The following is a 57671-nucleotide window of genomic DNA, read 5'->3' as shown; positions in this document are numbered from 1 at the left end:
AATTATGAACCGACTTATTCGCTGCTTGAAGGAATAGAAAACTTGAACGATGCATTATTTGTTCCAGGTAATACTGATCCTGGAGGTGCTTTTACAGGACCGACCTATGCTTTAGATAAACATGAATTTATTGCGGGTATGGGCGATAAAGGTGTGAAAAAACTGGATGCAGTTCACACGATTAATAGAGGGAATTCCAAGGTTCATTTTGTTGAATTTGGTCTGTCGCTAATAGATACATCAGCGGAGTTAGACAAGCTATCAGAAGTATCCGATTTAAATCAGGAAGAAACGTATCAAAAGTCTCTATATGAAGATTTGAGTGTAATAGAGGAGTTAACAGATAAAGAAATTTTAATTTCCCTTTATCATTATCCACTTGCGGATTTAAGGATAGACATTCATAAAAATGATCCGTCTGTTGTTTTTCGAGATTACGATCTTCACATTGCCGGGCATTACCATGGAGGACAATTAAGGATTCCGATATTAGGTGCATTGATGGTTCCTGAATCTTATTATGAGAACAACGGTTTGTTTCCACCTAGAGACAGAGTGAGTGGATTTTGGGAATATGATGACTTAAATCAATATGTCAGCAGAGGTCTCGGTAGCAGTAATGCAATAGGGTTTCTAAATTTTCGACTTTTTAATACACCTGAGGTCAATTTACTAACATTAGAAAAGAAGCCATAAACAATATATAATTTCGTCAAGCGGGTATCTAATTGGATATGTGCTTCTATTTTTTTAGGAGGGAATAAATTGAAAGAACTTAACCTTAAGCAACTATTAGAAGAGTTCAAAGGTAAAGGAACGGAGGATCCAAATATCGAAATAAAAGAAATGATGGAGCATATTCAAAGTAGATTGCAAGACGTAGTTTATCCAAGAAATTGATAAGTAAACTATCCCTCGCACTAATTGGATAAATTTGGTGTTTGACCCACTATATCAATTCTATTTGCTATAATTAAAATCAATGGTAGCAATCTCAGAGAGGGGTCATTGAATTGAAACTTTATTTATCTGTTGATATGGAAGGTATTAGTGGTTTGGTAGATTCGACATTTGTAGATTCTTCTAGTAGAAATTATCGCCGTGGTCAGGAAATGATGACGCAGGAAGCAAATAACGTGATCGAGGCCGCGTTTAGCACGGATTGCTTTGAGGTGGTTGTTAACGATAGTCATTCAAAAATGAACAACCTTTTAATAGAAGAACTTCATTCCGAAGCGAAACTTATTGCAGGGGATGTGAAACCTTTTGCGATGGTTCAAGGGTTGGATGATAGTTTTGGTGGAGCAATGTTTATCGGTTATCATGCCAGGGCGGCTAAAGCTGGCGTGATGAGTTACACGATGACATTTGGTGTACATAATATGTGGGTAAATGATGTGGAAGTTGGAGAGTTAGGATTAAATGCTTACGTGGCAGGCAACTTTGGTGTACCGTTGCTTATGGTTGCAGGGGATGATGAAACTGCGAAGGAAGCGAAGCAGTTGATCCCGAACATTACAACCTATTGTAAAGGAACAACAGTCTAGATCAGCTGCAATATGCTTAACACCGGCGAAAACAAAAGAATTACTGCATGAAAAAACGAAAGAAGCCATTGAAAATGCGGCTCATGTAAAACCTCTTGTTCCTCCTGAAAATCCAATATTGAAGATTCAATTCACAAATTACGGCGAAGCGGAGTGGGCAAGTTTAATGCCTGGTACGGTTCTAGAAGAAGGGACGACGATTGTATCTTTTCAAGCAAAGGATATTTTAGAAGCTTACCGAGCGATGGTTGTTATGACTGAATTAGCGATGAAAACTGCGTTCGTATAGAGAGACGGCCAAAGGTTCAAAAATGATTACAGTCAATGAAATGTATCATATTTGACATGTACCACTGAATGACAAAAAGTGCTCCGAGGAAATCCAGACTGATTACTTCTTCAAACCTTCGATAAAAAGATAAAAAATCATAGTTTTGAGAATACACAATGTTATAGTTGTATGTATATGTGATTGAGTATCAAAAAGATTACTCTTATGCAAACGGGCTATATTGTGTAATGGAATAACTTGAAATTGGGGGGAGGTTTAACTAAATGAATAATCTTAGCGAAGAAGCACCAATTTTGGGATGGTCACTAACAATATTAATACTAGGTATCCTTTTTTAAAACACTGATATTTCTTATACTGTTACCATCAAATCTTTTACCTTTAACCTCCCATTATCAGATATTTTAGGAATCGGTTTTTTAATCTTTTTTGGTGGATCCATGTTGCAAAGTATAAAAGATTTTTTCCTGAAAAGGAAAACAAGAAAAGTATGGATAAAATTAGTGTAGGATTAATTATAGGTCTAATAATATTAATCCTTTATAGTTTGTTTAAAGATATCAAAACCGTAAATCTTTTTCTGATTGCTCTATCATCTATCCCCTTGTTTGCTATACTTTCCAGTTCAATTGAGATTATTGGTCGCGCTATAAATGCAAAAGGTGAGGAAGAAGGGAAACAATATAAAGAGACTTTAATCAAAGTTGGCGGTTTACTGGTAGCTATTATATCCCTATTGGTAACGATACTTTAAATAGTATCCAAAACCTACAATTATCAGGCACGATTGTTTGCTGATAAATTGGTCTAATTCTTCAAAAAAAGGCAGTGAATTTACTACCTTTATATCTATTAAACCCTTAACATTGTATATCCGCATTTTCTTGAAGTGTCCCCTAACTAAAACCTTCCTCTATTCGTATTTATACACCCACTTAATTAAATTAATTAAAAAAGTCCATTACATTCTTCTTGCTATTCATGTATACTTACATTAACGAAAAAGAAAGCGTTATATTTAGTTTGTTAAATTAATTAATAAAGTTGGGGACCATAAGCTCACACTGTATTTAATCAAACACTTTTTAGGAGTTTTTTAGGTGGTAAGAATTTATAAAATTGGCAGCTACCTTCACACCGCATGTACCTAGGGCGGTGGAAGATGACGCTGTATTTAATAAAAGACGGCTATGCCGTTTTTCTTAGGAGGTTATAAAATGAGAGAAGAATTAATGTCTTCATTTAAAGAAGTATTTAAAAGATCTGAGGAACCACGGGTGTATCTGTCTCCAGGACGCGTAAATTTAATAGGGGAGCATACGGATTACAATGGTGGGTATGTGTTCCCTTGTGCACTAAGTGTTGGGACCTATATCGTCATTGCACCGAGAGAGGATCGTACTATTCGTTTTTACTCCAAAAATTTCGAGGACTTAGGAGTGATTGAAACGAACCTGGATGACTTGAGCTTTCAAGAGGAACATGATTGGGCGAACTACCCGAAAGGAGTCCTTTCTTTGTTTAAAGAGAAGGGATTAACAGGAACTCACGGATTTGATGCCTTGTTTTTCGGTAACATTCCAAATGGGGCCGGACTATCTTCTTCGGCTTCGATTGAACTGGCGATGGCTGTGGCGTGGGATGAGATGAATCATTTCCAGATGGAACGAATTCCAATGGTTCAACTGTGCCAGCAAGCAGAGAATGAGTATATCGGCGTGAATTGTGGGGTAATGGACCAATTTGCGATTGGGATGGGTAAGAAGGATCAAGCGATATTATTAGACTGTGATACCCTCGAGTACAGCTATGCACCGGTGAAGTTAGAAGGTGTAAAGCTCGTGCTTGCGAATACGAATAAACGACGAGGTTTAGCAGACTCCAAATATAACGAACGCCGAAGTGAATGTGAAGAAGCACTGGCTGACCTGCAAAAAGAAGTTTCCATCCATCACCTATGTGAGCTCACAACTGAACAATTTGAAAACCATAAGTCTGTGATTCAAAACGGTACAGCACTGCGTCGTGCGAAACATGCCATTGCAGAAAATGGACGAACGAAGTTGGCGCATAAAAGACTGGAAGAAGGAAATCTCATTGCGGTGGGTGAATTGATGAATGAGTCACACCGGTCATTACGTGATGACTATGAAGTCACAGGAGAACATTTGGATGCTCTTGTGGAAGCGGCTTGGAAAGAGCCATCTGTTTTAGGGGCAAGAATGACAGGCGCTGGCTTCGGTGGATGTACAGTAAATTTGATTAAGGAAGATAACATAGAGGAAGTGCTCGCTCGTATTGCGGGAGACTACAAGCAACGAACAGGCATTGAAACAGAGTTTTATGTAGTAGACGTTGGAGATGGAACGAGAGAATTAACTAAAGGAGAGTGATCGCAAAATGGCAGTATTAGTATGTGGTGGCGCAGGATACATCGGAAGTCATGGCGTGGCAGAATTATTAAACCGTGGAGAAGAAGTTATTGTCGTCGATAATTTACAGATGGGACACAGGGAAGCGGTCTTAAACGGAGCAACCTTCTATGAAGGTGACTTGCGAGATGGGCTGACGTTAGACAGAGTTTTCAAAAACCATCATGTCGATTCTGTCATTCACTTTGCCGCGGATTCGCTCGTTGGAGTAAGTGTGGAGCAGCCCCTTGATTATTATGATAATAACGTGTACGGCGCGATCTGCCTATTGAAGAAGATGAAAGAATATGACATAAAACATATCGTGTTTTCTTCTACAGCAGCGACTTACGGAGAACCAACGACGATTCCAATCGAGGAAACAGAACCAACGATTCCGACAAATCCATATGGGGAGACAAAGCTTGCGATTGAGAAAATGCTTAAGTGGAGTGCCAATGCTTATGGAATGACATATGTGGTTCTTCGTTACTTTAATGTAGCTGGCGCTCATCCAACAGAGAAAATTGGAGAAGACCATCAGCCTGAAAGTCATCTCATTCCGATTGTGTTACAGGTCGCTTTAGGACAGAGAGAAAAGATCATGATTTTTGGCGACGACTACGCTACTCCCGACGGAACATGTATTCGCGACTATATCCATGTAAAAGATTTGATTCAAGCCCATTTAGAAGCACTCACGTATTTACGTGATGGCGGAGAATCGGATGTTTTTAATCTTGGTAACGGAAATGGCTTTAGTGTAAAAGAAGTGATTGATACAGTCGAGAAAGTGACTAAAATCGAAATTCCGCGAGAGATTGCCCCAAGAAGAAGCGGGGACCCGGCAGCTCTTGTAGCTTCATCAAAAAAAGCGAAGAAAGTGCTTGGCTGGGAGCCTGAGTATGCGGATATGACTAAGATGATTGAAACTGCTTGGAATTGGCACCGTCAACATCCGAACGGATATGAATCGAAGTCTTAAGGAGGCAGCGACATGAGAATAGAAGAGCAATTAAACGAGCTTGTTCATTATGCTTTGAAAAAGCAACTGATTGATGCGGAGGATGTTATTTATTGTAAAAATCAGGTGATGGAGGTTCTCGGAGTAAAAGAAGCTTTATCAGATGTTCGTGCAGCTAGTTTTACGGATCGCGAGCTTCAAACAATTCTTGACGACATTCTTGACTGGGCAGTTAGTGAAGGGCAATTAAAGGATACTGTAACCGAACGGGATCTGTTAGACACGAAGCTAATGGCAGTTTTTATGGATAAACCGTCACAGGTAGTCAAAGAATTTAATCGTATCTCTAAGGTCGATTCTGTGGTAGCAGCAACAGCTTGGTTTTATGAGATAAACAAGGATATTCATTATATTCGCCGAGATCGGATTGCGAAGAATGTCAGCTGGGCAACCCCTACTGACTATGGTGATCTTGATATTACGATTAACTTGTCAAAGCCGGAGAAGGATCCAGCTGAAATAGCTGCAGCTAAAAAAGCAGCGAGTTCGAACTATCCATTATGCTTGTTGTGTAAAGAGAATGTTGGGTACGAAGGAAGATTGAATCATCCTGCTAGACAAAATTTGCGGACCATTCCTGTGGAAATGAATAAAGAAGAATGGCATCTTCAGTTTTCACCATATGTATATTACCATGAGCATGCGATTGTGTTATCGGCAAAACATGAACCGATGAAAATCACGGAAAAAACATTTGAAAGACTTCTCGATTTTTGTGGGGAATTCCAGCACTATTTTATCGGCTCAAACGCTGATCTTCCGATAGTAGGGGGATCAATTCTTAGTCATGATCACTATCAGGCTGGAAAGTATGAATTCCCGATGGCGAGAGCAGAGGACGAGGAAACGGAAAGCCTTGTTAACTTTGGAGATGTATCAGTGAGCAAAATTAAATGGCCAATGTCTGTATTACGGGTGAGAGGTTCTTCGAAACAGGAAGTTGTACGCGCTTCGGAAATGGTCCGGAAGAAGTGGCAGCATTACAGTGATGAGAGTGTTGGCGTACATGCTTTTTCTGACGAGACACCTCATAATACAATCACACCAATTGCTCGATATCGTAACAATAAATTCGAGATTGATTTAGTGCTGCGAAACAATCGAACGTCCGATGAACATCCTATGGGTATTTTTCATCCTCATGAAGAGGTTCACCATATTAAAAAAGAGAATATCGGTTTAATAGAAGTCATGGGACTAGCCGTGTTACCTGGTCGACTTAAAGAAGAAATAAGGCTACTGACTGAAGCAGTGTTAACGGATAATCCGGAAAAGGCGATAGCCGAAAATGAAGAGATTGCAAAACATCTGGATTGGGCAATGCAGCTTTTAAGCAAGTACGATCATTTAACATTAGAAAATACAGAAGCTATTCTGCAACAGGAAATAGGAAAAATATTTGCAACAATCCTTTCCCATGCTGGCGTATTCAAACGCGACCAGGAAGGACAAAACGCGTTCTTAACATTTATAGAATCATTGAAAGAGGCAAAGTAATGAGTTCACAGAAAACCGGTAGTTTTCAAGGGATGAAGTCATTAAATCGCTCGATCATCTTAAACTCGATTAGGGTTCATGGAATGATATCGCGTTCCGAGATTGCCAAAGAAACGAGGTTAACTCCACCGACCGTGACAAATATTGTTGCGGAACTAATTCTGGCTAATTTAGTGGTTGAACGTCGACCCGGGACTTCAAATGGTGGAAGAAAACCGATTCTTTTAGCTATAAATGCAGATAGTCGTTTTATTATTGGCGTTGATGTCGGTGTGAAAAAAGTGCGTCTTGCCTTAACAAACCTTAATGCCGAAGTATCGCTGCGTAGAACGGAAGAACTCCCATCCGGTTTGAATGAGGGAGAATTTCTACTATTTCTAAAAGAGATTGTTTCAAAGTTTAAACAAGAGATCGAAAAGGGTGTTCAAGAGAAAATTATTGGAATTGGTGTGGCGATGCACGGCATTGTCGACCATACAAGTGGAATTGCCATCCATGCACCTACATTAAAGCTGGAAAATGTTCCGGTAAAAGAGGCGTTGGAAGAGACATTTTCATTACCAGTGCGGGTTGAGAATGATGCAAAGGCTTTGGCTTTAGGAGAGAAATGGTTTGGTGTTGGGAAAGATATGGACCACTTTTTCTGTTTGAATGTAGGCGAAGGGATTGGTGGTGGACTTGTGCAAAGTGGGCAGCTCGTCCATGGAAATGACAGCCTGGCTGGTGAGATTGGTCACACCGTCGTTGACTTGAGGGGACCCGTTTGTTCTTGTGGAAATCGAGGTTGTCTAGAAGCATTCTCATCGGGAAATGCGCTTAAATTTAAGGGGAAGCAATTAATGAATGCCGGGAAGGCGCCAAAACTCACAGAAAAATTACGTGAAACGTTAAGTCCTATATCTGGGAAGATCATTTATGAGTGTGCAGTGGAGGGTGACACGGTTTCGCGTGAAATCCTTGAGGAAGCCGGAGAGTATTTAGGTATTGGAATACTTAATCTCATACATCTAATTAATCCGCAAATGATCATTCTTGGCGGCGGTGTTTCTCAAGCCAGTGATTTCTTACTGAAGCCTATAAATGAGGTAGTTTCAGCGAGAGCGTTGAGTGATCGTGCAAAAAAAACAGAAATTGTCGTTTCTAAATTAGGAGAAGAGGGTTCGTTGATCGGAGCGGTGACACTCGTTTTATCAGAGCTGTTCAGTCATGAGTATTAGACGTACTATTCTGCCAGATATCAAATCAATCTCTTCTTGAAATCCCTAATGTTTTATTCGTTAAATGTCTCCAACTGATGTAGAATAGGAGACAATGATAATTTACGAAGTTTGGGGGAGTGACAATTGACTAGTATTCAGCAATTGAAGAATAAAGTCTTAGAGAAAACTCATTTAGTTTTTATTATAAGTGATCCAGATCAGCAGGATAATCCAATTATTTATGCGAATCAAGGCTTTACTGCGTTAACTGGCTACTCTCAGGAAGAAGTGATTGGGAAAAATTGTCGCTTTCTGCAAGGGGATGGGACTAACCAACAAACTCTTAATGAACTAAAGGAAGCCATTAATCGTAAAGAGCCGATTTCTGTGGAGATTTTAAACTATAAAAAGAATGGAGAATCTTTTTGGAACTTGCTTCATATTGATCCCATTTATTTTGAAGATGAAGACAAGCACTTTTTTGTAGGCATTCAAAAAGACATTACTCCATTGAAAGAAACAGAAATGCAAATGGAGAAAATAAAAAAAGAAATTGAGTTATTATCTACTCCGATTGTCCCTATTCAGGATGATGTAGCGATCTTACCTTTAATTGGTAATATTGATGAAAAGCGAATCGATAATATTGTCGACCAGTTGCTACCACAATTGGCTAAAGGTGATATTGAGGTATTGATTGTTGATTTGTCTGGGCTCGCGACACTGAACGAGCATTCGATGATTGGTTTGTTTCAGCTAAGCGATCTTCTTCAGTTAAAAGGGGTAAAATTAATTATTAGTGGAATTACACCTAAAATAGCGATGATGGCTAAAAACTTGAATTACGATCTATCCAGTCTTGCTACCTGCGGGACGGTAAAGCAAGGTTTGGAAACCATTGAAAGATCTAAAAAGGCAAAGCTAGCAAAAAGTTAAATATAAGAAAAACGCAAAGCGTCTTTTGTTAAATGCAGTGTTATCTTTCGCCACCCCCGAGTAGCACCTACGTAGTGCGTGTAGGTGCTACTCGATAGGAGAGGGGTTTCCCTTGACACGCGTGGCGTAAAGATAGCTGCCAACTTATACATTCAAGGGACTGAAAAAGTCGATTTTCTTTTTCAGTCCCTTCTTAGTGAGAAGTTTGAGTCGGCATAGGTATATAGTATTTATAATAACAGTAGTAAGGTTATCAAAAGAATGGTAGTATAATGGTTTGTGCAGGTGTGGAAGGTGGATGAATAGATGAAAAATAGATTGATAATTAGTATATTCTATCTAGTAGGATTGATGTTTGTCTCATTTGGTGTGAGCATGATGATATTAGCCCGATTGGGTGCGGGTCCTTGGGATGCCTTGTTTGTTGCGCTCTCGGAAAATCTAGGATTAACAGTTGGAAGCTGGACATTCATTGTCGGGTTTTTCCTTATCCTTTTAAACGGTCTCCTAATGAAAAAAATGCCTGATTTCTCAGCTTTAATTACGATGTTCATTATAGGCTTGTTTATAGATTTTTGGCTTGTGTTCGTGTTTGCTGACTTGGTAATGATGCAGTTAACGCTAAGAGCAGGAATGCTCATTTCCGGAATCTTAAGTATCGCTGTTGGCGTATCTATGTATCTACAATCTAACTTTGCTAGAAATCCGATCGATAATTTAATGATGGCATTTCACTATTTAACTGGAAAAAGCTTATCGTTTTCCAAGACATTTTTAGAAGTACTTGTGTTGGTAATTGCTTTTATCATCGGGGGTCCGATAGGAGTAGGAACGATTTTGGTTGCTTTTGGCATAGGCCCTCTTATTCAGGTCTTTTTTAAACCAGTGACAAAATTGCGAAATTACTTTACTGGGGGTCTGTCCCCTCAGTTGTTTTCATAGTATGTTAAATCCGTCAGCTTCTGTTAGTACAGAGGCTGACGGATTTTGTTTATGGTTGTTGTTTCCCTTCGATAAGAGGGATCGAATCCGCGGTACTCTTTGTTTAATGGATAAATTGGAAAAAGCAGGTACCCAACTAAAGGGACCTGCTTTTAATTCGACATATATAAGAAACGTTTTTTCCTTATATACGATCTCGTTATGATTTATATTCGATCATATATTGCCGCGGTAAATCACTGCAATAGACTAAATAATTGCTTAAGTAATGAAAGCCCTACCTCTCTTTCATCTCTGCGGCTCCGAGACCGCGCCAGTTTAAATAAGGCATACTCGAAGTTTTAACAGGATTCCAGATCTTTTTTAATACGATCAAATCACAGCTTTTAGGGTGAAATATGCTGTGTACGTCTAACTGTTTAAAATTAATTTTAAATAATATGAACCATAACTACATCGTGTTTTTCAAGCACGAAGATAATCTTAACTGAAATAGATAGCTTTGTCAAGTGTCATTATGATAGTGGAGTTATCTAAGAAAGAATTAGAGTGTTTTTTAAATGATAGGGAGGCTCTTAATAGTTACAGGCAGATGCTTTTCTCAGGCACGATACTGAGGAAAGATAATGCAAAAAAAGACTGGCTTGAAGGATCAAGCCAGTCTTTTAAATGTCTGTTATTTATTTACCTAAGAATGCATTTAGCATCCACACGTGTTGTTCGATAGACGACTTCAAGGCGATAAACATATCAGCAGTAGCTTCATCGTCTACTTCTCCAGCGGCTTGAACGAGTGCGTAAGATTCTTCACTAATTAAAGCAAAATCCTTAGATAGCTCAGCTACCATCTCGTTGGCATCTTCATTCCCAGAGGCCTCTTTAATGGAAGAATCATCGAGGTACTCTTTAAGAGTAGCAACTGGCTTTCCTCCTATTGTAAGAATACGTTCAGCAATGTCATCAATATTTGTGGCTGCTTCATTGTAAAATCCTTCGAACTTTTCGTGTAGTGTGAAGAAACTAGGCCCTGAAACATACCAGTGGTAATGGTGAAGTTTCGTGTTCAATACGTTCCAGTTAGAAGTTGATGGTTCATTTTATTAATTAGTTGTTGGTTACTCATGTTTTAACACTCCTAGAATATATTAGTTTTAGCGGATTCATATTCATATTGTATAACTTTTTATAATAACAATCAAGTAATAATGATTATAAATAAGGAAGTGTTAATTTTAATTCCGATAAATTTACTTAGAAATAGTTACTTTTTTAAAGGAAAACTATTATACTAATAATTAGATACTGGAAGGGTGATTGGATGAAACTGTTTTCGGGAGGAGTTAGCTTTATCTTAGTTTTACTTGCTAGTTATTCCGGATTTTACTTCTTCGGGGGATCCAGTGAAATGGAAAAGAAAGTCGAAGAAGATGCTATTGCGTTGATATCAGAGCAACAAAACATAGATAAAAGTGATTTATCGTTAGAAGAAATGACTTATTCAGAGGATGCTTTGAGCTATGCTGTGTTACTTAATAATAAATCAAACTCTGAAGACTATGCTGTTGCTGCAATATTAAGTGAAGACGAGTCGGAAATAAGTATGTTAATAGACGTTACAGGTACGTATGATGACTACGGGCTAGCTTATTGTCATTGATTGATTAGAAAAGTATGATGATAATCATAAAAAAAGATCTACCTTTAGAATTCTAAAGGTAGATCTTTTTAATTAAAAGACGGCTATGCCGCTTTTCTTATTTAACCATTAACACTGGCATCTCTACATACTTCATCACTTTATGACTAACACTACCGATGATCATCGTTTGAACAGCACCTAGACCGCGACTGCCGATAACGAGGGCATCATAACTGCCTTCATTTGCATGTTCAATGATTGATTCAGCAGCACCTTTTTTACCGTGAAGAACAGTTGTTTTAGAAGTTACTCCAGCACTCTCAACAAGTTCTTCGATAGGAAGTAGCATTCTTTTTCTTTTCATAGAAGCAGTATCTGAATCTCCATATTGCAATACATCTGACTTGGATTTATTTCCTGCAACAACGTAAAGCAACTCAATATTAGAATTTCCTTCTAATTTAGCTAATTCAATCGCTTTTTCCACCGCTCTTTTAGAATGATCTGAACCATCAATGGCTACTAGTAAGTTTTTAAACATATTGAACCTCCATCTGTCATTAGTGACCAGAGGCTTTGCTTAAGCCGCCGATTTTATCCATGAGAACTGAACTTTCTTTGTTCATGCCTGTCAGTTCTACTTTAATGTTTCTTTGCTCGAATTTGTGCTCGATTTTATCAATGGCCCCCACCGCGGAATCATCCCACAAATGTGCATTGGCAATATCAAGAACAACTAGTTTTACATCTTCATTATAATCGATTTTAGCTAGAAAGTCAGTGACAGATGCAAAGAATAATTGTCCGTGAACTTCATACGTTCGCACACTATCTTTGCTCAAGCTCTTTTCAACCCGTACTTTAGAGACTTTCCATGCGAAGAAAATAGCACTCAAGACAACTCCGGCTAAAACCCCTTGGGATAAATCATGTGTATAAACCACAACGGCAACTGTGACGACCATTACAATGGCGTCTGTTCGAGGCAATTTATGAATATTCATAAGAGAAGACCAGTCAAACGTTCCGATCGCAACCATGATCATAACCCCAGCCAGTGCGGCCATTGGAATTTGTACAACGACATTCCCTAGTACAATAATTAAGAACATTAGAAATATACCAGCAGTAAGAGAGGATAAACGACCATTTCCGCCTGATTTTACATTGATTACAGACTGTCCGATCATGGCACAACCAGCCATTCCCCCAAAACAACCTGCAATCATATTGGCAATCCCTTGACCGCGGCTTTCTTTGTTTTTATTACTATCAGTATCTGTCATATCATCTACAATCGATGCGGTTAATAAAGACTCAAGTAAACCGACGATCGCTAAAGCAACAGAGTAAGGAAGAATAATCATCAACGTTTCAAATGTCAAAGGAATATTCGGTAAAGCAAATAGAGGAAGGGATTGTGTTAATGCTCCCATATCACCAACGGTACGTACACCGATATTCATAAATATTACTATTGCAGTTACAACAATAATTGCTACGAGTGTCGAAGGGACGGCCTTCGTAAAACGAGGGAGGATATAAATAATTGCTAAGGTTAAAGCAACTAAGCTATACATCACCCATGTTTCTCCAACAAAGTGTTGCAACTGAGAAGTGAAGATTAAAATTGCCAGGGCATTGACGAATCCAATCATCACCGATCTAGGTATAAATTTCATAAACCCGGATAGCTTAAACACCCCAAATAATAATTGAATAATACCTGTAAGAATTGTGGCAGCAAGCAAATATTCTAAACCGTGATCGGCAACAAGGGTAATCATTAATAACGCCATTGCGCCAGTTGCACCAGAAATCATTCCTGGACGACCACCGATGAAGGCAATAACAACTGCGATACAGAAAGCCGCATAAAGACCTACCATTGGATCAACGCCAGCAATAATAGAGAAAGCAATCGCTTCTGGAATCAGTGCTAATGCCACAACGATACCTGCCAGAACATCACCTCGGACATTTCCTAACCATTCATTTTTAATTTTTTCTGCGTAATTCAAAACTGCACCTCTTTCTATTTTATTTTATAATTTGAGCTTCTCCGTAAGAAACTCGACCGGCAAGAACAAAGGTATCTTAACAGAATTCCGTCGAATAATAAAATGTAATGTAAGCGTGAGTCATGTTATATTTCCTCTCGTTTACACGGTATATAGTGTACATACTCTCTTTTTTACAAATGTGTCAATTTTGTTAATTACTAAGTATTCATAGATAATGGAATGAGTTTTTTTGTTATACAGCACTAACTGGTATAGACAACTAAATATATGGTTTGTTATACTGTGGATTAGAAAAGTCTTATAGCCTTTAGGAGGTAAAGATGCGTACAATTTATTTTCAAGGAGCAACTCTTTACAGTGAAATGGGTAAAATAGAAAATCCGTTGGTTTGCTTAACCAATGGGAAATTGGAAAACATAGCTGAAAAATCTGCTGATAATAACAAACATATAGATGAAGTAATTACGTTTCATGAACCTGTAAAAATCATACCTGGTTTTATAGACGTGCATATTCATGGTGCGGCAGGTGCAGATGTGATGGACGGTACTTTGAAAGCATTAGAAACAATGAAGCAGGCTTTGCCAGAAGAAGGGACAACATCTTTTTTGGCAACTACGATGACACAATCTGTGGACGATAAAATAAAGGCCTTAAAAAATGTTCGAAGCATGATGAGTTCAAAAGATTCCAGTGGGGCTGAAATATTAGGTGTCCACTTAGAAGGTCCTTTTATTTCTGATCAACGCGCTGGAGCCCAGCCTTTGAAGTTTATTCAGAAGCCTTCTCGTGAACTATTTAATCTTTTCCAAGAGGCATCAGGAAATGCAATAAAATTAATAACCATGGCTCCTGAAGAAGATGATGAGGGGTTGGTCGAAGAATTACTTATAGAAGGCGTTCTTCCTTCTATTGGCCATTCCGATGCCACATATAAACAAATGAAAACTGCTATAGAAGATGGGTTCACGCATGTTACCCATCTTTTCAATGGAATGAGGGGAGTACATCACAGAGATATTGGTGTTGCGGGTGCATCTCTCTTACATGACGAGCTTATAGTAGAGATGATTGTAGATGGTATTCATATTTCACCCCCAATGGTTAAATTGGCTTATAAAAATAAAGGCGCAGATAAAATTGTATTAATCACAGATGCGATGAGAGCAAAGGGAATGCAACCTGGCAGCTATTCTCTCGGGGGGCAAAAGGTTCAGGTGGATGCAACGCAAGCGAAGTTGGCAGATGGCACTCTTGCGGGAAGTATTATAAAAATGAACGAGGCTGTAAGAAATATGCAGACATACACGGGGTGTTCATTTGAGGAAGCTGTTAATATGGCTACCATTAATCCTGCTAAACAGTTAAAAATTGATGGACAAAAGGGTAGCTTACGACCGGGGAAAGATGCTGATTTTTGTGTCGTAAATGATAATCTTGATATCCTGCAAACGTATGTAAAAGGAACGAAAGTTTTTGGATGAGTAAAGGAGGATATTCACCTTGGATATGATCAAAGTACAAAATTATCATGAAATGAGTATGAAAGCGGCGCAAATCGTTATTGACTCATTAAAAAATAAACAAATAAATGTCCTTGGTTTCGCAACTGGAGGCACACCAGAAGGTTTTTATAAATACTTCGTGCAAAACTTAAAGCAGGTACAACTCGCTTTAAAAGATTTGCATACGGTGAATTTAGACGAATATATTGGATTATCAGAAAATAACCCTAATAGCTATCATCACTATATGGAGAAACATTTATTTCAGTTTTTGAATCTTAAAAAAGACCAAACCCATCTTCCAAATGGAAATGCTGAAAATATTACTGGAGAATGCAAACGATATGAACAGTTAATACAAGATTTGGGAGGCATTAATTTACAATTACTTGGTGTCGGAAGTAATGGTCATATTGGTTTTAATGAGCCGGGAAGTTCCTTCCATGGTAGAACGCAAGTGGTAGATTTAGCTCCTTCAACAATCGAAGCAAATGCAAGGTATTTTACTGATGAAAAGGATGTTCCGAATAAGGCAATTACGATGGGGATTCAAACCATTATGGAAAGTAAAAGTATTTTGTTGCTCGCTTCAGGAGCAGAAAAGGCGGAAGCAATATATCAGTTAATGCATGGAGCTGTAAATGATAAGTTCCCGGTGACCATTTTACAAAAACATCCTAGTTTGATAATAATAGCTGATCAAGAGGCAAGAAGTTTGCTGTGAAATATTTCGAGGAATTTTTCCAAATTTCACCCATATTTTGTCGATCTATAGTAATATAGAAATAGATTACTATTATAGTATAAGCAGGTGATAGAGTGAAATTCGTGTCATTAACGTTTATATTTCTTTCTCTAATTACGTTTAAGCAATGTGGTGGAGCTTCTGAACATGAAGATATAGATTTGAATATCAATCCGGTTTATTCAGGGGGGAGCCTCTCGGCAACGCCATATATTGTTTATGAGGGAGTGGACCCAACTACGTTCCAGTTTGGCAGTAGTATTGCTTGGATTGAAAAAATAACCTTAGATGATGAGGTCCTTTATGAATACGAAGGAGAGGACGTAGATGTAGATCAACAAACAACCTTGGAAGAAGACGGTGAAAGAACAGGTTTCACTGTTGAAGTCGACACTGACCCAGGAAGTTTTGACGTTCATATGGTATCGGAATTCATGGTTGAGACTGAGGATGGAGAGCTTCAAGAGTTCCGTCATCAAACAATTCGGACAGTTGAGGTTAAAGATGAGGAAGAGTAGTGATTTACAATACTGCTAATTCATTTGCAGTAATTGATAAATCGATATTAAAATCAAAATGCTGTCTCTTAAGGTTTTTTAAAACCTTTACGGGACAGCATTTTAAGTTTATTTTTACCATAATTTATAAAGTTATCGGTTTTTTGGAGATTGTTTTTTTCTACGAACGGAGAGGCTAGAATTTGCTCTAGGGGGACGCTTTCCGCGTAGCACCTACAAAAGTAGCACGTTGAAAACGAGAGCATAGGCGAGGATGAAGGAGATTAGAAGTCGAAAAAAGAGGTAGGTGCTACCGTCGTAGCACCTACAAAAGTAGCACGTTGAAAACAAGAGCAAAGGCGAGAATGAAGGAGATTGGAAGTCTAGAAAAGAGGTAGGTGCTACCGTCGTAGCACCTACCAAAGTAGCACGTTGAAAACAAGAGCAAAGGCGAGAATGAAGGAGATTAGAAGTCGAAAAAAAGGTAGGTGCTCCTGCGGTTACTCGTCGCAGAAAACATTGCTACCGTCGTAGCACCTACAAAAGTAGCACGTTGAAAACGAGAGAAAAGGCGAGGATGAAGGAGATTAGAAATCGAAAAAAGAGGTAGGTGTTACCGTCGTAGCAGGTCGAAAACGAGAGCAAAAACGAAAAATTCATGGAGACTCCTTTGGAAAAATGATCCAAGCAAGAACCCGCAGAGCGTCAGTTTGTTCGAGGAGGCTCGCCGATCATCCACGGAAAGGGAGTGGTAATTTTTTCTAACATCCATGATAACCGAGTAACAAATACAAAAGACGATACACTTTTCTCATAGGAGACCTCATTATTTTGATTTATGCAAAAATCCTTCAGCGAAGTTTCTCACTGAAGGTAAAAATAGTTGTTTAATAAAGGACTATTTGATGATCATTATTCAAGTAGGCTTTTATATTTGTCTTGGTATCAGTTAGTTTAAGTTGCTTCTGTCCTATCCTCAAAAAAACATCCGTATAAGCCTGTTTTATTTCAATTGTTTGATCTTCTGGAACTTCTATCACTGTTTTCACTCCGGATTCAGAGCCGGCATTCTCAATCCGTACACCTTTTTTCCCGAAAATATAACCCCCCATTAGTTTCCCTTTTATCGTGACTTCGCCGTCAGCATGGATCTTTGAATGAATAGAGCCCTTTCCGGCAATTTGGACATCCCCGTTACAATGTATATCACTATTCATTGTATATAAAAGTTTAATAGTTGAGACTGAATTGGAGGGACTTTGACAAATGTCCAATAGTTCGTATACTTCATCACTAAACGTTTCAAGATCGGATAGGTTATTAAATGCATTAGTGTGATAGACGAGTAACCCTTTATAAATTTTACCGGCAAAGGTTTGCCAACGCCGATCGAGTAAGTTTTGTTTATCGTTGATTAAAGAGATCATCGCTTTACACTTTAAAGAAAAGTCTTTAAATTTTGTTTCCATTAATACTCGAATGGCAGGACCTAATCCTTGACTGTTGGGTTTTATTTGTTGGTAGTGTGGTGATTTGACCAGCTGTTTTAACATCGTTTGAAATTGATGAAACTCCAGAATAAATGGCTCCAATTGTGTGTACATTTGATCAAATACAAGGCTGTTTTTTCCCGCGATTAAAGAACTAGATATGGCATTCCCGGCTACGGTAATGGAGTTCCTCGTCTGAATTATGCTGTGAAGGACACTTCTGTGAATAAACGCAGATCCTTCTGCATCCACCGTCATCTGTTCATTTACGTGCCCTGTTATTTCTACATCGCCCACAAAATGAATGTTTCCGTGTTCTAGATTTAAGTCTCCGTGATGTAAAAGTTTGGGTAATACAGATACTCGAACTAATTGACCGAGTTTCTCGATTTTTGGACGACCATTCTCCGTACTAATCAGTTTATTCTCTTCTTCTAGATAAGAGACGCCACTGCCAACTTTCAGCGTAACTGCTTTACCCGGCTTCGCTTTCATAACATCGCCATAGATTGTGATACCATCTTCGCCACCAGTGGGCTCGTCAACAGTACCTAAAAGTTGCCCTTCTTCGATGGAGGGAATGTAAATGGATTCTCTAAAATCCATCGTTCCATCCACATTTTCAGCAAAATTTAATTTCTTTTCCTTTGTATCAATAGTGAAATTAACCTCACCGTGCTTACCGTGCTTTGGTAGAAGTCCTTCGGCAATGACGAAGGTTTTTTCCTCCAGCGTAGAGCATGCTTCTTTAATTTTATTAGTTTCAATGCCATGAATGACTTTCATTTTGGCTAATTGTTCAAATACATCTTCTTCCATCAATTGATTATTCGGTTGCTTTCTTTCTTTTGGCAGTAAAGTTATCTTTTCATTGGGTGGATGATCCGGTATATAAGGAATCAAATAATATCCGGGCTTAATAGAAAGGATGACAGTCTGTGTCTCTTGATTAACCTTAAGAGACCAAGCTGTTTCTACAGTTTTTGGGGTTAATTCAAATGTAATGGAATCACCTTGTGAGAGAAAGGTTTTCTCTTTAATGATTTCCCCGTTTTTCTTCACTTGAAGTGATTCTGTCGGCTCTATGATTGGTTTTGCAGTATCTGAATCTTTAAAATACAAGTTTCCATCTTTAATCCATGCTTTTCCAAGTAGATTCACTTGTGAAATGTTAGCGGTGGCGTGAGTGCTAGGAGTGCTTTGGTCATGGATTTCTTGTTTAAGCAGCTCTTCCCAGTTCAATTCCTTTTCTGGTATTTCTGAATTTTTTTCTTTAATGACTACTTCTATTTTCACTTTTGATTTACTGAGTCCAAATAAACGATTGGAACCGGAATCTATTACTTTGATTTCTACATCATCTTCTTGTAATTGAAGTTCGTAGAGAGCCTTTTTAACAACGGAATCTCTATTTTTCCCTTGAAATACTAATGATTGAGTCAAGGTTATCACCGCCTCTTTCCATATTATTATGGTTAAGAAACAGGGATTATCCTGTTTCGGTAGCTCAGCCATCATAAGACATACATTTATATTAGTCCGTTAGATCTGTAGCTTTGCGTCTCTATTTTTCAATAGATTTGCCGTTATCGTCAGTCTTTTGTTTAAAGGTGTTAAATTCAAATTGGTAAATAACGTCTAATTACTTTTATTATAAACTTAAATAAGATCTAAATATATATTTTTTTGAAAACATAAAATAATCAATACTACGACCCCACCCCCCGTTTAATTATCAACAATTAATTTGATATTGAGAAATGCTTTATGCGATGATAATGAAAGAGAAGATGAAAGGTTGCGTTCGGGATGATGCAAAAACATGGATGGGTGGTTCTTTCTGTTTTTCTTGGTGGATCTTTAGGGACATTGTTAAGATATTTGATAAATATGCAAACGACGACCCTCCTGTTTCCTGTAGGAACGATTATTGAAAATATCATAGGCAGTTTATTGTTAGGGACATTAACAGGATGGACACTTGTGAAGGTAATCGTACCTGTTTTGAAAGAAGGGATTGGTGTTGGTTTTTGTGGGGGGTTTACGACGATGTCGACCTTAGCGGCAGATGCTGTGCTCTTAGGCGGGACCGATTCAATGGGATCATTGGCGACTTATCTTCTCATATCACTATTCGGCGGGATGTTTGTTGCCGCTATTGGATTGATGATAGGGCAGTACCTTGCTAATAGAAGTGTTAAGAAGGAATCGAGGGAATGGTCATGAACATCCTGCTTGTTGCATTAGGAGGTGGACTAGGCGCCTCATGCAGGTATTTGCTTGGAGCGTGGGTGAAGTCGCACCTAAAACAGAGAAGTATACCAACAGCGATGCTTATGGTGAATATACTCGGCTCCTTATTTCTTGGTCTATTTTTCGGAGGGGTATATCAGGAAGTTCCTCAGATAGTTTATGATGATCTTCCTTTCTTAGTTTTCGCAGTTGGATTCTGCGGAGCATTCACGACATTTTCAACGTTTAGTGTAGAAGCCGTGACCTTATTACAGAAACAAAAAAAGCGAGAGTTTATTACATATGTAAGTTTATCCATAGGAGGAGCTATGATTGCTTTTCTGATTGGAATGTTTCTGGGCAGTCAGGTGATGAAGTTCATTTAAATGAAAAAGGGCACTCAAGTGAAATTCATTTGAGTGCCCTTTTTAATACTCTTAGCTTAATATCATACTCCATTTCATTAGTATGCTTATTTCTTACTATCAGGATTATCTTTGTGTGAATCTTTTACAGTTTTCTTTTCTTCCGAAGGAGAAAAGTCGTCAGATAATTGATCGCCAAGATCCTTTCGAAGATCTTGATAAATTTTTTCTTTAAATTCCTCGTACACCTCGTTTTTAATATCATCATATACTTCATCTTTAACCTGGTCGTATACTTCGGTTTTAATATCTTTATATGCCTCTTCTCTGAAATCATCGTACACTTCATCTTTTACCTGTTCATAAATGTCGTCTTTCATATCGCCGTACGCTTCTTCTTTGAAGTTATCATAGATATTTTCTTGCATTCCGCCATAGACTTCATCTTTTACTTGGCGAGTATGACGTTTGTTCTTTAGAATTTTGTCCGCTTTTAAATCTTGTCCCATCATAATCAGGAGTGAGAAAATCATCACAATCATGATGAGAGCGAATGGCAGAGCTGCGACAATGGAGGCGGTCTGTAAGCCCTCCAATCCACCGCTGATTAAAAGAACACTTGCAGTACCAGCGATCAAAAAGCCCCAAATAACTTTAACGGATAGCTTAGGACTTAGACTGCCACCGCTTGTCATTGCACCTAAAACATAAGAGGCAGAATCGGCAGAAGTAATAAAGAAAACGAGAATTAGTAATACAGCTAAAGTACTCATAATTCCACTGAAAGGCAGTCCGCTAAGCGTTGCAAACAATGCCACTTCAACTTCGTTCGTGACTAAATCACCAATTTGTTCATTTCCATTTAATATCATATCTAAAGCTGTTCCGCCAAAAACTGTGAACCATAGTGCTGCTAATAAAGAAGGAACAATTAATACGCCTCCAATGAATTCTCGGATGGTTCGGCCACGAGAAATTCTTGCGATAAAAATACCCATAAATGGAGCCCATGAAATGTGCCAGGCCCAGAAGAAAATAGTGTTGCTTCCCAACCATTCACCATCTCCAAACGGGTTTAAGTCTAAACTCATTTGGGTGACGTTAGTAATATAGCTGCCGATGGTAGTCACAAAATTTTGTGCTATAAAAAGAGTTGGACCAAATACAAGCACAAAAACTAGCAAAATTGCTGCCACGGTTAAGTTAAGGGTGCTCAAAATCTTAATTCCTTTGTTAACTCCGGTTGCAGCTGAAAAGATAAATAAAACGGTAACAATTGCAATAACCGTAAATTGAGTTGTAGAGTTGTTTGGGATCCAGTCAACAAGATAGGATAGACCCCCGGTAATTTGCATCGCACTTAGCCCAAATGTCGTAGCAACACCGGTAGCAGTTGCCAGAACAGCCAATGTATCGATTGCTTTTCCGAAAGGACCGTGTGCTTTATCACCTAAAATAGGCTGGAAAGCAGAACTTATTAATGCCGGTTGATCCTTTCTATATTGTACATAAGCTAACGTCAAAGCTACGAGCGAGAAGATAGCCCACGGATGTAATGCCCAGTGGAAAACTCCGTATCGCAGACCTGCGGCGGCTCTAACCCCTTCAGACGCACCAACGTAGTCTGGATGTGGATCGAAGAAATAGAGAACAGGTTCTGCCACGCCCCAGAAAACGAAACCAACACCAATTCCAGCAGAAAAGAGCATGCCAAGCCATGTTAAAAACTTATACTCTGGTTTTTCATGTGGTTTCCCTAATTTAAGTTTTCCGAAAGGGCTGACTGCCAAGAATAAAACGAAAGCGATAAAAAAGGCAGTCGATAGCATGTAGAACCACCCAAAATTATCGAGAGTAAGACCTAATGCTATCCCTGAAAGGTTTTCTAGAGATTCAGGTCCAAAAAATCCCCATAGTACAAAAAGGAAAACTAGTGGTGCAGAAATATAGAAAACAATATTGGGTTTTTTTGTTTCATACTCATAATTTTTCATGTAGTAGTGTCATCCATGATAGCGGACGACCCCCTTTCTTAGTGTAAATCTAATTTTAAAAATCCAAATAAATGCAAAGGAAGGACATTGGTGCCATGATAGTTACTTTTTCCCCTTTTGTCTAGTATTTGAAACTAAAGTCACGATGTTTGCTAAACAATATAGCTACAATGTATTATTGTAAAAGATTGCAATTTAAATAATGTAATGATTAGGAGTGAGAAAATGTCTGAGATAAATGAAACAGCTTCCATTGAGGATTTTATGAAATTAGATATGAGAGTGGGAACGATCATCGAATCAAGTTCTTTTAGAGAGGCTAGAGTACCAGCAATTAAACTGAGAATTGATTTCGGGGAAGATTTAGGGATTAAACAGTCGAGTGCTCAAATTACAAAGCGTTATGAGCCGGAAGACTTGGTAGGCCGACAAGTGGTGGCTGTCGTGAACTTTCCGCCACGGAGAATTGCAGGTTATGCTTCAGAAGTGCTAGTCATAGGTGGAACGCCTGAAAAAGGCGATGTTGTATTATTAAATATTGATGAAGAAGTTCCGAATGGAACGACGATTAGCTAAAAAACAAATGAGGTTGTGTTAAAGAGGTATACAATACCTCTTTAACACAACCTTTTAATATATAAAATGGGCAGCTACCTCCACACGCAAGTATCAAGGGAAACCCACCCTTGATACTTGCGGTGGAAGCTGACGCTGTATTTAATAAAAGACGGCTATGCCGTTTTTCTTAGGATGATACCGTTATTCCATCGTTATTGTGAATCTTTCTTCTCCGACAAACTCCCCACCAACAAAAATTTCAACCCGATAGTTGCCAACTTTAGTGGCAGGATTTTGTGCATCAATGACATCCAACGAGATACGATTAGAAGAAAATTTCTTAGACTCGCGATCGCGAAGGCTTTCCCATTCGTCCGGTTCTTCCGGATCTTGGAATAAAAGGGAGACTCGAAATGTCTGATTGTTAACAGGCTCTTCTCCAATGTAAAAAAGGTTAATTCGTGCGTCATACTTTTTGAAAACCGGAGAAGTAACGATGTCTCCATTGTACTCAGGCGTTTTTTCATTATTATTGTTATCGGAATAGATGTAAATCCCCGGATCTAGTTCACTTTCAAAAGACCATTCAGATAATGCTTGAACAGGTAAAATCAAGAGAAATATTACAATTACCGGCGTCACTATTGCACTAATCCATGATGTTCCTTTCTTCGCAAATAGAGGAACTGCAGGTTTCGTTTTTTCCGTATCAGAATTAGTAAGTTGAATCAGCTTCAAGACCCTTCTCGTAAAAAAAGCATTGCCTTTTAGACCAAAAAAGAAATGTGTCAATATAGGAAGCAAAAAAGTTATTTCACTATAAAAACTAATAGCCGATAAAAGAGTTAATTCGGCGACAATAAAAATAAAATAGAGTAGAGTCCATCCGTACATATAGCGGTACGCTAGCCAAAAGGGTGGAATGATAAAAGCGGGCCAATTCCATCCTGCATAGTTATTGGGTTTTTTATGTTTTTTCCATTTTTTATCATAGTATTCATGATTATTCTTTACAATCTCATAAATAGGGGGGGATTGAGTCGTTAAATAGCTAGAGGATTGATCCTTGTTCATTGTAAATTCTCCTTCTTAAACAGCTTGGGTACTATTTTATCATGAATTAGCAGAAAAATAGCATAGGGAAGCATTATTAACAAAGATATCACAGATTAAAAGTTAGAGAAGAAAGTCTCAGTTATTATTTGATAAAATAGAAGGAGAGCGTCTAAGGGGTGGTCAATTGAAATTTATATATCCATTTTTATTTGTAGTATTGGTAGTTAGTGTTACCGGTTGTGAGTCAGAAAATGATTCTAATCCGGACAGCAGCAGTGATAATTTTCCTTTTCAATTTGTATCAGACAGCTTTCAATATGAAGGTTTTAACTATCCGGATGATTGGGATGCGGTGGCTGTATCATCTTATGTAGAAATGTCAGACGCTGATGATGAGAATGAGGGGAATCAAGGATTTTCCGAGGAACCTTATCGTTATCGTTTCGTATTCGGAAGAGAAGCCAATACAAATGAAGTACCCACAGAGGAAATAGATGCATTTAATGAAAAAAGTACAAAGGAACAGAAAACGATTCGACAGCACTATTATCATACCTATCATGAACACTATGCCACATTGCATATCAGTTCAGATAGTTTTCTTAAAAACCTGTCAGATCTGGAAGGTGTAGATACATTGGAAGTAAATAAACATGAAGTTTTGGTTATGAATCAACAAAATGAGTGGGTGATAAACGCTCAAATAAATAATGCTTATTATGAATTGCTTGTGAAAAACGAAGCGGTAGTGACTGATAAAGAAGACTTACAAGAGCTACTTAAAATTATATTGCCATAGATATTAAAGGGGATGGGGGACAGTCCCCCCCATTTTTTAGGTGAAACAATCAAACTTTCGTTTGACCGTTTTAAGGAAATAGCATACACTATAATCAAATGGTCGTTTGAATAAGGTTGGAAAATTGGAGGGATTACGAATGGCAGAAGATACTTGCAGTGTGTATTCGTTTGATAAAGCTAAGGTTGCCTCACTTCATAAACAGTTAAATGATGAATTTATCATAGGAACGAGTCAGATTTTTAAAATTCTAGCGGATGAAACTCGCTTAAAGATTGCTTATGCATTAACGAAAGAAGAAGAATTATGTGTATGTGATATTGCTAATGTTATCGGGGCATCTACCGCTACAGCATCTCACCATTTGCGTACACTAAAGAAACAAGGATTGGCTCAGTATCGTAAGGTAGGAAAGCTGGCATTTTACCGATTGGATGATCATCACGTTAAAGCGCTTATACAATTAGCCTTTGAACATCAGAAGGAAGGTAAAGCTGATGGAAACAACAACTAAAACGGATCAAGAGATGTTTAAAGTGAAAGGCATGACTTGCACAGGTTGTGCAGCTAGGTTTGAAAAAAATGTCAAACAGATACCTGGAGTGAAAGAAGCGAATGTAAATTTCACTTCTGAGAAACTTATCATCGAAGGCCATGCGAGCATACAGGAATTAGAAAAGGCAGGAGCCTTTGAGAATGTGAAAGTTTATCATGAAAATGATGAGCTTCCTACGGAGGAGGATCAGCCTTTTTTTCAGAAGCATACATGGATTCAAGTGATTATTGCTAGCTTGTTTGTACTAGCAGGTTGGATCTCTCATTTTTATATCGGAGAGCAGGCGCTCGTTACGATTGGACTCTTTTTAAGTGGTATGGTCATCGGTGGGTATTCGATGTTTTGGCAAGGAATCAAAAATCTAACGAAGTTTGTGTTCGATATGAAAACGTTGATGACAATTGCGATTATTGGTGCCGCTCTCATTGGGGAGTGGGGAGAAGGAGCTCTAGTCGTCGTGTTGTTTGCAATAAGTGAAGCGCTCGAAAGCTATTCAATGGATCGGGCACGAAAATCCATTCGCTCCCTTGTTGAAACTAGTCCACGAAATGCAACGGTTAATAGACTTGGGAATAAAATGGTTGTTCCAGTAGACGAAATAGACATAGGAGAGGAGATCATTATCCGCCCGGGTGAGAAAATTCCCTTGGATGGAACTGTTACAAAAGGTCTTACTTCAGTAAACCAAGCTGCGATTACAGGGGAAAGTATTCCTGTTGGAAAAGGGGAAGGTGACTCGGTATTTGCCGGGACATTGAACGAGGAGGGGCTTCTTTCCGTAAAGGTGACGAAGCTGGTCAAAGACACGACACTTGCAAAGATCATTCAGCTCGTAGAAGAGGCTCAAGGTGAGAGAGCTCCTGCACAGCAATTTATCGATCGATTCGCTGCATATTATACACCTGCCATTATGATTCTAGCGTTCATTGTCATGGTAGGGCCGCCATTGCTCGCGGGAGGCGTATGGAGTGAATGGATCTATTTAGGACTTGCAACACTGGTTGTTGGTTGTCCTTGTGCCCTTGTCATATCTACTCCGGTAGCTATCGTTACAGCCATTGGCAGCAATGCGAAACAAGGTATTCTAATCAGGGGTGGCATTCATTTAGAACAAGCAGGTCATATAGAAGTGATTTCGTTTGATAAAACAGGTACGCTAACGAAAGGCACTCCAGAGGTAACTGACTTTCTTTCGATGGACGATGTTTCTGAAAAGGAATTAATTCCGTATATATATTCAATTGAAGAGTATTCCACCCATCCTTTGGCGAAAACATTAGTTGCTTATGCGAAAAAAAATGGTGGCGATTTGGATTCCCAGAGAAACGTTACTGATTCCAAAGCTCTTACAGGTAAAGGGATGTCTGCAAAAATTGATGGCGTCTATTATTACGTGGCTAGTCCCTCTTACGTGAGAAGTTACTACTCTAGTAATCTATCAGAGAAATTTAATGAGATGGTAGAAGATCTTCAGAAGCAAGGGAAAACAGTGGTCATTTTAGGTAATGAATCTAGGATATTAGCAATACTTGCTTTACGTGACGAGGTTAGACCTGAAGCCAAGCATGCGATCCAACAGTTAAAGAAACTGGGAATAAAGGAAATCGTGATGCTGACGGGTGATCAACGTTATACAGCAGAAGCAATTGGAAGAGAAGCAGGGGTAACCCGCGTAGAATCAGAATTGCTTCCTGAAGAGAAACTTGCATTCATCAAACAAACGAGAATTTCAGGCAAGAACGTTGCAATGGTTGGTGACGGCATGAATGATGCCCCGGCATTAGCACAGGCAAATGTCGGTATTGCAATGGGTGGAGGAGGAACGGATACAGCAATTGAAACAGCAGATATTGCTTTAATGGGGGATGAATTAAATAAACTGCCTATACTCATCGAAACGAGTCGCAGGACATTGAGGATCGTCAAACAAAACATTGCATTTGCACTTGGATTAAAAGTATTAGCACTAATTCTCGTCCCTTTCGGTTGGCTGACGCTGTGGATTGCTATTATAGCCGACATGGGAGCAACACTTCTAGTTACATTTAATAGTTTGAGACTTATCAAAATAAAAGATAAGAGTAATAAAAAGTAATAAAAAGTAATAAAAAGAGGATGTCTGAAGGTCAGTAAAGACCAATGGACATCCTCTTCTAATGCAATGAGTGAAGCTTACGCCTTCGTTCCTTGGAGTTTCTTTATTACTTAAGAGTCCTATTCATTCATTAACTCATAGTCTTCAGGGTTCTGGGCTGAGATTGGATTAGATAGATCCATGTGGCCTAATAATTCTCCGACCTCTTCACCGTCAATAAGTATCATGGTGCTGTTGTAGCCGAATTGATTCATCATTAGAGCTACGTGCTGAGTAAACATTAATTCACCGCTTGAGCCAAGATTGGTCGTTTCGATATCTTGTGAAAAAGAAACATAGGCAACATCGTCCTTGAATTCTACAGATTGCACAGTCACACCTTCAGGCAATAATTTAACTAAACCATCTTGTGAGGGGCCTGCAAGCCAAAGATTCATAGCTTCCTCTGCGCCGGATTCATCCATTGAAACGGATGTCCCAGAGTTAACGCGGAACGTTTCTAACAATTGATCATCAGAGAAAAATAGTGTAACAGAATCAAGTGTAGTTGTTTCTTCCGTATTACTGTTTTCATCCTCTGCAGTGTTAATGTCCGCTTCGTCATTTGTACTATCGTTCATGGTGTTCTCTTCTACTTCAGGTTCATTTTCTTCCACTTCAGGTTCATTTTCTTCAACATTGTTATTTGATTCGCTCGCATTTATATTTCCTTCGTCTTCGTCTAAGACTTCCTCTTCAGTTGTTGCATCGTTCACCGCTTCATTTTCTTCTGCACTATTTTCAGTATTCATTGTATTGTTTTCTCCTGAGACATTATTTGTGTCTCCAGCAGCATTCTCACTTGTTCCACAAGCAGCTAATAATAGAAGAAGACTAAAGACTAAAAGTATTTTACTAACATTTTTCATTTGTACCCCTACCTTCAAATTTAATAGTTATAGTTCGTTCAATTCATTAGACGACACTTAGAATAAAAGGTTACAACAAAATCTGCGTTATTTTGCCAATTTCAATATAACAGAAAATCAACAGTACAGACAACTGAATGTTATATAGTTAAAAAGATAGTTACAAACTTTTTATCGAAATGATGCTTTTGGGGTATGTTAAGAATTTTTACCAATCTAAGTCCAGGGGCGTAGAAGATATATTTCTTAAGTCGCTTACGGAAAAAGAATTCACCCATTACAATAGAGAAAAGATGAGAAAAGGGAGAGGGACGATATCACAAAAATAGGGCGACGAACGTTAGGCTTATGTCTCTTAATGTTAGGAGTGATTTTGTTAGCGAGTCAAATCCTGGCGATCTCATTTAATTCTTTGTTTGCTTACGTATGGCCTATCTTAGTAGTAGGGTTACTTATTGAAGGTCTAATTTATTATCGGAATAAAGAGCCTGATCAAAAGGTGCGTTTCGATAAATTTTCGAACATTTTATTACTGGTAGTATTGCTTGCCAGCAGCGGTGTGGAGAAGAGCTTAGAGGCTTCGAGCGGGTTTTCGTTTCTTGAATGGTCAGGTGTAACAGGGACTACGGCTTCAATCGAAGAAGAATATGATTTAGGGGGAAGTGTTGAAATAATTAAAATAAACGGCCCGAATGCTTCGGTTAAAGTGATGGGAACGGATGAAGATGAGATTTCGGTGTCAGGTACAATACAGGCAGATGAAGATGATGAAGACGATGTAAAGGAAGTTTATGAAGAAGTGCGTGAAATTACTAGAACGGATAATTCGTTTGAATACAGTATTGATCAAAAAGAGTTATCTTGGTTTTCATTCAGTGAAAACATGAAAGCGAATTTAGTGATTGAAGTGCCTAAAGATAAACGGGTCCATATTGATGTTACAAATGGTGGAGTTGAAGTTACTAATATAGCAGAAAATATCAATGTCCAAACCACGAATGGAGCAGTCACAGTGGTTAACATAGCTAAGGATGCTAAAGTTCAATCTACAAATGGCCGCATTATTTTAGAAGGTATTGGTGGAGCAGCAAATCTTCATACGACAAATGGAACAATTGAAGTAGAAGGCGATCAGGTACTCGGAAACTGGGATTTAAAGACAACAAACGGTAATATCAGAATTGGAGCGGCTGAAGAAAGTGATTTTTATTTCGAAGGAAAAACGACAAATGGAAAAGTTGATGGAGATTTACAAATGGAAAGAGAAAAAGAAGGAGAGTTAGTAAGAGTAAAAACACAAGGATCCGCAATTCAAGGGGATGGCACACACGAGGTCAAAGCTAAAACAACGAACGGTACTATTTCTGTTTTCTTTTTAGAGTAAGCAAAAAAAAGCAAGACCGACGAAATACGTTGGTCTTGCTTTTTATGTTTATGATTAATTATTCTAAACCAGCAGTCCATTCTGATACGATTTCTTCATTTGCTTCAACCCATGCAGCTGCAGCATCTTCTGGAGATGTGCCTTCTTGCATGTCAAGCATTACAGCTTGCATATCTTCTGGAGTCCAGCTGAACTGATCCAATAGTGTGTAAGCGTTTGGAAGATCTTCTTCTAAACCTTCACGAACCATTGTTTTAATAACTTCAGCATCACCAAATGATCCTTCAGGGTCTTCAAGGTACTTTAAGTCATAAGAAGCGAATTTCCAGTGCGGAGTCCAACCAGTTACAACAATTGGCTCTTCGTTGTCAATTGCTTCACCTAATGCGGTAGCCATTGCACCACTAGAAGATGCTTGTACTGAAAAGTCTGCTAGGCCTTCATATGTTTCAACAGCACTTTCAGCTGCTTGAACAACACCAGCGCCAGGCTCAATTCCAGTGATTGTATTTCCTAATTCATCAGAAAAGTTAGCTAAGTCATCAATAGTTGTAGCATCCATGTATTCCGGAACAACTAAACCAATTTTAGCTCCTTCTAAGTTTTCACCTAGATCTACCACTTGATCTCCATATTCTTCAAACAAGTCGCCGTGTGTAGCAGGTAACCATGCTGCGACCATACCATCAGCTTCTCCAGTAGCAACTGAATCCCACATAATTGCGTTATCAATCGGGGTTACAGTAACATCATAACCTTGGTCTTCCAAAACTTTCGCTACAACGTGTGTAGATGCGATTTCTGAATCCCACTCCACGTATACTAATTCAATTTCTTTTCCTTCTCCAACTGCTCCAGCATCTGCATTCTCTTCTGTAGCATTACCTTCATTTTCTTCGGCTGTATTATTACCAACATTTGTAGTATTCGTGTCATTTTCATTTTCTCCACAGCCAGCTGCGAGTAATGATAGTGACAGTCCTGCTACTAATCCAAGACGTTTTTTGTTGAGTTTAAACATAATAATTAAATCCCCCTAGTTTTATTTTTATATATGGAACTTTTCAATTCATGAAAAGGAGCCAACTTAATTGGTGTTACATGTATTATTTTTTAGAGTTCACATTTTGTGTGAATCGATCGATAATGATAGCCAGGATAACTATTCCTAAACCAGCTACAAAACCGGGTCCTACTTGTGCACGTTGTAGAGCGGAAAGAACTTCTCTTCCTAAGCCGGGTGCACCGATCATCGATGCGATAACGACCATAGATAAGGCAAGCATAACCGTTTGATTTATCCCAGCCATAATCGTTGCTTTGGCCATTGGAAGCTCTACTTTAAATAACTTCTGTGCACCAGTACTACCAAACGCATCTGATGCTTCCACTAGTTCTGTTGGAACTTGTCGAATACCTAAATTAGTAAAACGAACGGTTGGTGGTGTCGCAAATATCAAGGATGCAAAAACACCGGGAACCATTCCTATTCCGAAGAAAGCAACAGCAGGAATTAAGTAAACAAAAGCAGGCATTGTTTGCATAAAATCAAGTATTGGCCGGATAATTGCATCTGCCGTTTTGCTTTTGGACATTAAAATTCCAAACGGAACGCCAATGATTATAGACAAGACACTAGCGAGTAAAACCAAAGTAATCGTAAAGGTTAAGTCTTCCCATAATCCTTGATTGTGCACGAGCCATAGGCCAAAGACTGAAAACGCTGCTAGCCCGTATTTTTTACCGGTGATAAAAAAGGCGCCTATTGCGACAATCAGAATGACTATGATGGGGGGAACACTAGCTAAAGCTTCCGCTGTCCATTCCATGAAATCCCCAAAATAAGTTTTAATTGGATCGAATAAAAAAGCAAATGTACTTGTTAACCATCCGACAAACCATGCTGTTCCTTCTGCAATAGGTATTCTTGGTATAAATTCTGTAAGATTATCAAGCATTTTCTGATTCCACCTCGCTATCATTAGCAAGAGCGGCAATGACCGCACCTCGAACAATAATTCCCACTAACCGTTCATTCTCTACAACTGCTACGGGTGTTGGGATATTGTGAATAATATTAAAAATTTCATGCATTGGTGTATCTCTTTCGACTTTAGGTATATCTGTTTTTAAAATGCCTTCTAACGTTTTAATCTCTTGTTTTCGAGCGATAGAAGCATCATCTGCTGTCACATAACCTTGGAAATTTCGTTTGCTGTCGATAACAAGAATGGTTGAAATACCTTCTTCTTTCATACGTTCCAATGCCACTCGCGGACCGTGTTTGTCGATATTAACTGTTTCAGGCCGTTTCATAATATGACTGGCTGTTAAGACCTTGGATCGATCAACATCCTCCACAAATCGTTCCACATAATCATTGGCCGGGTTTACTAAGATATCTTCCGGTGTACCTATTTGGACAATGGCTCCGTCCTTCATGATTGTAATTCGATCTCCTATACGAAGAGCCTCGTCTAAATCATGAGTAATGAAGATAATCGTTTTTTGCATTTTTTCTTGTAAATCAAGCAGCTCATCCTGCATATCTTTTCTGATAAGTGGGTCAAGTGCTGAGAAAGCCTCATCCATCAAGAGAACACTTGGATCATTTGCCAACGCTCGAGCAAGTCCAACGCGTTGTTGCATTCCACCTGATAGTTGATCGGGATATTGGTTTTCATATCCTTTTAAACCAACTAGCTCTAATGATTCAAATGCTTGTTTTCTTCGAGTCGTTGGATCTATCCCTTGTATTTCCAATCCATATTCAACATTTTCGATAATGGTTCTGAATGGGAATAGCCCAAACTTTTGGAAAACCATACTCATCTTTTTACGTCTAACTTCGCGCAAATCTTTATCATTCATTTGTGCTAAGTTTTCCCCGTCTATCCAAACCTTGCCGTCAGTAGGCTCGATTAAACGATTTAACAAGCGGACAAGTGTGGATTTACCACTTCCAGAAAGCCCCATAATAACAAAAATCTCGGCATCATTTACTTCAAAAGAAGCTTGATTTACACCAACGGTTAAACCCGTTTCTGCAAGAATATCATCCTTGCTTTTTCCTTGCTTTAAAAGCTCTAGCCCCTGTTTCGAACGTTTACCAAAAATCTTGGTTAAGCCTTCTACTTTAATATTTGCCAAATGTAGTCACCCCAAATTCATAATTACTTTTATTTATTAACACGAAAAAGTACTTGACTTCTCGCCAAGCAATACATAGCACACGGATATGTTTCGACCTTTTTAACTATAAAGGTTTAGGTAAATAAGATCAAACCGTATATACTATATATAAACTTCGAAAAGTACGTACAGTTAAAACTGTACAAAGGTTACACGACTGTAACGGCAAATTCCACAATAATCCTTTCTATAACACATGGATATGCTACTTTCTTTTTGAAAGGAGTATTTGCTAGTATTTTTATAGATGGAATAAGACAGGAGGTTAACAAATGCCGAATAATGCTATATATAAGGAAGAGCAACAGAAATTGCATGACGCAAGAGAGCGCTTCATTACAGAAATAGCTAAAAATATTCATTTATACAATATAAATTCATCAGTTGGCAGATTATACGGAACGGTGTTCTTTGCAGAAAAACCAATGACATTAGATGACATGAGTTCCTCCCTAGGTATGAGTAAGACAAGTATGAGTACAGGAATTCGGGCTTTGACAGATGCGAATATGGTTGAAAGGGTTTGGGAAAAGGGAATTCGCAAAGATCTTTATAAAACAGAAGACGATTGGTACAAATCTTTTTCGAACGTATTTATTACACGATGGAGAAACTCAACAGAATTGAATATGCGTGCAATAAAAGAAACAAAGGAAAATATGGAAGAACTTTTAGATAAATCAGAGAACAATGACATAATCAACTCCGCTGAACTAGATCTTGAAAAACTAAATGGAGCTGAAGCTTATTATGAATGGCTGACTGATGTGATATCGTTATTTGAAACAGATGAAATATTTAAGATTATACCGAAACGTTCATGACTTAGGTTGTTCATTAACGTCACCAATATTCAGAAATAAAATTTTCCCATAATTAAACGAACGTTAGCTTGATGCTCGTCAAATTTGATGAGAGGCATCAAGCTATTTTTTGTTATAATGAGGGAGTTCAAACAAATAGGAAAGTTTTTGTTGAAATTTAACGTAAAGGAATGAAATAACATGATTGGCAAGTGGCTGTGATTTTATTAATTATTGGATTTATTGGAGCGAGTATATTCTGGGCATGGGCACTTCTAACTGGATAACTATTCATCAGATAATCTATTTTCTTAGAATTATTCGTCGACTTTTATGTAACAAAAACGAATAGATAACGTCAATTATAGTTGCAAGGGGAGGGAATCAAGTGAGGTCGGAGTTTGATCGTTTATATACTGCTTATCACCATCAGCTTTTCCAGTATCTTTTCTATATGGTCAGGAATAGAGAAGTGGCAGAGGATTTAGTCCAAGAAGTATATATTAAAGTACTTCACTCTTTTGAAACCTTTGAAGGCAAAAGTTCGGAAAAAACATGGCTCTATTCCGTAGCTAAACATGTTGGAATAGATTGGATCCGTAAGCAGTCACGAAAGAAACGCAAATGGGAAGGCAAAGAGTATGAATGGAGTGAGCGGGAATTTGAAATAAAGGATCAGAGTCCACTCCCGGAAGAAGTTCTGCTCCAGAAAGATGAAGTACAACAAGTTTATCGTGTATTGAAAACTTGTACAGAAGATCAACAACAAGTAGTATTACTGCGATATGTTCAGTCTTTATCGATATCAGAGACTGCCGATATATTGGGTTGGACGGAAAGTAAAGTGAAAACAACCCAGCACAGAGCGATTAAAACCCTTCAAAAAAACCTAGAAGAGGTCGAGGAGACCTTGGAAGTAAAGGAGGCAAAGAAGTGAGCAAAAATAACTGGAATGAAAAAGATATTGAAAAGACGTTGTCGAACTTGCCTTCTGTTAAGGATAAACAATCCAAAGATGAGTTATTCCAAGCAATTGAAAAACGATCGGAAGAAGTCTCTCTTTCCAGAGCTGCTAATAAACGAAAAAAATCATGGTTGTTTCCTGCACTGGGCAGTGTAGCCGCTATTTTTATTATCTTATTAGTCATTCCTTCCTTTATAAATAATAACTCGCAAATGTCGATGGATGAAGCAAACGATTCTGCTGAGAATATGGAATCTTCTTCTGCTGACAATGCGGAAAACGAAGCGAACTTGTATTCTGATGATAGTGGGAATGAAACGCAAGAGAGCAGTATTGGTACAGAAAGTCAAAGCTCTCCTAGAAATGATGAAAATGCATCTAGTAATAATGAAGCTAGTCAAGAGAACAATTCATCGGTGGATGTTCGGAGCGAACCAAATTCCAGCGTATCAATTGAGGAAGAAGAATCGGTCCAAATAGAAGATCTTACACCTTCCGAGTTTATAGCGAAGATTATCCCGGTGGAAGAAAGTGATTTTTCAGATGAGATTGCAGTGCTGCATCCAACTGAAATAGATCACACCTCTACGGAGGAGCTTCTCGCGACCTCTTTGAAGGCGAGTGACCCAACGATTAGAAGTGAAATGGAAAATATAACCGAGGTAAGTCTTGACGAACAGTTGCAGGACTCTGTTCATTTAAACTTTCAAGAGGATCATAACTTAGAAAGCTTAACATCTTCGGAACATCAAGGACTTGGTTTAATATTTCAGGAACTGTTTACTATTTATGGGATTGATGAAGTTGAATTAAGTGTAGAGGGTGAACCCGGTATTATGTTTGGTCAACAGGGAGAAGTAGAAAGCCTGCAAATCGATTTATTTAACAGAGGTTATTATTCCTATGAAAAGGATGGAGAAGTATATTTAGTAAGTGCACGGATAGTAGGTGAGCAAATGCGTTCCGATTCTGGAAATGCACTTACTTATCGAGAGACGGTTGAAAGAATGGCTGCAATGCCAGATGAACACTTCTATACTTCCCCTGTTCCTGACTTTGTCGAAGTGGTTAACTTTAGGTTTGATGATAAGTTTGTAGAAGTTATATATGAGACAGAGGGGCCCGAGACGGAAGAAAGTCAATTGGATGAAATGAGTACTTTTTACGATTCGTTGATTTTAACTGCAGAACCATTCTCTCTAGATACATTACACATTACTAACGAAACCACAGGAGAAACAAAAGAAGTTGATTTAAATTAAGTTTATATGAAGTAGATGGTAAGGGGTGACCTGAAATTCCCCCTCTCCACCATCTCATAAAAAATATTTAGGGATGTATCAAAAGGTCTTTTAAGACATTTTGATACATCCTTTTTTGCAAAATAAGAGATTGTTGTTTGGAAGAATCCGCGAGACTCCGGTGGAAGAATAATCCAAGTGAGACCCCGCAGAGCGTTCGTAATCTCGAGGAGGCTCGCAGATCATCCACGGAAAGCGAGCGGTAATTCTTCCACACAAACTTTTGTGATAACAAAAGCAATGAAATAAAAAAGAAGACACACTAAGTTTTTTAAAGATGTCATAACATCCGATAACCAGCCTTTCCCGGGAAATAAATGTAGAATGTTGTAAGTACGTTCTATGGACTAGCTAGTAGCGCATAAACTTAAACTTCACGCGCAACCAGTAAAAACTTCTTCAGACGATATTGAAGGCTTTGCCGACTGAGGCCCAAATCTTTGGCTGCTTTCGTAACATTTCCACGGTGGTGCCTTAATGTCCGTTCTAACAGGTCTTTTTCTACCCTATCCATGTTTTCTTGTAAGGTTCCTGTGATAGCCGTGTGACTTGGAGACGTGTTTTCCTTTTCGGGTTCCGGTGAGGGCTTTTCCAAAGAATGAAATTTGGTTCTCATGTGCATTGGCAAGTGGCTATAATCTATTTCTTCATCAAAATGAATTAAATTCATTGCACCTTCGACCATATGTTCAAGCTCTCTTACATTTCCAGGCCAGTCATGCTCTAGGAATAAGTGGAGAACCTCTTCGGACATGCCAGGCACTCTTAGTTGGAATCGTTGATTATATTTATCGATAAAATGTTCGATGAGAACAGGAATATCTTCTTTCCTTTGTCGAAGAGGTGGAACAAGAATACTAACGACACTTAATCGATAGTATAAATCTTGTCGAAGATGATTTTTTTCGATGGAAATGAGAGGATCCTCATTTACGGTAGCGATTATCCGAACATCTATCGACCGGTCTTTTGTGTCCCCGATACGCCGAATTGTTTTTTCCTGGATGGCCCGTAATAACTTGGCTTGCAGGGAAGCGCTTAATGAATTTATCTCATCGAGCATGAGTGTCCCGCCATCTGCTTGTTCAAATAACCCGATATGACCGATAGCGCCGGTAAATGCGCCTTTTACAGAACCAAATAGAATCCCTTCAATCAGAGAATCTGGGAGAGCAGCACAGTTTTGGCTAATGAAAGGACGAGAAACACGCTCACTTCCATTATGGATGCTCTGTGTAAATAGTTCTTTTCCGGTACCCGTTTCCCCGTAGACAAGAACAGAGGAGCTTGTTTTCGTCGCATGTTTGGCATTTTCAATAACTGCCTTTAATGACTGACTATTACCAATAATTTGGTCGAAGGTAAATCGTGCATCCTTTTTCTCACGGGAGTTTTCTCTTGTTAATTGTTCAAGCTTTGTAATGTCCTTCGCTACTTCCACTGCCCCGATAATGTTATCACCATCAACCAAAGGAAATGTATCATTTATAGTCGTTATTTCCTGACCTTTAAAATTAAAATAGGATTGTTTGGCATTTTTTAAATCTGCGCCTTTATTCAATGCTTGCAAAAGACGACTTTCATCTTCATTGTTAAACAGAAATATATCCATTATTTTCTTCCTGAGTACTTCATCTTTGTCCATATCTTCTATTTCGGACATTTTTTGATTGTAGATGACAGATACACCTTCTTTGTTAATCACATGAATTCCCATGTCGATGGCATCTAATAACTGGCGGTATACAGGTTGCAGGAACGGGAAATTTGTATCTTTCAAAATAACATCACCCCCACTTTCTCTTTTATTTTACAAGGAATAGTCCCAATAGTGCAAATATTTGTGGCGGTAAGGTGCAAAATTATTTTTCAGTGCAAATTTATTATGCTTATTGAAGTAATTATTTGCTTGAATTGCCGGTTTTTTAAAAGTTGGCATGATTATTGCATATTATCTTTGTGTAGAATATTTTAATAATTTTAATGAAGGAGTGGATTGTTCATGGTAGTACCTTATAAGCACGAGCCGTTTACGGATTTTACGATGGAAGAGAACCGTAAAGAATACGAAGAGGCATTGAATTATGTTAAAGGGGAACTAGGTAAAGAATATCCTCTCATTATTAATGGAGAAAAAATATTTACAGATGATAAAACGGTATCGGAGAACCCAGGGAATAAAAAAGAAGTGATAGGCTATGTCTCAAAGTGTAGCCAAGAGCTTGCAGAGAAAGCAATGCAAGCAGCAGATACAGCTTTTCAAACTTGGAAAAAATGGGATCCGGCAGCGAGAGCGAATATTCTTTTCCGTGCTTCTGGAATGATCCGTCGAAGAAAGCATGAATTCTCAGCTTGGTTAACATATGAAGCGGGAAAACCTTGGAAAGAGGCAGATGCAGATACAGCGGAAGCTATTGACTTTTTAGAGTATTATGCACGGCAAATGTTGCGTTTAAAAGATGGCGTAGAAATAAATTCCAGAGAAGTAGAAAACAACACATTTAACTATATTCCACTAGGTGTCGGTATTGCGATCTCGCCTTGGAACTTTGCTTTTGCGATCATGGCGGGAACAACAGTAGGACCAATGGTTGCAGGAAATACGATGTTATTAAAGCCAGCAAAAACAACACCGGTTATTGCCTATAAATTTATGGAAGTTTTACTAGAAGCCGGCTTACCAGACGGTGTTGTAAATTATATACCTGGTAGCAGTGCAGAGATGGGTGATTATGTAGTGGACCATCCTCGAACTCGATTCATTAACTTTACCGGTTCTAAAAAAGTAGGGCTTCATATTGCTGAACGAGCTGCTAAAGTGCAAGAAGGACAAATTTGGATGAAGCGTGTCATTGCGGAGATGGGTGGAAAAGATACGATCATCGTCGATAACACAGCAGATCTTGAATTAGCTGCAGAGGCGATCACATATTCTGCATTTGGATTCTCAGGACAAAAGTGTTCCGCGTGTTCAAGAGCTATTATCCATGAGGATGTATATGATGAAGTACTAGATAAAGTAGTTAATAGAACGAAAGAATTAACGGTAGGTGCAACGTTTAACGATAACTCGAAGTTTATGGGTCCAGTCAATGACCAAGCCGCGTTTGATAAGGTCTTGGATTACATTGAGATTGGTAAAAAAGAAGGAAAACTCATGACAGGCGGCAATGGCGATAATTCAGAAGGATATTTTATTCAACCGACTGTCTTTGCAGATTTGGATCCTAAATCACGAATCATGCAAGAAGAAATCTTTGGCCCTGTCGTCGGATTTTCAAAGGCAAAAGACTTTGATGAGTTAATCGATATTGCCAACAATACAGAATATGGCTTAACAGGAGCAGTCATTTCTGATAATCGGGAACATTTAGAACAGGCTCGCCAGGACTTCCATGTCGGAAACCTTTATTTCAATCGTGGTTGCACAGCGGCAATTGTAGGTTATCACCCGTTTGGTGGATTTAATATGTCCGGTACAGATTCCAAAGCAGGCGGACCAGATTATCTATTAAACTTCCTTCAGCCTAAAACTGTTTCTGACATGTTTTAAGAGGTGAGTCAAAAAGATGATGCTGTTTGTTCAGAGATAAGAATGTATAAATTGACAGCTATCTTTACGCCACACGTATCAAGGGAAACCCACCTCCTTTCGAGTAGCACCTACTAGCAATTCATACGTGCTACTCGGGGTGGCTAAAGATCACGCTGTATTTAATAAAAGACGCTATGCGTTTTTCTTATCCTTTTTAACCTCTATTAGACAAAAGTCAGAAGGAGGCAATAACATGACAAGATCTACAGACATCATGGACGTGACAGAAAAGTATGGGGCAAGAAATTATCATCCTCTTCCCATCGTTATTTCTAAAGCTGAGGGAGTATGGGTGGAAGATCCTGAAGGGAACCGCTATATCGATATGCTTAGCGCGTATTCCGCAGTTAACCAGGGACACCGGCATCCAAAGATTATTCAAGCTTTAAAGGATCAGGCAGATCGAATCACGCTAACATCACGGGCGTTTCATAATGATCAGTTAGGTCCGTTTTTTAAAAAGGTATCTTCATTAACGAATAAAGATATGATTCTTCCAATGAATACGGGCGCCGAAGCGGTGGAAACAGCTGTTAAAGCTGTTCGCCGCTGGGCATATCGCGTAAAAGGAGTAGAAAAGGATAAAGCGGAAGTGATCGTTTGTGAGGACAATTTTCACGGACGAACGATGACAGCTGTCTCCTTATCTTCCAGCGAAGATAATCGAAAAGATTTTGGACCAATGTTACCTGGGATTAAAATTATTCCTTATGGCGATATTGAAGCATTAAAATCTGTGATTACTTCAAACACAGCTGCATTTTTATTTGAGCCGATACAAGGTGAAGCAGGGATTAATATTCCGCCTGAAGGATTTCTAAAGGAAGCCTATGATGTGTGTAAAGAAAATAATGTTCTGTACGTGGCGGATGAAATTCAATGCGGGCTTGCCAGGACTGGTAAAATGTTTGCGTGCGATTGGGAAAATGTCGAACCTGATATGTATATTTTAGGCAAAGCACTTGGGGGTGGCGTTATGCCGATCTCGGTGGTGTGTGCAAATGAAAGTATACTAGGTGTTTTTGAACCTGGCTCTCATGGATCAACCTTTGGTGGCAACCCTTTAGCAAGCGCCGTGTCCATTGCAGCACTAGACGTAATTGAGGAAGAAAACTTAGCCGAAAGATCTTTGAAAATGGGAACCTATTTCAAAGAGCAATTAAAAGCGATTCGTAATCCGAAGATCCAAGAAGTAAGAGGAAAAGGGTTATTTATCGGCGTAGAATTATCAGAACCAGCGCGTTCATACTGTGAGAAATTGAAAGAAAAAGGCTTACTCTGTAAAGAAACGCATGAAAACGTCATTCGATTTGCTCCGCCGCTAGTTATATCCCAAGAAGATTTAGATTGGGCGATTGAACAAATTAGAGACGTGCTATCGGTTTAGGGTCTAAAACCCGGAAGAATAACAAACCGAGAAAGAAAGTATAACAGTTTCTATATTGATTAAACATGAATTATCATGATTAAGAGAGGGGTTTAGTCGAGATGATTACTAGAAGTTTTTTCCTGTTCTTATCCCAGAATAAATTTGTGAAGAATCGTGCAACAAAATGGGGACCGAAGCTTGGAGCTAAAACAGTCATTGCTGGTGAAACAATTAATGAAGCAATGAAAACGGTTCGGGAGTTAAATGAAAAGGGATTAGCTGCAACAGTCGACCATTTAGGCGAATTTGTTAACAATAGTGAAGAAGCCATTGAATCTATGGAATACTGTGTAAAAACATTGGATGCAATAGCAGAGTCTGGTGTAGATTGTAATTTATCTCTTAAACTCACTTCTCTTGGTCTTGATATTGATCGAAATTTGTGTAGAGACAATATGATTAGAATTTTAGAAATAGCGCAAGGGCATGGAAACTTTATCAGAATAGACATGGAAGATTATTCGCACCTCGATGCGACACTAGACCTTTTGCAGGAATTGCGTCAACAATTTAGCAATGTAGGAACCGCGATTCAAGGATACTTGTATCGTTCAGAAAACGATATTCGATTGTTAGAAGGAATAAATTTGAGACTCATTAAAGGGGCGTACAAGGAGGCTCCTGATGTTGCGTATCAACAAAAAGAAGAAGTAGACCAAAATTATTTAAATATCATTAAATCTCATATGTTAAATGGCAGTTACGCTGCAGTTGCAACACATGATCACCAAATCATTGATAAAGTAAAGGCATTTACCAAAGAAAATAACATTGGTAAAGACGAATTTGAATTTCAAATGCTTTATGGATTTCGTACGCAACTTCAAACAGATATTGCAAGTGAAGGTTACAAGATGCGAGTTTATGTTCCGTTCGGGGAAGACTGGTATGCCTACTTTATGCGTCGCTTAGCGGAAAGGCCGCAAAATGTAAGTTTTGCAATTCGTGGATTGCTATCAAAATAACTCAAATCTTTAAGCGGTTAAAAGAGTTATAAAAAAGTTGTTCAAAAAGGTTTGGATGAAAACCTTTTTGAACAACTTTTGCTGTTTTATAAACTTTTATAAAATTGGTCGTAGTATTAGAAAGCGTCGACTTCTAGCTGGTTCGAGTGCCAGTCTGTACTAATTAAAACCGTAATTCATAAGAGGTTTGCAAAAACTATATTTTATTAGATAAGAAAATGCATGAGACTTGTTGCTATCCCGAAATATATTAATAACGAGAAGATGTCATTTAAGGTGGTAATTAATGGCCCGGAAGCAACGGCAGGATCAAGCCCTACACGATAGAGAATTAATGGAATAATAGTTCCGGCCATAGTGCCAATTAATATTGTGGCAATTAAAGAGACGCCAACCACGATGCCGAACATAAATGATTGCCAAGCCATAGCCACGAGAAATACTAAAAGCCCACATACTAATCCTATAATAATTCCTACTTTGAATTCACGCCAAACGAGTTTCGTAACTGTCTTGCGATCAATATCATTTGTTACAAGGCCACGCACCACAACTGCTAAAGATTGAGTTCCTGTGTTTCCTGTCATACCAGCAATCATCGGCATAAAAAATATAAGTGCAACGACTTGATCCAATGTATTTTCAAACGAATCCAGGATCCCTCCGGAAACCAAACCAATAAATAATAATAGGATGAGCCAAGGCAAGCGCCGGTAAGCAGCAACACTGGCCGCTGTTTGAAAATCGATGTCTTTACCTGAAGCGGATAGCTTTTCAATATCTTCCTGAGCCTCATCATGAATGACATCGATGACATCATCGACAGTGACAATTCCTTTAAGGGCTTCCTTCTCGTCGACTACCGGAACAGCGAGGAAGTCATACCTTTGTATTAATTGAGCGACGTCTTCTTGGTCTGTGTCAAGAGAGACGGAGAGTACTCGATTAAACATAATATCATGGATTTTCTCATCCATATCGGCTAGCAGTAAGTCCCGATAAGACACTACTCCAACTAATTTTTTCTCCTCATCAATGACATACAGGTAATAAATATTACGAGTGATCTCAGCAAAACTCTTAAATTTTTCGACCGCATCTCGAACCGTGTAATAATCACGGAGCCATACAAACTCGCTCGTCATGATCCCCCCGGCCGTTTCTGGTTCGTAACTCATTAATTGTTGAACTGCTTGAGATTCGTCCTGTTGCATTGCTGCTAGGTATTCCTCTAACTCTTCTTCTGAAATCTCACTTAAAAGGTCAGCCAAGTCATCATTATCCATGATATCCATGATTTTTGAAGACTTCTCAATGCCTAACTTCAATAAAACTTCTTTTTGCATATCCGGCTCTAATTCCATCATTAAAGCAGCGATGTGTTTTGTGCTTAAGTATGTAAGGAATTTAAAATGATGTTTTTCAGGTAATGCCCGGTATAATTCAGCGAAGTCATATGGGTGGAGTTCTTCTACCATTTCCTTGAACGTTTCTTTACTGCTATCTTTTAAATATTTGATTGTGAGTACCGTTAGTTTGTCTGTCTCCATGAAAGGTCCTCCTTTTTGACGGCAATTAGTGCTGTCTAAAAAACTATACCCTATTTCGGGGGTTAATATGAAGGGAATTTCAAAAAAAGACTCAACTGGCTAAGATATTTTGCCATTTGAGTCTTTTTTAACAGATAAGAAAGTATAAAATGACAGCTATCTTTACGCCACACGCATCTAGGGAAGTTCGCTTCCTTTCGAGTAGAAAACCTACACGCACTAAGTAGGTGCTACTCGGGGGTGGCTTTAAAGATCACGCTGTATTTAATAAAAGACGCTTTGCATTTTTCTTAATAGACTCTCGCCGTTCTAAAATAGTACTTAAAGTAGGAATGTCGAGACGAGATAAAAAAAGAGAATCATTCCCGCCACACCTATTACAGTCATAAAAATGATGTTTTTCTTTCTTTTTTCGCGGTTTGCCCAACGGTTCGGATCGAATCCAACGTTACTGTTATCGTGAACATTCTGAGAAGAACGATTCCTTGAAGGCAGGTTCATTAAAAATATCGGACCTAAAGCAGCACCGGAGATAAGGCCGAAAATATGAGCAAGTATATTGATTCCCGGGTTAATAAAGGTCATGACGACACCAATTACGAGTACAGTCAAAATGAGCTGAGAATTTGCTTTATCAATGAGATCTTTCCGGTAAAATACCATGTATAGATAAACACCGAATAATCCGTATATAGCTCCTGAAGCCCCTAAATGAACGCCATATGGATTTCCTAAATAGAGATAGGCTATATTTGCAAGTATGCCGGTAGCTAGATAGAAAGTCAGGAAGCGGCTTCTGCCGAACATTATTTCCAGAGCTGGTCCAAATAAAATTAAGGCAAACGAATTAAACGCCATGTGCATGAGACCCCCATGAAGAAAAATAGGTGTAACAAGTCTCCAGTATTCGCCCATTGCTATCGCAATGTTTTGACCTACTCCAAGCATACGGATTTCTTCGCCACCTAAGAATGGAAATAAATCCGTCCAAATATAGAAAAATATATTAATTGCTACCAATGCAGTGATTACTTTATAAGATCTAATAAAACCTCCGAATGTTTCATTACGTATAAACATTTTCTCGTACTCCTTCACGTAAGGATAAGTTCATGAAAATAGCTTCGCATGTTTTCTCATTCTATCATATGACTGTTTTCCAAGACTATTATTTGTATATTATAACTAGCATCAGGTTTAAGAAGAGTGGAATGAATGGTAAAAGGAGAGTATGCTTAATTGAAGTGAAATAGGAAGGTGATCCCCATGATAATTGGAACCGGAATAGACATCGTTGAAATTCAAAGAATTAAAGATACATACAGAAGAAAACCAGCTTTTGCAAAAAGAATCTTAACGAATCATGAATTCGAAACCTTTGCTTCCTTATCTGAAAAAAGAAAGATTGAATTTTTAGCAGGAAGGTTTGCAGTTAAAGAAGCATACAGCAAAGCTCTTGGCTGTGGCATTGGAAAAGAACTGTCATTTCAAGATATTGAGATCCGTTCCGAGGAAAGAGGGAAACCTTGTATCTATGCAAGAGGAAAAGCAAAAGAGCAAGGGGTGCACGTGTCAATAACACATACAAGAGAATATGCTGCAGCTCAAGTAATTATCGAAAGTATACATTAGTCTGAGGACAAGTTTGCATATTGTGAAGGACGACCTCATATAGTGATAATGCGGATAGGGAGGGACAGACATGTACGTGGTAACGGGTGGTGAAATGCACCAAATTGATCGCTATACCATGGAGCAGATCGGTTTAAGTGAAGAAATGTTGATGGAGAACGCTGGTCAGGTATTTAAAGAAAAAATTCTTTCACTGATTCAAGCAAATGAAAAAATCATTGTTTTTATTGGTGCGGGAAATAATGGCGGAGATGGATTTGTTATTTCACGGCTTTTGTTGGAAAGAGGCTGCGATGTCAAAGTGTGGGTCATTCCTTCTGAGAATCGTATTCGTGGTACAGCTTGCAAACATAAGGATATTTATAAAAAATGTGGATATTCCTTTCAGCACTGGCAAGGGAAAGAAGGTCTTGCAGAAAAAGATCTTTCAGAAGCTACGCTGGTGGTTGATGCTTTGCTGGGCACGGGAATCGAAGGTCCTTTAAAGGAACCTTATGGGGAAGTAATTTCCTTGATCAATTCAGCCAAGAAGCGGGTTATTTCGGTGGACATTCCTAGTGGGATTCCAAATGGCGGCGATGAAGAGAGTAGAGGCATTTTAGCTAGTGAAACATATACTCTTCAAGCACCTAAACTAAGTGCTTTCACCTTTCCGTCTGCCGAGAATTATGGCCAGCTTCATGTATTAGATATCGGAATCCCGTCCCGATCCTTTCGAAAGGCCGGTATTAAACGAGAACTGATTACTGCGCATACAGTGAAAGATACTCTGCCTGTAAGAGAAACGAATAGTCATAAAGGAAGGACAGGGAGGGCGCTTGTTATTGCAGGCAGCGAATCCATGCCTGGGGCTGCCGTTCTTACAGCTAATGCTTGTTTGCGTGCAGGAGCAGGGTTATTGTCTTTAGCGATACCGCAGTCAATACAAGCCATCGTTGCCTCTCAATCAACAGAGTCTACGTTCATATTACTGGAAAATACAAAGGGAAGTATTTCTCTAAATGCTTTCTCTGACGCGATCTCCTTTAACAATTTTCATGGAGTAGCTATTGGTCCAGGATTGGGGAGAACGAACAGTTATCCACTGTTTAAAACTCTACAGCCTTATTCAGGGTTAGTTGTGATTGATGCTGATGGTCTTTATCATCTTTCACAGGAACTTCCATTATGGAGAAGCAAGCAAAGACAAGGGGCAACTATCATTACTCCACATCCAGGTGAAATGGCGATGCTGACTGGTTTGTCAGTAGCAGAAGTTGAGCAAAACAGATTTGAAGTTTCCAAATCTTTTGCAAAAACATATCAGATGTATGTCGTTTTAAAAGGACCCTATACGATTATTACCACACCAGATGGTTATCAATATGTGAACACAACTGGTAATGCATCGTTAGCCAAAGGTGGTAGTGGAGATGTGTTGACGGGAATCATTTTAGGTTTTCTCCTCCAACACAGGTCAATTCAAGATGCTCTTTGTAATGCTGTATATGTGCATGGAATAACTGCGGATAGGTTAATGGAGAACTCAGATACATTTAGTGTAGTCGCAACAGATTTGATAGATACTTTACCGATCGTGCTCCGATCAGCCCGTTACTAACGCATGATATAACCCTCCTTTGTCGTCGAAATGACACAAAGGGGTTGAGTATATGAAAAAAATCATTTCCTTATTCATTATTGCTATCGCCCTCGTCAGTATTCTTACTGCTTGCGGAGAAAAGAGTCAAGAGGACGTGATTGCTTCTTTAGAGAGTACGTTAGAGGATTTAACCGGGTATAAAACAAAGGCTACAATGACTTTGCAAACTGGTGAGGAACCTCAAGTATATGAAGTGGAAGTCTGGTATCAAAGCCCGTCATCCTATCGAGTGGCATTAAATCACGCTGAGAAAGATCAAAGTCAAATTATCTTAAGGAATGAAGAAGGTGTTTTTGTATTAACGCCTGCTCTTAATAAAAGCTTTCGATTCCAAAGTGATTGGCCTGAAAACAACAGCCAAGCATATCTTTATGAGTCTTTGATTAATGATATATTAATGGATCCGGAAAGAACGTTTACTGCTACAGAAGATAACTACACGTTCCAGACAAATACGACCTATTCAAATAAAAATTTAAATAAGCAGGAAATCACGTTGGACAAAAAAGAGTTAACGCCGAGTTCAGTAAAAGTAATGGATGCAGAATTATCCGTACTAGTAGATGTCACTTTCGAAGATTTTCAGAAAAATGCCACATTTTCAGAAAGTGACTTTGACATGGACCGTAATATGACTGGTGCCCAGTTAAAATCTGATGTACCAACAATGTCAGATGGGGAAGAAACAGAGGAAGAAGAGGGTGCCGATGATTTCACTGTTTTCTATCCAATGTATGAACCTCAGGGTACTAGTTTTGCCGATTCAGAAGAAGTACAGTCAGATGATGGGAAACGGGTAGTCTTGAATTTTGAAGGTGACCAGCCATTTAGACTTATTCAACAGCAAAGCGATGTCGTTGAAGCCAGTACTGCCATTAGTGTATCAAATGGTGAGCCTATTGATTTAGGTTTCACAGTTGGTACGTTAACGGAGGACGAAGAGACAAAAACAGTTTCGTGGTCCTATGAAGGAACCGACTTTTTCCTAGTCTCAGAAACACTGGAAAAAGAAGATATCGTCTCTGTTGCCAGAAGTGTCTATGGAACGGAAGAGAAATAAGATAAGTTAAAAAGCACATGGGAGGAAGTTACCTCTCATGTGCTTTTTTGCTTTCTGTGGCAAATCGTAGATGACATAAATAGAAATACTGTGTACGATAATAATAGTTGAAAGCTGTTTTTCGTAAACGTTGTTGTTTTTTGAAAAGGTGCTTGCAGAAGCGTCCACCTAGAGCAAATTAAAGTAGGATCTCCTTGTTCTAGTTAAAACAACAACATTTTAGCAAACATCCTGACTGTAAGAAAGCTATTCGGAATGATGGAAACTGGAGGAATTATGATGGCTAATTTAGATTCGTATTACAGAGATACTTGGGTAGAAGTAGACTTAAATGCTATTTCCGAAAATGTAAGACATATAAAAGCAGGGTTGCCGGAAAATGTAGAAGTGATGGCGATCGTAAAAGCAAATGGCTACGGTCATGGTGCTGTTGACGTGGCAAAAGAGGCACTATCAGCTGGAGCGACCTATTTAGGGGTTGCCATACTAGATGAAGCAATTGCACTGAGGCAAGCTGGGATAGATGCTAGAGTGATGGTACTCGGATATGTGCGTCCGGAAGATGTCAGCGTTGCACTGAAATATAATATTACCTTGACTGTTTTCCAAGCAGACTGGATTGATAAAGCTATTACATTTCTTCCTTCTGAAAATGATGATTCGAAAGTGAAATGTCATATCAAAATGGATTCGGGAATGGGGAGAATTGGTTTAAGAACGAGGGAAGAAGCGGATAGTATTATCCAATCCCTACAGAGTTCTGACAGATTTGTGGTGGAAGGTGTATTTACTCATTTAGCTACTGCAGACGAAGTTGAAACGGAGTATTTTGAGAAACAACAAAGGCGATTCGCAGAAATGATCACCTATTTTGAAAAAAGTTATGGTCAGGAGATTCCGCTTAAACATTGTGCAAACAGTGCTACAGCATTAAGATTTACGGATCAATGCTATAACATTGTAAGGTTGGGGATTGCAATGTACGGATTAGCCCCGTCGGAAGAAATGAAAGAGTTGATAAAGGTGCCATTAAAAGAAGCTTTTTCATTACATAGTAAACTTACTCATGTGAAGAAGCTGGAAAAAGGGGAAGGCGTAAGTTACGGGGTTACTTATGAAACAAATGGTGAAGAATGGATTGCAACGATTCCAATAGGCTATGCGGATGGATGGATAAGAGCGAATCAATCTGGGAATGTTCTTGTTAATGGAAGAAGAGCAAAGATTGTGGGCAGAATATGTATGGATCAAATGATGGTCGTATTGGAAGAACCTTTACCACCGGGAACAAAGGTGACGATAATTGGGAAAGATCATAATGATTTTATCTCCGTAACGGAAGTTGCTAAGAGACTTGATACGATCAGCTATGAGATTCCATGTATGATAAGTTACCGAGTTCCGAGAGTTATCAAGAAAAATAATGTTATCCTGAATGTTAATAACCGAGTTGTTTAAAAGGTAACAGGAAAACAGCTTAATTCAATAAGCTAGTATCCAATTTTTTCACGTGATTAATCCGGAAAATGACTAGACCGAAGCGGGAATGCTGTGCTAATCTTAATATAAATGACGAATATTCGGATTTAATTTTAGGAAAAGAAGGTTTTTAACGAAAATTGCCGAATTTGTTAAGAGGATTATGAAATATCACTTTGCATTGCAACTAGGCAAGTGATATGATAATAATGGATTAAAAAGTGATCGAGAGCTTCGTGGAGGTGTCTTTGTGTCTATGGATAACACAAAAAAGATAATGGTCAGTTTGCCGCAACATTTAGTTAGTGAATTAGATGCTTTAACTGAGGGTGATAATATCAATCGCAGCGAAGTAATTCAAAGAGCAACGAAGATCTATGTTCAGGAGCAGAAGAAACAACAAATTCGTGAAACGATGCAACAGGGATACGCAGAGATGGCTAAGATTAACTTGAACATCGCTACCGAATCCTTTTTAGCTGAAGAGGAGGCTGAAAGCACGTTGGATCGATTAGTTAGTGGGGTGTAAGGGATTGATTGTAAAACGCGGTGACGTTTATTTTGCAGATCTTTCACCCGTGGTCGGATCCGAGCAGGGTGGGGTGAGGCCTGTGTTAATTATTCAGAATGATATTGGTAACCGATTTAGTCCAACAGTCATCATTGCAGCTATTACAGCACAGATACAAAAGGCCAAACTTCCTACTCATGTTGAAATTGATGCGAAACGATACGGTTTTGATCGAGATTCAGTTATCTTACTAGAGCAGGTCCGGACCATTGATAAACAACGTCTTACAGACAAAATAACACATCTAGATGATGATATGATGTTAAAAGTGAATGACGCCTTGAACATTAGTATAGGCTTGATTGACTTTTAGATATCATAGCAGGAGCTACTTTTTTTGAGAAAGTAGCTTTTTTGCGTCCAATTCTCATTATTTATGGTACTATACTATGAGATAAAGCGGCTTAAATGCTAGCACATAGATTGCAATCTATGTCAAAAAATGAAATAATGAAGAGGGCAACTATGACTTGAAGTGGGGGAAGACTGGATGAATTCAGTGATCAAAGATATAGTTTTAGAACACAAAGAAGATATTACAGACAGCTGGCTTATAGAAATCCGTAAATTTAGATCCGACGATATGCTACAAAATATTTCAGATAAAATGTATGAAAATACGAACCGCGAATTCGCCAATAATCTCATCTTAACAGTCCAAAAGACGGACGAAGAATTAGAGCATGACGAACTAATACAATTTGCCGAGAAGTTAATTCAAATTGGTTGGCCGTTGAACTATATAACAAGAGGTTTACAAGAATTTAGAAAAGCGTGCGTTGAAATAATATCCAAGAGAGAAGAGAACTCTCAAAATAATCTTGAATTTTTCAAGAAAATAGAGGACTGGATCGATGATATTGTGAACTTGCTTGTGACTCAGTATTCCGGATCTTGGGAAAACACAGTATTTTTACAAAAAATGGCTTTAAAAGAACTTTCCGCCCCCTTAATTCCTGTTTTTGAAAACATCAGTGTCATGCCATTGATAGGTACAATCGATACTGAACGAGCAAAGTTAATTATGGAAAACCTATTGGAAGGTGTTATTGAGCACCGTTCTCAAGTAGTCTTAATTGATATAACCGGGGTGCCGGTCGTTGATACGATGGTAGCACATCACATCATTCAAGCATCAGAAGCTGTTCGGCTAGTTGGTGCTAAGTGTATACTTGTGGGAATCAGACCTGAGATTGCACAAACAATTGTTAATCTGGGTATTGATTTAGGGAAATTCCCTACTAAAAGTACATTGAAAAAAGGTATTGAGTCAGCACTTGAGCTAACACAGAGAGAGATAGTTGAACTGAAGAAATAAGGAGGAACTGGTTTTGCGAATTCCGATATTGAAATTGCATGATTATTTACTTATCTCAGTGCAAGTGGAGCTGGATGATCAAACTGCACTCCAGTTCCAGGAAGACGTACTGGAAAAGATACACGAAGAAGGCTCAAGAGGAGTAGTTATTGACTTAACCTCAGTAGATATGATAGATTCCTTTATTGCAAAAGTATTAGGCGATGTAGTAGATATGTCGAATTTAATGGGTGCTAGAGTAGTATTGACTGGGATTCAACCAGCTGTTGCGATTACACTTATCGATATGGGAATAGTATTAGACGATGTTCCAACTGCACTAGACCTTGAGCAAGGGTTGGATAGACTCCAACTCGAATTGGAGGATTGATCATATGCAAGTCCAAACCCATGTAGACATCCATAGTGAGTGGGGAATAGTCGCTGCAAGACAAGCAGGACGTAAACTTGCTCGTGAAATCGGGTTTGGTTCCGTGGATCAAGCACGAATCACAACTGCGATTTCCGAACTTGCCAGAAATATATATTTATATGCTAATAAAGGACAAATACAAATAGAAGAAGCCACTTCAGCAGGGAAACGTGGTATTAAGATTATTGCTACTGATCAAGGTCCTGGGATTAAAGAGATTCGACGTGTAATGGAAGACGGTTTTACGACGTCTGGAGGATTAGGAGCGGGACTTCCTGGTGTGAAGCGCTTGATGGATGATTTCGACATCGATTCTGAATTGAAAGTTGGAACAACCATTACAGCTATTAAGTGGCTTCGTTAGGGGAGGGCTTTGTTTGGAAGATACGAAGTTGTCAATGTATCAATTATATAAAGAAATGCTCACGAAATACCTAGATAACAAAAGTGAACATGCGCTTTATCATGCCCAGCAATTCAGTAAACAAATGATGGAAAAAGATATGTCTCCTGAAGAAACAGTGAGTTTGCATATGTCCGTTTTCCAGGAAATTGCTGATGATCTACCTGAAGAAGTAGTTGATTCTTTTGATATTTTGCTTGAGGTAATGATTGGTTATGGTTTAGCTTACCGCGAACATCAAAGCCTACGTGACAAGCAAAGACAACTGGATTCGGAACTGACGGTGGCGGCAAGAATGCAGAAATCGCTGTTACCTTCAGAGGAAATCACACTTGACTCAGTGGACTTTGGAGTAATTAGTGTTCCAGCGGGAAAAATGAGTGGAGACTATTATCATTATGCTCATGACGAGCATGAAAATGTAGGAGTGGCAGTAGCTGATGTTATTGGAAAAGGTATTCCGGCAGCAATGTCCATGTCGATGATTAAGTACGCAATGGACACACTTCCAGAACAACGCCTTCAGCCTGGTGCGCTGTTAGAAAACTTGAACCGTGTTGTGGAAAGAAATATTGATGATGATATGTTTATTACAATGATGTACGGATTTTATGACCCTAGAAATTACAGGTTTAATTATGCAAGCGCAGGCCATGAACCTGGGTTTATTTATCATGAAGAGAGTGATAAATTTGAAAACCTTGATGCAAGAGGACTTGTTCTAGGTGTTTCCAAAAACGTCACTTATCGAGATTACGAAGTTACGATGAATGTTGGTGATTTTGTCGTGCTGTTATCAGATGGTGTCACAGAATGTCGAGTTGATGGAGAATTTATTGAGCGAGACCAAATTATTCAGATGATACGTGATTATAAACATATGCCTGCACAAAAAATAGTAGATAGAATCTTTTATGATTTAGAGAGAGCACAGGAATTCCAACTAAGGGATGATTTTACACTTTTAATTTTGCGTAGAAAGGTTTAAAGCTAGTTAATAAGTGGTATCTAAATAAAGATGAAGACATGCAAGTATTTCTAGGAGGGAACGGAATGAATTTAGATATACAACTACAAGAGGGACCACAAAGAAATGTCGTTCTTTTATCGGGTGAAGTCGATGTTTATACAGCCTCTAAATTAAAAGAAACGTTAAATCCTTTGGCAGAACAGGAAAACAAAGAATTAGTCGTGGATTTGTCGGGTATCGATTACATTGACAGTACAGGACTTGGCATATTTATTGGTGCATTAAAAACAACTGAAAAATCTAACAGTACATTGAAACTAATTGGATTGAATGAACGTGTGAAAAAATTATTTGAAATCACTGGTTTGAATGAAGTGATTGATATTCAAGCAAATGATGCAAGGGAGGATGCATAGGATGGCTATTTCTGATTTCGTTGAAATGAAATTACCGGCCAAGCCAGAGTATGTTGGAGTTGCTCGATTGACTGCTTCAGGTGTAGCAAATCGATTAGGATATTCTTATGATGATATTGAAGATATTAAGATTGCTGTAGCTGAAGCGTGTACAAATGTTGTGAACCATGCCTATGAAAAGGGGCAAGACGATGATTTTATGCACCTAAATTTTGGGATTTACGACGATCGATTAGAGCTCACTATTGCGGACCAAGGTGGAAAAATTGATATCGATAAACTCGTTCGGGAGCGTGGTCCAATCGACAGTTCTCAATCCATTCAAGATTTACAGGAGGGAGGCCTCGGGCTTTTCTTAATTGAAACATTAATGGATAAAGTGGAATACAAAGGAGATTCAGGTGTCATGATTATCATGACAAAGTTCCTGCAGAAAGATGAGGTGGAACAGCGTGACGACGGAATCTCAGAAGAGGTCTCAAAGCAATAAAGAAAAAAATAAAGAAAAAGTTTTAGCTTGGATTAAAGAATTTCAAGAAACAGGTGATGATGAGTTACAGACGAAACTTGTGCTTGAATACCAAAATCTCGTTAATGCTTTAGCCAGAAAATTTTCACGCGGTCAACGTCATGATGAAGACTTGACGCAAGTAGGTATGATCGGACTTTTAGCAGCGCTTCGAAGGTTTGACCCTGAATTTGGAAGAAGTTTTGAATCCTTTGCTGTGCCTACAATTGTCGGCGAAATTAAAAGGTTTATTCGAGATAAAACCTGGAGTGTTCACGTACCTAGGCGTATTAAAGAATTGGGTCCAAAAATAAAAGGCGCTGTAGAAGAGCTCACTAGAACTCTGCAACGATCACCAAAGGTCGATGAAATTGCAGAATACATAGGAGTTTCTGAAGAAGAAATTTTGGAAACGATGGAAATGGGGAAAAGTTATCAAGCCCTTTCTGTGGACAGATCTATCGAAGCTGATGATGAAGGCAGCGCGGTAACATTGTTGGATTTAGTCGGATCCACAGAGGACGGATACGAACAAACGGATCAGCAATTGTTACTCGAAAAGGCTTTTGTAGTACTTACAGAGCGTGAAAAAGAAATCTTACAACTCACATATTTTGAAAACTTGAGTCAAAAAGAAACAGGAGAAAAGCTGGGGATTTCTCAGATGCACGTGTCTCGTCTTCAACGAAGGGCCTTGCAAAAGTTGAGAGAATCTATCCGTATTGAACCTACGGAGGCTTTCTAATGATTGAAAATCAACGATTAAAACATGTCGATATTAGCGTTTACCATGAAGCTAAAAAGGGCAATTGGTGCTCAGGTGATGCATTTTACACAATAGAGACAGATGATTATATATTATGTGCCGTTGCAGATGGTTTAGGCAGTGGGGAGCAAGCGATGGAAGCTGCTTCTGCGGCAATGACCGAGATTAAGAATAATCATGATATGGATATTGAAACGATTATGGATCGTAGCAACAAGGTTTTATTTGGAACTCGTGGTGTGGTGTTAACGATATTAAAGTTGGACATTCAGGCAGAAATAATCGAATACAGTAATGTCGGAAATATCACATGTACTTTTTATCGACCTTCGGGAGAATTAGTTCGACCCGTTCCTTCCAGAGGTTACTTATGTGGGAAAAAGAAGACATTTAAAACGGAGCGAATTCCTTACGAGAAAGATTTGATCTTTTTTCTATACTCAGATGGTTTAATTTTTGATGCAAAATACCATTCTATATTTTCTTCGAAAGATTCGCCCACTTTAATAATTGAGCGATTCATTAATGTAATAAAAAGTTCTAATGACGATACGACGTTGCTCGTTGGTAAAGTAATCCAATAAATACTACAATAAACCGAGTCCTCGAAGTTAATTCGTTGACTGGGTTTTTTGTAGTTGAAACAAGAGAGTTGCTATATGTTTTGTTGCTTTGCTAAACCTATGGTGGTTTCTGGCAGCTTGAATAAGTATAATTTATATGTGTGATTAGTTATTAATGTGAAAAATAGTGGAATGTGTGGAAATGATGGAGGCGATGAGACCGTGGAATGGAGCAATCAGCAAGCTGAGATTCTCGTTCATGTAACTAAAACGATGAAGCTAAAGGAAAACAGTGTAAAAAGTGTTATAGAAATGTCTGAGGAAGGAAATACAGTTCCGTTTATAGCCAGATACCGCAAAGAAATGACCGGTGGGTTAGACGAAGAGCAAATAAGAGGAATTCTGGAATCTTGGGAATACGGCACTTCTCTCGCAAAAAGAAAAGAGGAAGTCGTTCGTCTAATTGAAGAACAAGGTAAGTTGACTCCTGAACTTCAAACGGGAATTATGAAAGCATCGAAATTACAAGAAGTAGAAGATCTTTATCGGCCTTATAAACAGAAACGCCGTACAAAAGCAACGATAGCTAAGGAAAAAGGATTAGAGCCATTTGCACAATGGTTATTTTCGCTCCCTGCAAGTGGCGATATTAACCAAGAGGCTTCTTCTTATATTGATGTGGAGAAGGAAGTACATACGGAAGAAGATGTGATTCAAGGGGCGAAAGATATAATAAGTGAGTACTTGTCGGATGATGCGAAGGTTCGTCAACAAATACGTCAGATGACATTTAATGACGGGGAAATTATTGCTGAGAAAAAGACGAAGGCAGAAGATGAGAAAGCTATTTTCGAAAACTATTATGACTACTCAGAATCAGTCAAAAAAATAGTCCCGCACCGAGTTTTAGCATTAAACAGAGGTGAAAAAGAAGATGTACTCAGAGTATCCATTGATGCACCGGTAGAAAGAATTATCACTTGGCTCGAGCGTTATGTATTGAATGGAAAGCACACGGTAGCAAAAGACATCTTGTTTGAAGCGCTAGAGGATGGTTACAAACGACTGATAGAGCCTTCAATCGAGCGTGATATTAGAAAAGAAGTGAACGAAAAAGCAGAAGAACAAGCCATTCATATTTTTTCGGAAAACCTCCGCAATCTTTTACTGCAACCACCGTTGAAAGGAAGAGTTGTTTTAGGAGTGGACCCTGCGTTCAGGACGGGCTGCAAACTCTCCGTTGTTGATGAAATAGGGAAAATGCTTGAAGTGGATGTAATCTATCCTACACAACCTTGGAATAAAGTCGAGGATGCAAAGGTAAAGGTTAAGAAATTAATAGCAAAACATAACGTGGAAATGATTGCAGTAGGTAACGGAACGGCTTCCAGGGAAACGGAACAATTTATTGCGGAAGTTCTAAGAGAGGTAGAAGGAGATGTGTACTACCTGATTGTCAATGAAGCTGGCGCCAGTGTTTACTCTGCATCTAAACTGGCAAAGGAGGAATTTCCATCGCTTCAGGTGGAAGAACGAAGTGCAGTTTCCATCGCCAGACGTATTCAAGATCCTTTAGCTGAACTTGTTAAAATAGATCCAAAGTCAGTTGGAGTAGGACAGTATCAGCATGACGTTACTCAATCGAGACTTAACGACAGTTTAACGTTTGTTGTTGAGACAGTAGTAAACAAAGTCGGTGTGAATGTTAACACGGCATCAGTATCACTTCTTCAATATGTCTCCGGCTTGTCGAAAAGTGTTGCCAACAATATCGTGAAACAAAGAGAAGAAGCAGGGAAATTCACCACTCGCACACAGCTGAAAAAGGTTCCGAGACTCGGGGCGAAAACATATGAACAAAGTGTCGGATTTATGAGAATTATTGATGGAGAACAACCACTCGATCGAACGTCTATCCACCCGGAAAGCTATCCGGTCACGAAAAAGATAATGAAAGAATTAAATATATCGCAGGAAGACTTAGGAACGGAAACAGCAAAAGAAAAGCTTTCGAATCTCCATGTCAGAGAAATTGCTGAGCGGTATGAAATAGGTGTACCAACGTTGCAGGATATATTTGATGCACTTTCCAGTCCAGGAAGAGATCCTCGTGACGATGTGCAAAAACCATTGTTGAAAAAAGATATATTATCCATGGGTGATCTCTCGAAAGGATTGGAATTAGAAGGAACAGTAAGGAATGTCGTTGATTTCGGTGCCTTCGTAGATATTGGAGTGAAGCAAGATGGCTTAGTTCATATTTCCAAGCTAGCTAACCGTTTCATTAAGCATCCGATGGAAGTTGTTTCCGTAGGAGATGTTGTAACGGTCTGGGTAGATGAAGTGGATGAAAAGAAAGGTAGAATTGCTTTAACAATGCTTCAAGAAAAAGAGTAGTTAATTTATGTAAAAAAGATCACTCCTAAGAATAAAAGGA

Annotated in this window: 54 protein-coding genes, 1 pseudogene and 1 riboswitch (1 of these 56 running past the window's edge); of the genes and pseudogenes, 42 read left to right on the top strand and 13 right to left on the bottom strand. The window is 38.7% G+C overall.

Annotated elements, in window-relative coordinates; genetic code table 11:
• The 10 genes and pseudogenes from ACHABW_RS07635 to ACHABW_RS07590 form a co-directional block, all read left to right on the top strand.
• Positions 1-696: the 3' portion of a metallophosphoesterase gene (locus tag ACHABW_RS07635; protein WP_435754769.1), read on the top strand. Its footprint begins 249 nt before the window's first position; the window shows 696 of its 945 coding nt (coding positions 250-945); the start codon falls outside the window, past its left edge; its stop codon occupies positions 694-696.
• A 69-nt stretch (positions 697-765) separates the two neighbouring features.
• The gene (locus tag ACHABW_RS07630) at positions 766-900 is read left to right on the top strand and encodes a hypothetical protein (protein WP_435754768.1); all 135 of its coding nucleotides are present in this window, start codon (positions 766-768) and stop codon (positions 898-900) included.
• Positions 901-1013: 113 nt separating this feature from the next.
• Positions 1014-1836: pseudogene (locus ACHABW_RS07625) on the top strand (M55 family metallopeptidase).
• Between the two features lie 493 nt (positions 1837-2329).
• On the top strand, positions 2330-2593 hold the full coding sequence (locus ACHABW_RS07620; RefSeq protein WP_435754767.1) for a hypothetical protein: 264 nt from the start codon (positions 2330-2332) through the stop codon (positions 2591-2593).
• Positions 2594-3056: 463 nt separating this feature from the next.
• Positions 3057-4232: a galactokinase gene (locus ACHABW_RS07615; protein WP_435754766.1), complete on the top strand. Its 1176-nt coding sequence runs from the start codon at positions 3057-3059 to the stop codon at positions 4230-4232.
• 7 nt (positions 4233-4239) lie between these two features.
• The gene (galE, locus tag ACHABW_RS07610) at positions 4240-5235 is read left to right on the top strand and encodes a UDP-glucose 4-epimerase GalE (protein WP_435754765.1); all 996 of its coding nucleotides are present in this window, start codon (positions 4240-4242) and stop codon (positions 5233-5235) included.
• A gap of 12 nt (positions 5236-5247) precedes the next feature.
• On the top strand, positions 5248-6771 hold the full coding sequence (gene galT, locus ACHABW_RS07605) for a UDP-glucose--hexose-1-phosphate uridylyltransferase (protein WP_435754764.1): 1524 nt from the start codon (positions 5248-5250) through the stop codon (positions 6769-6771).
• Positions 6771-7988, top strand: coding sequence for an ROK family transcriptional regulator (locus ACHABW_RS07600; protein WP_435754763.1), 1218 nt, complete (start codon positions 6771-6773; stop codon positions 7986-7988). Before galT ends, ACHABW_RS07600 begins: the two co-directional genes overlap by 1 nt.
• 126 nt (positions 7989-8114) lie before the next feature.
• Entirely contained in the window at positions 8115-8906 is a 792-nt protein-coding gene (locus ACHABW_RS07595) for a PAS domain-containing protein (RefSeq protein WP_435754762.1), read from the top strand.
• 306 nt (positions 8907-9212) lie between these two features.
• A complete protein-coding gene (locus tag ACHABW_RS07590) occupies positions 9213-9848 on the top strand; it encodes a YczE/YyaS/YitT family protein (RefSeq protein ID WP_435754761.1) in 636 nt (211 codons plus the stop codon).
• A gap of 680 nt (positions 9849-10528) precedes the next feature.
• Here ACHABW_RS07590 and ACHABW_RS07585 read toward each other — a convergent pair.
• Positions 10529-10915 (bottom strand): Dps family protein, encoded by a 387-nt coding sequence (locus ACHABW_RS07585; RefSeq protein WP_435754760.1) that lies wholly within the window; start codon positions 10913-10915, stop codon positions 10529-10531.
• 251 nt (positions 10916-11166) lie between these two features.
• Between ACHABW_RS07585 and ACHABW_RS07580 the strand changes: the two genes are divergently transcribed.
• Positions 11167-11505 carry a hypothetical protein gene (locus ACHABW_RS07580; protein ID WP_435754759.1) on the top strand — a complete coding sequence of 113 codons (339 nt, stop codon included), beginning with the start codon at positions 11167-11169 and terminating at the stop codon, positions 11503-11505.
• A gap of 97 nt (positions 11506-11602) precedes the next feature.
• On the opposite strand, the gene ACHABW_RS07575 is transcribed toward ACHABW_RS07580, so the two are convergent.
• Together ACHABW_RS07575 and ACHABW_RS07570 are read right to left on the bottom strand one after the other, a co-directional pair.
• A complete protein-coding gene (locus tag ACHABW_RS07575) occupies positions 11603-12028 on the bottom strand; it encodes a universal stress protein (protein ID WP_435754758.1) in 426 nt (141 codons plus the stop codon).
• A gap of 19 nt (positions 12029-12047) precedes the next feature.
• Positions 12048-13508: a SulP family inorganic anion transporter gene (locus tag ACHABW_RS07570; RefSeq protein ID WP_110939317.1), complete on the bottom strand. Its 1461-nt coding sequence runs from the start codon at positions 13506-13508 to the stop codon at positions 12048-12050.
• A gap of 323 nt (positions 13509-13831) precedes the next feature.
• On the opposite strand from ACHABW_RS07570, the gene nagA reads away from it, so the two are divergent.
• The 3 genes from nagA to ACHABW_RS07555 all read left to right on the top strand — a co-directional run bounded on the left by nagA (position 13832) and on the right by ACHABW_RS07555 (position 16279).
• Entirely contained in the window at positions 13832-14995 is a 1164-nt protein-coding gene (nagA, locus tag ACHABW_RS07565; RefSeq protein WP_435754757.1) for an N-acetylglucosamine-6-phosphate deacetylase, read from the top strand.
• A gap of 25 nt (positions 14996-15020) precedes the next feature.
• Positions 15021-15740: a glucosamine-6-phosphate deaminase gene (gene nagB / locus ACHABW_RS07560; RefSeq protein WP_435754831.1), complete on the top strand. Its 720-nt coding sequence runs from the start codon at positions 15021-15023 to the stop codon at positions 15738-15740.
• A gap of 95 nt (positions 15741-15835) precedes the next feature.
• Positions 15836-16279 (top strand): hypothetical protein, encoded by a 444-nt coding sequence (locus ACHABW_RS07555; protein ID WP_435754756.1) that lies wholly within the window; start codon positions 15836-15838, stop codon positions 16277-16279.
• A gap of 866 nt (positions 16280-17145) precedes the next feature.
• Here ACHABW_RS07555 and ACHABW_RS07550 read toward each other — a convergent pair.
• Positions 17146-19191 (bottom strand): flagellar assembly protein A, encoded by a 2046-nt coding sequence (locus tag ACHABW_RS07550; RefSeq protein ID WP_435754754.1) that lies wholly within the window; start codon positions 19189-19191, stop codon positions 17146-17148.
• Positions 19192-19246: 55 nt separating this feature from the next.
• Positions 19247-19343: riboswitch (cyclic di-GMP riboswitch) on the bottom strand.
• Positions 19344-19557: 214 nt separating this feature from the next.
• Here ACHABW_RS07550 and ACHABW_RS07545 point away from each other — a divergent pair.
• Complete coding sequence (locus tag ACHABW_RS07545; protein WP_435754753.1) at positions 19558-19974, top strand: fluoride efflux transporter FluC; 417 nt, start codon at positions 19558-19560, stop codon at positions 19972-19974.
• Positions 19965-20366: a fluoride efflux transporter CrcB gene (gene crcB, locus ACHABW_RS07540; protein WP_435754752.1), complete on the top strand. Its 402-nt coding sequence runs from the start codon at positions 19965-19967 to the stop codon at positions 20364-20366. The genes ACHABW_RS07545 and crcB overlap by 10 nt, the downstream gene beginning before the upstream one ends.
• 86 nt (positions 20367-20452) lie before the next feature.
• On the opposite strand, the gene ACHABW_RS07535 is transcribed toward crcB, so the two are convergent.
• A complete protein-coding gene (locus ACHABW_RS07535; protein ID WP_435754751.1) occupies positions 20453-22339 on the bottom strand; it encodes a BCCT family transporter in 1887 nt (628 codons plus the stop codon).
• A 225-nt stretch (positions 22340-22564) separates the two neighbouring features.
• Between ACHABW_RS07535 and csaA the strand changes: the two genes are divergently transcribed.
• A complete protein-coding gene (csaA, locus tag ACHABW_RS07530) occupies positions 22565-22915 on the top strand; it encodes a chaperone CsaA (RefSeq protein ID WP_435754750.1) in 351 nt (116 codons plus the stop codon).
• 183 nt (positions 22916-23098) lie between these two features.
• Here csaA and ACHABW_RS07525 read toward each other — a convergent pair whose 3' ends face one another.
• Positions 23099-23971, bottom strand: coding sequence for a DUF2628 domain-containing protein (locus tag ACHABW_RS07525; RefSeq protein ID WP_435754749.1), 873 nt, complete (start codon positions 23969-23971; stop codon positions 23099-23101).
• Positions 23972-24137: 166 nt separating this feature from the next.
• On the opposite strand from ACHABW_RS07525, the gene ACHABW_RS07520 reads away from it, so the two are divergent.
• From ACHABW_RS07520 to ACHABW_RS07510, 3 genes are all read left to right on the top strand, one after another.
• Positions 24138-24752, top strand: a complete 615-nt coding sequence (locus ACHABW_RS07520) for a hypothetical protein (RefSeq protein WP_435754748.1) — start codon at positions 24138-24140, stop codon at positions 24750-24752.
• 139 nt (positions 24753-24891) lie between these two features.
• Positions 24892-25266, top strand: coding sequence for an ArsR/SmtB family transcription factor (locus ACHABW_RS07515; RefSeq protein WP_110939309.1), 375 nt, complete (start codon positions 24892-24894; stop codon positions 25264-25266).
• Positions 25250-27403 carry a heavy metal translocating P-type ATPase gene (locus ACHABW_RS07510; RefSeq protein ID WP_435754747.1) on the top strand — a complete coding sequence of 718 codons (2154 nt, stop codon included), beginning with the start codon at positions 25250-25252 and terminating at the stop codon, positions 27401-27403. The genes ACHABW_RS07515 and ACHABW_RS07510 overlap by 17 nt, the downstream gene beginning before the upstream one ends.
• 119 nt (positions 27404-27522) lie before the next feature.
• Here ACHABW_RS07510 and ACHABW_RS07505 read toward each other — a convergent pair whose 3' ends face one another.
• Positions 27523-28311 (bottom strand): GerMN domain-containing protein, encoded by a 789-nt coding sequence (locus ACHABW_RS07505; RefSeq protein WP_435754745.1) that lies wholly within the window; start codon positions 28309-28311, stop codon positions 27523-27525.
• 373 nt (positions 28312-28684) lie between these two features.
• Here ACHABW_RS07505 and ACHABW_RS07500 point away from each other — a divergent pair, with 373 nt between their 5' ends.
• The gene (locus tag ACHABW_RS07500) at positions 28685-29695 is read left to right on the top strand and encodes a DUF4097 family beta strand repeat-containing protein (RefSeq protein ID WP_435754744.1); all 1011 of its coding nucleotides are present in this window, start codon (positions 28685-28687) and stop codon (positions 29693-29695) included.
• 58 nt (positions 29696-29753) lie between these two features.
• Here ACHABW_RS07500 and ACHABW_RS07495 read toward each other — a convergent pair whose 3' ends face one another.
• The 3 genes from ACHABW_RS07495 to ACHABW_RS07485 all read right to left on the bottom strand — a co-directional run bounded on the left by ACHABW_RS07495 (position 29754) and on the right by ACHABW_RS07485 (position 32845).
• On the bottom strand, positions 29754-30716 hold the full coding sequence (locus tag ACHABW_RS07495) for a glycine betaine ABC transporter substrate-binding protein (RefSeq protein ID WP_435754743.1): 963 nt from the start codon (positions 30714-30716) through the stop codon (positions 29754-29756).
• 85 nt (positions 30717-30801) lie between these two features.
• Complete coding sequence (locus tag ACHABW_RS07490) at positions 30802-31653, bottom strand: ABC transporter permease (protein WP_435754742.1); 852 nt, start codon at positions 31651-31653, stop codon at positions 30802-30804.
• Positions 31646-32845 (bottom strand): quaternary amine ABC transporter ATP-binding protein, encoded by a 1200-nt coding sequence (locus tag ACHABW_RS07485; RefSeq protein ID WP_435754741.1) that lies wholly within the window; start codon positions 32843-32845, stop codon positions 31646-31648. Before ACHABW_RS07485 ends, ACHABW_RS07490 begins: the two co-directional genes overlap by 8 nt.
• Before the next feature lie 314 nt (positions 32846-33159).
• Here ACHABW_RS07485 and ACHABW_RS07480 point away from each other — a divergent pair, with 314 nt between their 5' ends.
• The 3 genes from ACHABW_RS07480 to ACHABW_RS07470 all read left to right on the top strand — a co-directional run bounded on the left by ACHABW_RS07480 (position 33160) and on the right by ACHABW_RS07470 (position 35916).
• A complete protein-coding gene (locus tag ACHABW_RS07480) occupies positions 33160-33711 on the top strand; it encodes a GbsR/MarR family transcriptional regulator (RefSeq protein WP_435754740.1) in 552 nt (183 codons plus the stop codon).
• 367 nt (positions 33712-34078) lie between these two features.
• Positions 34079-34627, top strand: a complete 549-nt coding sequence (gene sigX / locus ACHABW_RS07475; protein WP_110939301.1) for an RNA polymerase sigma factor SigX — start codon at positions 34079-34081, stop codon at positions 34625-34627.
• On the top strand, positions 34624-35916 hold the full coding sequence (locus tag ACHABW_RS07470; protein WP_435754739.1) for a hypothetical protein: 1293 nt from the start codon (positions 34624-34626) through the stop codon (positions 35914-35916). The genes sigX and ACHABW_RS07470 overlap by 4 nt, the downstream gene beginning before the upstream one ends.
• A gap of 406 nt (positions 35917-36322) precedes the next feature.
• On the opposite strand, the gene ACHABW_RS07465 is transcribed toward ACHABW_RS07470, so the two are convergent.
• Positions 36323-37738, bottom strand: a complete 1416-nt coding sequence (locus ACHABW_RS07465; RefSeq protein ID WP_435754830.1) for a sigma-54 interaction domain-containing protein — start codon at positions 37736-37738, stop codon at positions 36323-36325.
• 219 nt (positions 37739-37957) lie between these two features.
• Between ACHABW_RS07465 and pruA the strand changes: the two genes are divergently transcribed.
• The 3 genes from pruA (at position 37958) to ACHABW_RS07450 (ending at position 41944) form a co-directional block, all read left to right on the top strand.
• Positions 37958-39508, top strand: coding sequence for an L-glutamate gamma-semialdehyde dehydrogenase (pruA, locus tag ACHABW_RS07460; protein ID WP_435754738.1), 1551 nt, complete (start codon positions 37958-37960; stop codon positions 39506-39508).
• A gap of 235 nt (positions 39509-39743) precedes the next feature.
• Positions 39744-40937, top strand: a complete 1194-nt coding sequence (locus tag ACHABW_RS07455) for an ornithine--oxo-acid transaminase (RefSeq protein ID WP_435754737.1) — start codon at positions 39744-39746, stop codon at positions 40935-40937.
• Between the two features lie 101 nt (positions 40938-41038).
• Positions 41039-41944, top strand: a complete 906-nt coding sequence (locus ACHABW_RS07450; protein WP_435754736.1) for a proline dehydrogenase family protein — start codon at positions 41039-41041, stop codon at positions 41942-41944.
• A 206-nt stretch (positions 41945-42150) separates the two neighbouring features.
• On the opposite strand, the gene mgtE is transcribed toward ACHABW_RS07450, so the two are convergent.
• Together mgtE and ACHABW_RS07440 are read right to left on the bottom strand one after the other, a co-directional pair.
• Complete coding sequence (gene mgtE, locus ACHABW_RS07445) at positions 42151-43494, bottom strand: magnesium transporter (protein WP_435754735.1); 1344 nt, start codon at positions 43492-43494, stop codon at positions 42151-42153.
• Between the two features lie 321 nt (positions 43495-43815).
• Positions 43816-44574: a rhomboid family intramembrane serine protease gene (locus ACHABW_RS07440; RefSeq protein ID WP_435754734.1), complete on the bottom strand. Its 759-nt coding sequence runs from the start codon at positions 44572-44574 to the stop codon at positions 43816-43818.
• A 186-nt stretch (positions 44575-44760) separates the two neighbouring features.
• Here ACHABW_RS07440 and acpS point away from each other — a divergent pair, with 186 nt between their 5' ends.
• From acpS to ACHABW_RS07365, 15 genes are all read left to right on the top strand, one after another.
• Positions 44761-45126, top strand: a complete 366-nt coding sequence (acpS, locus tag ACHABW_RS07435) for a holo-ACP synthase (RefSeq protein ID WP_435754733.1) — start codon at positions 44761-44763, stop codon at positions 45124-45126.
• 70 nt (positions 45127-45196) lie between these two features.
• Positions 45197-46726, top strand: a complete 1530-nt coding sequence (locus ACHABW_RS07430; protein WP_435754732.1) for an NAD(P)H-hydrate dehydratase — start codon at positions 45197-45199, stop codon at positions 46724-46726.
• A gap of 52 nt (positions 46727-46778) precedes the next feature.
• Positions 46779-47828, top strand: a complete 1050-nt coding sequence (locus tag ACHABW_RS07425; RefSeq protein WP_110939288.1) for a LolA family protein — start codon at positions 46779-46781, stop codon at positions 47826-47828.
• Positions 47829-48083: 255 nt separating this feature from the next.
• The gene (alr, locus tag ACHABW_RS07420) at positions 48084-49286 is read left to right on the top strand and encodes an alanine racemase (protein WP_435754731.1); all 1203 of its coding nucleotides are present in this window, start codon (positions 48084-48086) and stop codon (positions 49284-49286) included.
• 277 nt (positions 49287-49563) lie between these two features.
• Positions 49564-49836, top strand: coding sequence for a CopG family ribbon-helix-helix protein (locus tag ACHABW_RS07415; protein WP_183041223.1), 273 nt, complete (start codon positions 49564-49566; stop codon positions 49834-49836).
• A 4-nt stretch (positions 49837-49840) separates the two neighbouring features.
• Positions 49841-50191, top strand: a complete 351-nt coding sequence (locus tag ACHABW_RS07410) for a type II toxin-antitoxin system PemK/MazF family toxin (protein WP_110939323.1) — start codon at positions 49841-49843, stop codon at positions 50189-50191.
• 177 nt (positions 50192-50368) lie between these two features.
• Positions 50369-51196: an RsbT co-antagonist protein RsbRA gene (locus tag ACHABW_RS07405; RefSeq protein WP_435754730.1), complete on the top strand. Its 828-nt coding sequence runs from the start codon at positions 50369-50371 to the stop codon at positions 51194-51196.
• Between the two features lie 13 nt (positions 51197-51209).
• A complete protein-coding gene (locus tag ACHABW_RS07400) occupies positions 51210-51566 on the top strand; it encodes an STAS domain-containing protein (protein ID WP_110939284.1) in 357 nt (118 codons plus the stop codon).
• Positions 51567-51570: 4 nt separating this feature from the next.
• On the top strand, positions 51571-51972 hold the full coding sequence (locus ACHABW_RS07395; RefSeq protein WP_110939283.1) for an anti-sigma regulatory factor: 402 nt from the start codon (positions 51571-51573) through the stop codon (positions 51970-51972).
• Positions 51973-51985: 13 nt separating this feature from the next.
• A complete protein-coding gene (locus ACHABW_RS07390) occupies positions 51986-52999 on the top strand; it encodes a PP2C family protein-serine/threonine phosphatase (RefSeq protein ID WP_435754729.1) in 1014 nt (337 codons plus the stop codon).
• Between the two features lie 65 nt (positions 53000-53064).
• The gene (locus ACHABW_RS07385) at positions 53065-53397 is read left to right on the top strand and encodes an STAS domain-containing protein (protein ID WP_435754728.1); all 333 of its coding nucleotides are present in this window, start codon (positions 53065-53067) and stop codon (positions 53395-53397) included.
• A 1-nt stretch (position 53398) separates the two neighbouring features.
• Positions 53399-53887: an anti-sigma B factor RsbW gene (gene rsbW / locus ACHABW_RS07380; protein WP_435754727.1), complete on the top strand. Its 489-nt coding sequence runs from the start codon at positions 53399-53401 to the stop codon at positions 53885-53887.
• Positions 53850-54650 (top strand): RNA polymerase sigma factor SigB, encoded by an 801-nt coding sequence (gene sigB, locus ACHABW_RS07375; RefSeq protein WP_435754726.1) that lies wholly within the window; start codon positions 53850-53852, stop codon positions 54648-54650. The genes rsbW and sigB overlap by 38 nt, the downstream gene beginning before the upstream one ends.
• Positions 54650-55255, top strand: a complete 606-nt coding sequence (locus ACHABW_RS07370) for a PP2C family serine/threonine-protein phosphatase (protein ID WP_435754725.1) — start codon at positions 54650-54652, stop codon at positions 55253-55255. Before sigB ends, ACHABW_RS07370 begins: the two co-directional genes overlap by 1 nt.
• A 171-nt stretch (positions 55256-55426) precedes the next feature.
• Positions 55427-57631 carry a Tex family protein gene (locus tag ACHABW_RS07365; RefSeq protein WP_435754829.1) on the top strand — a complete coding sequence of 735 codons (2205 nt, stop codon included), beginning with the start codon at positions 55427-55429 and terminating at the stop codon, positions 57629-57631.
• The last annotated feature ends 40 nt before the right edge of the window (positions 57632-57671 follow it).

The organism is Salipaludibacillus sp. CF4.18, assembly GCF_051262595.1.
GTDB lineage: Bacteria > Bacillota > Bacilli > Bacillales > Salisediminibacteriaceae > Salipaludibacillus > Salipaludibacillus neizhouensis.
The sequence above is the reverse complement of the archived record's forward strand: the minus strand, read 5'-3'. Positions and strand labels throughout refer to the sequence as shown.

Coding starts and splice junctions, on each gene's coding strand:
- alr (WP_435754731.1), top strand. CDS start 48,084: ATGATGGAAACTGGAGGAATTATGATGGCTAATTTAGATTCGTATTAC.
- pruA (WP_435754738.1), top strand. CDS start 37,958: ATGGTAGTACCTTATAAGCACGAGCCGTTTACGGATTTTACGATGGAA.
- ACHABW_RS07450 (WP_435754736.1), top strand. CDS start 41,039: ATGATTACTAGAAGTTTTTTCCTGTTCTTATCCCAGAATAAATTTGTG.
- ACHABW_RS07600 (WP_435754763.1), top strand. CDS start 6,771: ATGAGTTCACAGAAAACCGGTAGTTTTCAAGGGATGAAGTCATTAAAT.
- ACHABW_RS07490 (WP_435754742.1), bottom strand. CDS start 31,653: ATGCTTGATAATCTTACAGAATTTATACCAAGAATACCTATTGCAGAA.
- mgtE (WP_435754735.1), bottom strand. CDS start 43,494: ATGGAGACAGACAAACTAACGGTACTCACAATCAAATATTTAAAAGAT.
- ACHABW_RS07480 (WP_435754740.1), top strand. CDS start 33,160: ATGCCGAATAATGCTATATATAAGGAAGAGCAACAGAAATTGCATGAC.
- ACHABW_RS07405 (WP_435754730.1), top strand. CDS start 50,369: ATGAATTCAGTGATCAAAGATATAGTTTTAGAACACAAAGAAGATATT.
- ACHABW_RS07525 (WP_435754749.1), bottom strand. CDS start 23,971: ATGAACAAGGATCAATCCTCTAGCTATTTAACGACTCAATCCCCCCCT.
- ACHABW_RS07385 (WP_435754728.1), top strand. CDS start 53,065: ATGAATTTAGATATACAACTACAAGAGGGACCACAAAGAAATGTCGTT.
- ACHABW_RS07510 (WP_435754747.1), top strand. CDS start 25,250: ATGGAAACAACAACTAAAACGGATCAAGAGATGTTTAAAGTGAAAGGC.
- ACHABW_RS07575 (WP_435754758.1), bottom strand. CDS start 12,028: ATGTTTAAAAACTTACTAGTAGCCATTGATGGTTCAGATCATTCTAAA.
- ACHABW_RS07620 (WP_435754767.1), top strand. CDS start 2,330: ATGGATAAAATTAGTGTAGGATTAATTATAGGTCTAATAATATTAATC.
- ACHABW_RS07495 (WP_435754743.1), bottom strand. CDS start 30,716: ATGTTTAAACTCAACAAAAAACGTCTTGGATTAGTAGCAGGACTGTCA.
- csaA (WP_435754750.1), top strand. CDS start 22,565: ATGTCTGAGATAAATGAAACAGCTTCCATTGAGGATTTTATGAAATTA.
- ACHABW_RS07415 (WP_183041223.1), top strand. CDS start 49,564: ATGGATAACACAAAAAAGATAATGGTCAGTTTGCCGCAACATTTAGTT.
- nagA (WP_435754757.1), top strand. CDS start 13,832: ATGCGTACAATTTATTTTCAAGGAGCAACTCTTTACAGTGAAATGGGT.
- nagB (WP_435754831.1), top strand. CDS start 15,021: ATGATCAAAGTACAAAATTATCATGAAATGAGTATGAAAGCGGCGCAA.
- rsbW (WP_435754727.1), top strand. CDS start 53,399: ATGGCTATTTCTGATTTCGTTGAAATGAAATTACCGGCCAAGCCAGAG.
- crcB (WP_435754752.1), top strand. CDS start 19,965: ATGGTCATGAACATCCTGCTTGTTGCATTAGGAGGTGGACTAGGCGCC.
- ACHABW_RS07590 (WP_435754761.1), top strand. CDS start 9,213: ATGAAAAATAGATTGATAATTAGTATATTCTATCTAGTAGGATTGATG.
- ACHABW_RS07430 (WP_435754732.1), top strand. CDS start 45,197: ATGTACGTGGTAACGGGTGGTGAAATGCACCAAATTGATCGCTATACC.
- ACHABW_RS07395 (WP_110939283.1), top strand. CDS start 51,571: ATGCAAGTCCAAACCCATGTAGACATCCATAGTGAGTGGGGAATAGTC.
- ACHABW_RS07615 (WP_435754766.1), top strand. CDS start 3,057: ATGAGAGAAGAATTAATGTCTTCATTTAAAGAAGTATTTAAAAGATCT.
- ACHABW_RS07455 (WP_435754737.1), top strand. CDS start 39,744: ATGACAAGATCTACAGACATCATGGACGTGACAGAAAAGTATGGGGCA.
- galE (WP_435754765.1), top strand. CDS start 4,240: ATGGCAGTATTAGTATGTGGTGGCGCAGGATACATCGGAAGTCATGGC.
- ACHABW_RS07515 (WP_110939309.1), top strand. CDS start 24,892: ATGGCAGAAGATACTTGCAGTGTGTATTCGTTTGATAAAGCTAAGGTT.
- ACHABW_RS07505 (WP_435754745.1), bottom strand. CDS start 28,311: ATGAAAAATGTTAGTAAAATACTTTTAGTCTTTAGTCTTCTTCTATTA.
- ACHABW_RS07535 (WP_435754751.1), bottom strand. CDS start 22,339: ATGAAAAATTATGAGTATGAAACAAAAAAACCCAATATTGTTTTCTAT.
- ACHABW_RS07365 (WP_435754829.1), top strand. CDS start 55,427: ATGTGTGGAAATGATGGAGGCGATGAGACCGTGGAATGGAGCAATCAG.
- galT (WP_435754764.1), top strand. CDS start 5,248: ATGAGAATAGAAGAGCAATTAAACGAGCTTGTTCATTATGCTTTGAAA.
- acpS (WP_435754733.1), top strand. CDS start 44,761: ATGATAATTGGAACCGGAATAGACATCGTTGAAATTCAAAGAATTAAA.
- ACHABW_RS07440 (WP_435754734.1), bottom strand. CDS start 44,574: ATGTTTATACGTAATGAAACATTCGGAGGTTTTATTAGATCTTATAAA.
- ACHABW_RS07370 (WP_435754725.1), top strand. CDS start 54,650: ATGATTGAAAATCAACGATTAAAACATGTCGATATTAGCGTTTACCAT.
- ACHABW_RS07425 (WP_110939288.1), top strand. CDS start 46,779: ATGAAAAAAATCATTTCCTTATTCATTATTGCTATCGCCCTCGTCAGT.
- ACHABW_RS07580 (WP_435754759.1), top strand. CDS start 11,167: ATGAAACTGTTTTCGGGAGGAGTTAGCTTTATCTTAGTTTTACTTGCT.
- ACHABW_RS07545 (WP_435754753.1), top strand. CDS start 19,558: ATGATGCAAAAACATGGATGGGTGGTTCTTTCTGTTTTTCTTGGTGGA.